The following is a 45,123-nucleotide window of genomic DNA, read 5'->3' on the forward strand; positions in this document are numbered from 1 at the left end:
CCGAGGGCGGTTCTGCTGAACTAATTGCCGCGTTGGAAACTGCCGGAACTGCCTGGGGTATTGCGTTCCAAATGCGCGATGATGAAATTGGCATGTTCGGGGAAGAGTCGGTTACAGGTAAGCCAGTAAGTTCAGATTTAGCTGAAGGTAAACGTACAATCTTACTCTCCCTGGTTTTAGAACGAGTTTCAGCGCAGCAACGGAAAGTTCTATTGAACGCCCTCGGAAATAAGGAAATTACGGAAACTGAAGTTGCGCTGGTACGCGAAATCATTCGTGATTGCGGCGCCTACGCGGTACATGAAGAACTGATCGCCGACTACGTAAACCAGGGGTTCGCAGCTTTTGAAAACCTCGCGTTACATGAAAAACACCAGCAGATTATCCGCGAATTTGCGGGTCTGCTGGTGAATCGAAAGTTCTAAGATAAGCGGAACTCAGAAAGTAATCGTCAAAATCGCGTTACGAACTTCCTTAACGCGGTTAGCCGCTAAAAGTTCCAGGGGACGAGCCTCTAAGTAATCGTTGTAACGATCTAGCCACTCAGAAGCTTCCAAAAATTCAAAGCCCGCATCCAGAAGCATAATTAAAGTGCCACGCAACGCTGGATTAACCATCCAACCGTTAGGACCCTTTACGAAACAATCCTTCGGAATGAAAGGCTTCCGGTCGATGCGGATTTTAATCAAATCGTCTTCTTGCCACATCTGCTTAATACGGTTAGGGCCCACGCCCAAAAGCTGCGCGGCTTCTGCCTGGCTGTAGTATGCGTTCAAATCAGTCATACTTAGATAATATGAGGATTCCTTAGAAAACCATGAATTTTGCGCGGATTGTCATAAAACTATTACAGGTTTAAGAGGTTTTAGTTCCCACTTCCCTACTCTCATTAAGTAGAATTACTATCGTGGATAAAACTAGCGAAAACATGGCTGAAGCAGAGCAGAAACCCACCACGGAACAGGAACCATTAACTGATCCGTTAATCGGCATGCTCGTTGACGACCGTTACCGGGTTGAAAAACTCCTGGCACGCGGTGGTATGGCAACCGTGTTTTTAGCTTACGATAAGCGACTCGACCGGGAAGTTGCCTTCAAAGTTATGCACCCACACCTTGCGGAATCCGAAGAATTCGTGAACCGCTTCCGCCGGGAAGCTCGCGCCGCCGCAAAAATCCTGCACCCTTCCGTTGTCTCTGTATTCGACCAAGGCGTAGTAGGCGGTTCCGGCTACCTAGTCATGGAATACGTCCCCGGAGTAACTCTACGTACCCTACTCAATGAGCGCGGTGCCTTCACCGTCCGCGAGTCCCTCAAATACACTGAAGCTATTCTCCACGCCCTCTCCGTTGCACACGGTGTAGGAATCATTCACCGTGACATTAAGCCTGAAAACGTCCTGGTAGCCGGCAGTGAAACCGTTAAAGTAGCTGACTTTGGTTTAGCTCGCGCCGCCTCAGACGTTTCAGCTGCCTCCACCGGCTCAGTCATGGGCACCGTCGCATACTTGGCGCCAGAAATCGTCGCCGAAACTAAACCAGATAACCGGTGCGACCTCTACGCATTAGGGATTCTGCTATTTGAAATGCTCACCGGTCACACTCCATTTGAAGACCGCACCGCAATTCAAGTGGCCCTCGCCCACGTCTCTGAAGAAATCCCTGCGCCTTCTACATTAGAACGCTGGCTACCACCAGAGATCGATGAACTAGTCTGCTCCCTCTCAGCAAAAGAAGTTTCAGAACGCCTACCAAACGCAGACAGCGCCCTAGATATGGTGCAACGCCTCAGACGAGAACTACCCCCATCAATTTTGGACCGCGCAGCCGAAGTTAAACCAGCAAATTCTTCTGAGGCAACCACTGTTATTAAAATGCGTGGCGAAACCATTGCTCTACCAGCTGAAGTCACCCAGTCTGCAAATGAGACGGTAACAAGCTTCCCCGCTCGACCAACAGAAAGTCCAGAACTAAAAGAATTACCCGTGGCACTCCGCCCTCGGAAAACTAAAAAACGTAAGTGGAAAATCGTAATCTGGACTCTGCTGCTCATCACCCTACTCTCTGCCGGCGGATTAACCGGCACCTGGTGGTGGTATCAGCACGGCCCCGGCGCCTACCGCGAAGTATCTGACCTCTCCGGACTGTCATTTGCCGACGCCACGAAACACCTAGATATCCTCAAGGTAAAGTTCGAGGTTAAAGAAGAATACTCAGACACCGTTGCTGCAGGTACGATTATCGGGACTGATCCAGAAACCCCGGGAAGCCTCCATAAAGACTCAACTATCCTATTGCGAGTCTCAAAAGGCATTCATATGGTAGTAGTCCCCGACATCGTAGGTAAAACCAAAGAAGGCGCCAAAGTTGATTTAGAAGCCGGCGTACTGAAACTCGGTGAAGTCACCGAAGAATACTCAGAATCAGTCCCACAAGGGCAGATTATCTCCACTGCTCCAACAGCCGGAGAAACAGTCGTTCACGATAGTGAAGTCAGCCTGGTGATTTCTAAGGGACGTCAACCTATCGAAGTCCCCAACCTGGTTGGGATAATCCGTGAAGACGCCCTCTCACGCCTTGAAAACTTGGGACTTAAAGTTAATGTCACCGAAGAGTTCAGTGACACTGTCCCTACCCACAACGTGATTTCTCAAGAACCAGCGGTTGCCTCAACTCTCTATAAGGGAGACGTCGTCAGCCTCGTCATTTCCAAAGGCCCGGAACTACGCGAAGTACCAAATGTGATTGGTAAAAACCTAAACGAAGCTACTTCAATTTTGGAAGCTGCTGGGTTTAAAGTCGAAACCCGCAAGATTTTCATTACCTTTGGACTAGTTGCAGACCAAAGTTCCCCAGCAGGAACTAAGTTAAAGGTTGGTAGCACGATTACGCTTTCGCTAGTTTAAACTGCAACCCCGATAAAATTAGCAGAAGCGAAAACAGTAAAACATAGAGGCAACTTACTTTAAAACCCTTAACCTCAACGCAAGTAGAAGCTAAAAAAGACCTAAAATCTAAGAAATTGAATATAAACAGCTACATCAAAAGAACTAAACCGGACCACTTCTTATACTGCTAAAAGTACAAATTTCCTTCCCTGTAAGTTAAATAACTATAGTAGTAATGATATTGCTCGAACCAACATGGCATCCCGCAGGATCTTCGATAACCCATGTGATTGGCAATCTTGAAAATAGCCCGGAACAGGATGCAAGACAGTTGGATAGCCGAACAAAGCCCCCTACTAGCCTGCGTATAGTTTTCACTAGCACAGCATGCTGTGGAGTAGCTCACATCCTGTTCACCTCTTTCAGTTGCCACCCGATGAACATCTGAAGATTGAACACTATTAGTCACGTAACCATCTTCATTTACTTCTCAGATGAACTTACTGCGCATAATCAAAGTATTCGTAAGAAACTAAACTGGTAGAGCTTTCTTATGTGTGTTATCCCCATCGCGGTTTTCATTATCGGTTACGTAAGTACGCGTATCGTTATAGCCCGCATGTGGTGGGTGTACTTGTCCGCGGCCACGAATATCACGGTGGAATGCTCTATACACTTCTGTTTCATGCGCAGCAAACCACTGGCCCATTAACGAAGCTAACTCATCACGCACCTTTTCATATGATTCATCATGAACTAGATTATTTAGTTCAGCAGGATCATTTTTTAAGTCGTACAGTTCCTGTGGCCCGTCAAAACGATCAATGAACTTTAAGTCACCGTAGCGAATCATGCGTCCTCCCCCGTACTCATCGAAAACCATGACGGGTTCATCTGAATCGCGGATTTCCCCGCGGGCTAAATCTGCAATTGAACGAGCACCACGTAAAGGATCTTCTGGTGGAGTTATCTCTGCTAGTTCACAAACCGTTTCAAAGAAGCTACATGCTGAAACATGATCATCTACTTTACGGTACTCATGCTGCCCAGGAAGATGAATGATGAATGGAACTCGCACGGAATTTTCCCAGAAGTTTAATGGGAAAGTACCGTTCCCCTTGCCCCAAATGCCATGTTGCCCGCAACTAAAACCGTTATCCGACATGTACATAACCACAGTGTTATCAGCGTAAGCGTTCTCTTCAAGCGCTTTCAGTATATCGCCCACGGCGTTATCTACACCTGTTAAAGAAGCTGCGTAACCTCTAAGGCTAGGCACTGGGTCTGCGAATGCATCTGCGAAATCATCATAGTATTTAGTCCACGGGTGGGGTTCTTCTCTTGGGATTGAGGGAAAATCTGTATCCGCGTATAAGTCCATAAGTTCTTGCGGATGGTTATTTATCCAAGGTGAATGTGGAGCAGTAAAATTAACCATTAAGAAGAATGGTTTTTCTTCATTAACTGATGCTGCGCTCTGAATGAAATCACAAGCGTTTTCTGCAATTGCGTCGGTAAAATACTTTGGCTCAGTCGCTTCATTACCATTCTCATCCCAAATGGGAGCGTTATAGTACGGACCGCCTCCATATCTGTGCGCATACCAATATGAAAACCCTGGTGCTGGGGTTTGTGAAGTGCCAACATGCCATTTGCCGACCATACCGCAATAGTAGCCGTTATCATCGAGTACTTCCGGTAAGGTAATGATTCCGTCTAAGAAAGGCTCCTCCAATGCATCTGGATGGCGGCCCCCCACCAGCCAATCGTGGATACCATGTGCCGAAGGCATACGTCCGGTTAGCAGGGTCCCGCGAGCTGGCGAGCATACTGGTGAGGCACAGTAATAGTTACTGAAGGTGGATGATTCCTTTGAAAGCTGGTCTAGATTTGGAGTCTGCAATTCAGGCCAGTGTTCGCTCGTTGCCCACGGCCCTTGATCATCCGTTACAAAAATCACAAAGTTTGGTTGTTTGTTCATTTGTGTATCCTTATTTAAGGGTCCTATAAAAGAATAGAACTCATACTGTGCCGAAGAGAGGGATTATGGCCCGCGCAACTCGTAAGGATGTAGCTACACTCGCTAACGTATCTGTTTCCACTGTTTCACATATTATGAATAATCGTGGCGAAGAACTTGGTTTTTCCGCAGATACTGAAGAACGCGTCCGTAAAGCAGCTCAAAAGCTCGGCTACATTCCGCGGGCATCTGCCCGAAACTTCCGTTATCAAGATAGTAGAGTTATCGCTTTTTTCACTACTGAAGCGCCTTCTTCCCTACGTCTGCCTGTCTTTAATGAACTTATCACGAGCGCTATTGAAACAGCCCGTGAGGCAAATTATTTTATTCTTCCAATTCCGGTAAACGATGATCCGTTAGGAACAGTAGCTGGAACGATACGGGATATTGAGCTTGCTGGAGCAGTAGTTCGCGACGACGTTCGTCTTCGAGATGCTATTCCTCTCTTACTTAAAAACGATGTGCCCTCAGTTTGGGTGAACACTGGTTTACTTGATGCACCGGATCCTCAAACCACCAGTATCGTTGTTGAGGAAGAACCTGGGGTTTTAGAAATGCTCAGTTCTTTCAACGTTTCCACTGTGGTTAAGCCGGTTCTAATCAGTGGCCCTGGTAAAGACTCTGGTCGTATTGAGACTTTCTTACAGTACTTCCCTAATGCAGTGAGGGTAAATGCTGGTGGTTGGTCTTTCCATGATGGTTATGAAGTTGGTGCTGAGGTAGCCGGTTCTGAACCGGATCTAATTTTCGCTGCTAATGATTATCTGGCTTACGGTTTCATGTCCTATGCCGCTGATAACAATCTATTTTCCAACGATTTTCCTCGTATTTTCGGCTTTGGTGATGTGGGGGCACTCCCCACATCACCTAACCGATTATCTTCTATTGAATGGCCTTTAGCTGAAGCGTCACGGTTAGCTGTAGATGTTTTGATTCATCATCTGCGTGATACCGAACCCTTATCTAAAGGTGTTATCCGCGTGCTTAAGACCTCTGCTCATCCGCGTGAATCTACTCGTTAAGTAGGTTTTGACTATTTGGTTTCAGCCAGTTTGCCTTCTGCGACATCTTCGAGGCTTTCAGCAGTTGATGCCAGCCAAGGGTTAGCCCACACAAGAATGAACATCAGCAGGTACACCAAAGAAAATGGTGCAATAGCGTAATAACCATACTTTGCTACCAGGACTGGTACCAGGAAAGATACCGTTGCTGACATTACGCGTGCCATGGACTGAGTGAAGCCAGCGCCGAATCCTCGTAGCTCAGTTGGGTATGCTTCAACGGACCAGACGAGTGCCAGCATACCTGGACCGAAGTAAGTGGTGAAGCTCCAGATTACGAATGCTGCGAAAAGGATGACGTTAGAGAGAGCTCCCATCAGACCCAGAACTGCAGCTACAACTGTGAGGATTGCAGCGGTAATTAACCCAAGGTTACGACGGTTTACTCGGTCAATGAAGTAAGCGCCGATAAAGAGTGCTAGGAAGGCAACCACGTTTGCTAGTAGTGAGATCAGAAGGTTTGCGGAAGCGGGTACGCCAGCTTCCGCAAAGATTACTGGACCGAGGAATGATACGACAGGACCGGCAGTTGAGTTAAGCATGAAGAATGCGGTGCAGACCAGTACTCGGCGGCGTGCATCTCCGTGGAATAGTTTCCGGTATTCGCGGTTGGTTTTACGAGGGCGGACTTCTTTCATCTCGTCTTCAAGACCGAGTGCACGAATAATTTTCCATGCTTTTTCGGTTTCACCATTTTGAATCAACCAGCGCGGAGATTCAGGTAGTTTCTTACGTAGAAGTAGAACGATTGCCGCCGGGATTGCAGCGAATACAAACATGCCTCGCCAAATCCAATCGTAGTGTGCTTCCGGAACTACAGCGTAGAGTGCCATGGCTAGTAGGATAGCGAACATTGCGCCTAGTACCAGCATGATGTTCAGCAGAGAACCGGTAATCCTACCACGACGCGCTTTCGGAGCGATTTCAGCTAAGTATGCTGATGATGTTGAGAGGTCCATACCGATCGCAACGCCGATGAGGAAGCGTAGTACCCAGAGCATCCAGACTTGTGTAATCGCACCTGCAAGAATTGCAGTTACGATGAATACCCAAAGGTTGAATGCGAAGACTTTTTTGCGTCCGATTCGGTCAGACAAGTCACCGAAGAAGATTAAGCCAACAGCTGTTCCGATAAATGAGATTGCAACCAAGAGGCCTTTATCTGCTGGGGTTAAAGAGAATGAAGATGATAGGAAGACCATGGCGACACCAATAACTGCCAGGTCATACCCATCAATGAATTCGCCGAATGCGATTAGGGTTGACGTGTGTTTTTTAATGAATTTTGCGTCTTTTGGCGATATTTCGCCGGTTTCAAGATCTGTTGCATGCATTTTAACTCTCCTCTGAGTTAGGTACACCATTGTATGCTTGCACACTGATATTATCACGTGATAATAGTCTTCTACAATCACTTTTGAGCGCAAAATTAAACTAATCTAGAACGTGAAGCACTCCAAAATCAGGAAATAAAAGCTTACAACGAAAAGCTACAACAACTCAGCAACCTTAAACGCCATCTCCAAAGACTGCTGGTGGTTAAGACGCGGATCAACCAAGGACTCATAGCGTTCTTCCAAATCCAGCTCATTCAAATCAAACGCGCCACCCAGCACCTCAGTCACATCATCTCCAGTAAGCTCAATGTGTAAACCACCTGCAACTGTACCAACCTGCCGGTGGGCTACGAAAAAGCCCTCTACCTCACGCATAACCGTATCAAAATGGCGGGTTTTAATCCCCGAGGATGTATGGATAGTGTTTCCGTGCATTGGGTCAGTCAACCAAGTAACCGCAATCCCCTCAGCCTTAACCCGCTCTAAAACCGGAGGCAACACGTCTGCAATCTTATCTGCCCCCATGCGAGTAATCACCGTAAACTTACCCGGTTCATTAGCAGGATTAAGCTTGGAAGCTAACTGTAAGACATCCTCAGCAGTACCCGTAGGACCAAGTTTCACACCTATTGGGTTACGCACTTTAGAAAGCAGCTCCACATGAGCGCCCTCGGGAATTCGCGTACGCTCCCCAATCCACAAAAAGTGCCCCGAAGTATTATAAAGCTGCCCCGAAAGCGGATCCTTACGCACCATCGCCGACTCATACTCTAAAAGCAAAGCCTCATGCGACGCGTAAAAATCCACGTCCTTTAAACCATCAATCTCCGCCCCAGACGCCACCATGAAACGCAACGCCCGTTGAATATCCGCCGCTAAACTCTCATACCGTGCATACGCTGGATTAGAAGTAAACCCCTCATTCCAGGTATGAACCAAATTCAAATCCGCAAAACCGCCCTTAGTAAAAGCCCGCATCAAGTTCAACGTCGCTGAACAATGCTGGTACATCTCCAGCAGACGCGCCGGATCCGCCTCACGCTCCGAAGCACTAAAGCCAATCCCATTCACCGCGTCCCCACGGTAAGCAGGCAAAGAAACACCCTCACGCGTCTCCAAAGCATTCGTACGCGGCTTCGCATACTGCCCGGCAATACGCCCAATCTTCACAACTGGCAGTGCCGCACCATAACTTAAGACCACGCCCATTTGCAGCATCGTCTGAATCTTCAAACGAATCTGCGCCTCAGTAGTAGAAGCAAAAGTCTCTGCGCAGTCACCACCCATCAAAACGAAACTATCCCCACTCCCCGCGCGGGCAATTTCTTTCGTTAAACGTTCAATCTCCGTGGCAAAAACTAAACCAGGACGCTGCCGCAACACCTCAATAATCTGACGTAGCTGGTCTAAATCAGCGTAATCAGGTTGCTGTAAAGCTGGTAGATTACGCCAAGTTTCAAGCGCGTTAGTTTCAGAAATACTCATTTTTACCACTTCAACTGAAAGGGGCTACCGCCCTCCGGGATTCCCCGGTTACAGGGCGATAACCCCCAACAGTTTATTTAGTTAAATCACTTAACTTCTGGAGCTGGGGAAACAGCTTCATCGATTTCAGCCATCATTTCACGGAACCAAGGGGTGGTGATGTCGAATGGCTTGTGGCCAGCAATACGCTTGAATGGGATTGCCTTCAGCTTATCGCCGTCTTCTTCATCGTGGCCAATAACGCCTGGTTCACCGCGGAATGCACATTCAACAGCGTAATCAGTCATAGACTTAATCAGGCGTAGATCCTCAACGTTAGCTGCAGCAGCACGAGAGAAGTAACCGGACTTCTGAACCATAACCTTTTCAGCGCCGATCTTTTCAGCGAACTGCTTAGCAAACCAGTTACCTGGGTTGATAGTGTCCAGCTTTACGTGACCGAATGGGTCGCGCTGTACTTCCTGACCGTTAGCTTCCATTTCAGCGATGATTTCAGCTACGCCAGCACCTTCAGAGAGGAAGATGTTAACGTTGCCGACGCCATCCATAACAGCCTTCAGACGAGCTGCTTCGCGTTCAATCTCGACAGCATCTTCTGGAATGTAAACAGCGTGGATATCCCAGCGTTCCTTAGACAGGCCCAGTTCTGGAGCCCATTCCTGAGTCTTCCACCAGTCGCGGTACGCCTTAGCTGCAGCTGCAGTTAGGTAACCACAGTTACGACCCATTACTTCGTGGATGATGAGCATACGTGGGTTGGAGCGGTGTTCGCCAATGATGTTGCGAGCAAACTTAGCTGCTTCTTCAGCTGCGGTCCAAGCACCCAGGGACTGACGTACTGGAACAACGTCGTTGTCAATGGTCTTTGGCAGACCAACAACAGTCAGCTGGTAGTCGTTTTCTTCCAGGTAGTGAGCCAGGTCAGCTGCAGTGGTGTTAGTGTCGTCGCCACCAATGGTGTGCAGAACATCAACGCGGTCAGCGCGCAGACGTTCAGCAGCAACTTCCAGTGGGTCTTCGCCTTCCTTAACCAGACCACGCTTTACCAGGTCCTTAGCGTTGGTGAGCTTTACGCGGGAGTTACCGATTGGGGAACCACCGAACTTGTGCAGCAAGCCAGCCTTCTTGCGGGCTTCTTCACCAATCACAATGTAGTTTCCGGTCAACAGACCGTGGTAGCCGTGCTGGTAAGCAATGATTTCAATAGATGGGTCCAGCTCGTTGTAACGTTCAATCAGACCGCCAACTGCGGAGGACAAACATGGTGCGAAACCACCAGCAGTCAAAATAGCTACGCGCTTGATAGACATCAAAATACCTTTCGGTTCTCTGCTTATAAGCAAATTGCTTGGAAGCAACTCAACACTAAGTGCAATACTATTCTACCTTGTTTTCAGGTTCGCTAGTTTCGCCCTTAGACCTATTCTCTGCCTTGGCTCCCGCAGGAACCGGACCGGCAAACTTACCTTCCGCAGCCAACTGTGCTTTCCGGTCTGCAGCATACATATCAACGTATTCCTGGCCAGACAGCTGCATGATGGCATACATGATTTCATCTGCTACCGCGCGCAGTGCGAAGCGGTCGCGAGACATTCCCTTATAGCGCGAGAAATCCAACGGATCTCCCACAACAATACCTACCCGGTGGCGGCTCGGAATCTTCTGACCGATTGGCTGCGCAATATTTGAGCCAATCATTGCGATTGGGATAACCGGAGCCCCGGATTCTAAAGCTAAACGAGCAACGCCAACTTTACCTTTGTAAAGGCGTCCGTCAGGGCTACGCGTACCCTCTGGGTAGATGCCGAATAATCCGCCCTCGCGCAAACGAGCCAAACCCGCCTGCAACGCGCCTTCCGCAGCCTGTCCAGAAGAACGATCCACAGGAATCACGCCCACGCCCTTCATGAACTTCGCAACCAGGCGTTCTTTCGCAGAATCACTCTTAAAGTAGTCAGATTTGCCGATAAAAACGATTTCACGATCTACCAGCAATGGTAGGAATACGGAGTCGAACACTGCCAGGTGATTAGAAGCCAGGATAGCTGGACCTTCTGCAGGAATCTTTTCCTTGCCATCAATCCAAGGACGGTAAATGGTCTTTAAGACTGGACCTAAACCAGTTTTCAGGGCTTTGTATAGCACAGTAGTCCTTCTTCCCGGGTCGTGTTTACGAATTACTTTCCAGTAATAGTCTATGCTCTTTAGAGGGGATTCTCTGTTTTTCTCCCGCACATTTTTTGTTTGAGCAGATTCCCACCGCGTTGGAATTTTCACCAGTTCTGAGGAGTTTATAACTGTGAGCGCAGATTTACTTACTGATCCGCAGTTTTTAGAAAACCTTACGCTTGTTTCTGTGGACATTGAGACTACTGGGTTAGGCGATTCTGATGCAATTACGGAACTTGCAGCCGTTAAATACCAGAAAGGGCAGGTTGTGGAAACTTTCTCTTCCTTGGTTAATCCTGGCCGCCAGATTCCAGTGTTTATTACTCGTTTGACGGGTATTGATAATCAGTTGGTAGCTGATGCACCAACGTTAAGGGAAGTACTACCAGTTTTTTTAGAGTTCTGTGATTTTCCGCGTTCTGTCCTGTTGGCGCATAATGCTCGGTTCGATACGCGTTTCCTGATGAATGCGTGCGCACAGCTGGGACTTGAGTGGCAGTTCCCTGCTTCCATTGACACAGTATTTTTCTCGAGGGCGTTGCTGCCCCGTCCTCAGGTGCAAAATCACCGGTTAGGCACTTTAGCGCATCATTTTGGGATTAAAAATCCGAATGCTCACCGAGCTTTAGCTGACGCGTACACCTGTTTGGAACTCTATAAGTGTCTCTTGGATGTGCTCCACGCGGCTGATGGGGTGGAACTTCCCGAGGCGGTGTTTAGGACTCTAACTGAAGCAGATATTAACGACTAGGCTTTACATTCAAACGCGGGAACTCAAGTTCGCGCGCAGACAAAACGCGGGAGCTCCGATTCCCACGCAGGAAAGAGACGAAAAAGGTGCTCTCGAGAATCTCGAGAGCACCTTATAACTATTTAAAACTAAAACTACTTGCGGAGCAGAGCCGCTACTGCATCAGTTAAAGAAACTGCATCAAATGGGGTCAGCAGCGTTGCGGTAGCACCAGCATACTGTGCCAACCATTCATCTTGCTGACGAGCAACCAGAATCAGAGCTGGAGCAGTACATTCATTTTCGACTACCAGGCGACGTAGAACTGCCATACCACCAGCTTTCTGAGTTTCCCCATCCAGCACTAAAGCGTCGATTTCGTTCTCAGTAAACTTAGTGACTGCACCTGCTTCAGTAGCTGCTTCAATCCAGTTAACCTGTGGCAGATCCTTACCTGGGCGAACGCCAACTGCATCCATTACAGCCTGGCGGGTATCAATGTTGTCGCTGTATAGCAGCACGTTTACAATGCTACGTTCCTGAGTCTGCGTCATTCTTATCCCCTAATGTTGCAGGTTTGGTTTTAGTGTTAAAACCAGAATCAAAAAGTTCGTCTCTAAAATCGTACCTGATTTTAGAGACGAACTGCAGTTTACTTACTTGGCATTGATCCCGTAATGTCTACGACGAATACGGCTGCACCAGTCTTAGTTTCAGCGTTCGCTGGATTAAAGACCACTACACGAGAGCCAACGGTTTGAGAGGTAACACCAGGAACTTCCCCAACTGGACCACGAGTGCCAACTGCAGTACCGTTCTTCCAAGATGACTGCGCAATCGCTTTACCTTCCACATCGTAGATAGTCACGTGGTAGAAAACGATTTCATCAGCAGTAATTTCCTTACCAGTTCCCTTCGCTAAAACTGTGAAAGTCTGGTCAGTTGGAAGCTTTGCATCAGCAGCTACCTCAATCTTTGGCTCAGCACCTAAATCACCTGAGATGGTAACGCCACTTGGAAGGGTTTCGCCTGTTGCGGCTGCTTCAGTCAATGCTGATACGTTCGTTGGGTCGTAGGCAGCTACAATATCAACTACGAATACCAGGGTGGATCCCGGTTTGATTACATCGCCTTGGCCTTGGTCTCCGTAACCCCATTCTGATGGGATAACAAGCTGCACACGGTCACCCACATGCTGACCGGCTAAACCATAGGTCCAGCCCGGAATAACCTGCTGTAGTGAGAAAGAAATCGGGGTTGGACCAGCTTCGCCACCACGTGCGAAAGAGGAATCAAAAACTGTGCCGTCCCAGAGGGTACCCACATAGTGCGCTAGCACCGTATCCGTTGGGGTAACTTCTGGCCCATCACCCTTTTTCAAAGTTTTTGCAACAACAGTGGTTGGCTCTTGAGCATCTACCTTCTTAATAGTGGCAGTTTTCCCCCATTCGCCTTCAACAGCTGGCAGTTCGCCCTTGTAGTCACGGTCAACTTTTACCGTTTCTTTTGCGTCCGCAGGTTTTTCTTCCTTAATTTCGCCGCAGGCTGCCAGGCCAGTTACAGCCAGCAGAGCTGCAGCTACAGTTGCAATAATCTTTTTCTTCACAGTTTTTCCTCAGCAGGTTTTAGTTTTTAGTGGGTCGTCTCAGCTTAGGTTTAGCTGAAGGATTCGCCACATGCGCAGGTGGAGCCTGCGTTAGGGTTATCGATGGTGAAACCCTGCTTTTCAATGGTGTCAGCAAAATCAATGGTTGCACCGTTGAGGTATGGTACGGACATACGATCAACAACTACTTCGACTCCACCGAAGTCACGCACTGCGTCACCTTCCAGCAGGCGCTCATCGAAGTAAAGAGAGTAAATTAAACCAGAGCAACCGCCTGGGGATACGGAAACTCGCAGACGCAAGTCGTCACGGTTTTCTTGTTCAAGTAAGCTACGTACTTTAGCTGCTGCTACGTCAGTTAGAATGACTTCGTGGGTTGGAGTGGTTTCAGACATTATTTCTCCTAATAGAGATTTCAGAAATTATAGAGTCGTACTTAACTTTACAGCGCAAATCGGGGTTTGGCACTCTGCAAACTACTATCGTGTGCGAAGCCACGTCTGGGTGAGAATCCGCTGGTAATCCCCTAGGGTTTTCGGGTTCCTCTCCCCCGCGTAGGCAGCGGTAATATTCCATTCCGCTAGCTCATGCTTCGACAGTGAGTTTTCATCTGCGAAAACTATCAGTGGAATCCCCATTTTAGTTGAGATTTCTTTCAAATCTCCCAGTAGTGAATCCCCCGCTGTTTGCGGATGTAGCTGTGGCATTAGGGCAACCAGTAGGCTTTCTCCGTTAAGTTCACTGGCGAGGTTCAGCTTTTGGAAATACACATCCAAGCAACGCCCTCGGAAACCCCGTAGCAGAGAAACTGCCGCACCGATACCGTACCCTGCTCCGGAACCGTCTGCGCGAGCGGGGTTTGAATCTGGCGTCGCCCGATTAGTTGCGAGCAGATTTTCAGAGACTAAGAAATCCGTGGCTGCCTGGTAGAAAGCTGTCACGCGCTGCATATCAGCAGGGTTCATACCCCACACCGGCATGGCGTCAGGGTCCATGGAAAGCACCGAATCGGCGCCCAACAATGGACGTTGTGAAAGATAGAGTACTTGCAGTTGGCGACCAGCTAGCCGAGCCCGCGCAGAAAGAATCAGTTGGGATGCTAGTTCTTTCATTTCCGAGGGCGGACAGTCCAGCGCCGCCCGTAAATCCGCTAGACTCCACCCCGCTAAACTGCCGAGGAAACCAATGCCCCCACCCCACTGCCAAGTGGGAAGTTCGGGGGAAAATAAATCCCGAGGCATAGTTTCATGGTCAGCAATCAACGTCGTTACCTGTGGAGCACACGCCCAAGCATCCAGAGTATTTAACTGATTAAGGTTAATAACATGCATGCCAGTGGAGGTAAGAAAATCACTCACTTCCAAAGCAGAAGCCCCGTAAGACGAAAACTCAACCTCTGTACTCAAACTTTTAGCAGACAAAGCGATGTCGTTGGCGCCACCAGCAGAAAGCGGAGCGCCAACGACAACAACTTTCCTAAACGGAACAGACATGCACGCCTCAGTCAGCAAAACGCAAAAGCATCAAAGCTTCTGCCAACACAGCAGACTGCAAATCCCCCAAATGCTGGCTTTCATTCTCAGAATGAGCATTAGTAGCAGGATCTTCCACGCCGGTAACGATTACCTGCGCATTTGGGAACTCACGCTGGAAATCAGAAATAAATGGAATAGAACCACCCACACCAATGTTCACAGACTGCACACCCCAGGCGTCAGATAGAGACTGGTGAGCAATACGAGCTGCCTTAGATTCCAAATCAGCCTGGTAAGAAGGACCAATTTCGCCTTCCTTAACAGTCACCTTCGCACCGAAAGGAATATTTGCATTAATGTGAGCCACCAGTGAATCCATCGCTGCACGACCATCAGTACCCGGAACCGTGCGCAAAGAAACCTTAAAACGACATTCTGGAGCAATCGTATTAGAAGAGTTAGCTACTGAAGTAGCGTCAAAACCGATAATAGCCAAAGCTGGCTGAGTCCACATGCGGGAAGCTAAATCACCGGTACCAGTCAGTTCCACACAATCCAGCAAGGAAGAGTCACGACGGAAGTCAGCTTCATCCCAATCAACGTCAGCTACCTTAGAGCCACCCAATCCAGCAACTGCCACATCACCGTTAGCGTCATGGAAAGTCGCAATCAGGCGAGAAGCCAAAGTAACTGCGTCCAGAATAGGACCACCGAACATACCAGAATGCAGCGCATGTTCCAATACCTGCACATGCACTTCCACATCAACTACGCCACGCAAACTTGAAGTCAATGCAGGAGCACCCACCTGCCAGTTATCAGAGTCTGCCACCACAATGTAATCAGCTTCCAACAGCTCGTGGTATTGAGACAGGAAATTATTGAAAGAAGGAGAACCGATTTCCTCTTCACCTTCAATGAAAACAGTGACGTTCAAAGGCAAATCTTCACCTAGCAGGTTAAGAGCACCCCAGTGCACCACAATGCCAGCACCGTCATCAGAAGAGCCACGACCATAGAGGCGACCATCACGAACGGAAGGTTCAAAAGGTTGAGTGATCCAACGGGATTCATCCCCCGCTGGCTGCACGTCATGGTGAGCGTAGAGCAACACCGTTGGAGCACCCTCAATTTTCTTAGTCTGCGCAACGACAGCTGGGCGACCAGCTTCACCATTTTCTGCAGGAGCATTCAAAATCTGAGTGGTTAACCCAAGAGCCTTGAAACGTGCTTCCACATGGCGGGCAGATTCCCAAACCTTTTCCTGGTCGAAAGTACCAGAGGAAACGGATGGAATACGGATAATGTCGCAAAGTTCCTCAACAACTGCTGGGAACTGGGTTTCTAGTTTTTCGCGTAGTGTTTCAATCATATTTCTACGCTAGCATTATTTTTAAGTTTTTACGGTAAAGTATTAGTGTTTATTGGTTTTTATTCGACTATTCAAGAGAGCAAGCTATGTCTGACTCCACTACTGGTAAGGGACGTCCTACTCCGAAGCGTAAGGATGCGGAAGCAAAGCGCCGTCGCGACATGATTCCTGCAGACCGTAAACTCGCTAAGAAGCAAGCTCGCGCACGCCAAGAAGAACAGTGGCGTAAGCAGCAAGAAGGTATGGACGCCGGCATTGAACACTACATGCCAGCACGTGACCGCGGTAAGTCCTCGCGATTCATCCGCGACTACGTTGACGCACGTCGCTTCTCAATCTCTGAAGCAGTCATGCCAGCCATGTTCGTCATGATCATCACCATGATGGTAATGGCAGCACTAGTAACCACCGTTGCTCCGCAAACAGCTGCTACCATCGTAAACTCCATCACTTGGGTTACCTACGGTTTGCTGTTTGCTTCCATCGTTGAAGCTACTATAGTTTTCTACCGCGCTAAAGCCCGTTTCAAGACTAACCACCCACGCGAAGAATGGATTCCTCGCCGCTGGTTCTACGTCTTTGCTCGTCTGATTATGCCACGTCGTTTCCGCCAGCCTAAGCCCCAGGTAAACCGTGGAGAATACCCCGAATAAAGTAACTTATTCCGATTGGGCTTTACCTAACGAATCCTCGTCGTCTGGTTTCAGGTGGCGGGGATTTTTGTTTGTCCCCCCACCGCCCCCGAAAACCAAAACAGTGAGCTACCTCTCTCTAACTTGCGTGTTGGAACAAACTATGCCACGATTTTCAATCGAAGGAGAACTAAAATGAAGCAAGAAGATCAACAGGCGGCGGCCTACTAACACGCACCCTGGTGAACGCCCCTCCGCACCCACTAGCGGACACGCATACCAGATGACTTGCCTCCCCTTCATTTTCGAACCGCCAAACGGTGTTGTACACGGTTCTATTTACGTCCATCACACGTAACCACGCTTAAACATTCAGCGTCACAGAATCCTAAATTTCAACTCATTCACCATAGGATTAACACGCGCAAAACGATAGGACTACTATGTCTAGCAATGAAAAACCATTATTTCCCGTGCCCTTACACGGCACGAAAGCAAACACCCTAATCTGGACAGACCCCTACACTATTGACATAGAAACAGCTGCCCAGATTCGCATGATGAGTCGTGTCCCCTGGGTAGAACAAATCCGCATCATGCCAGACGTACACTGGGGTAATGGAGCAACCGTGGGCTCCGTAATCGCCATGAAAGACGCGGTAGCACCCGCAGCAGTCGGAGTCGATATCGGATGCGGAATGGCCGCTGTAAACACCGGTTTGCGTTTAGAATCCCTCCCAGATGACTTACACTCTCTACGCCTAGCATTCGAAGAAGTAGTACCAGTCGGACGAGCAGGTCATAAGAAAGCAGCGCCAATCTTAAAACAGGATCAGCAGCTAAGTAATCTAGCTACCGAAACCTTCCGTGATTTCTCACGACTGCATGCGGATTTACCCTTCGGACAACTGAAAACCATGCGCGCGCAGTGCGGTTCATTAGGGGGTGGAAACCACTTTATTGAACTCTGTTCAGATGACCACGGAGAAATCTGGTTAATGCTTCATTCTGGCTCTCGAAACATCGGCAAAGTCTTGGCTGAATACCACATGCACAAAGCTGCCAAACTGGAACACAACCTCACTTTAGAAGATCGTTCCATGTCTGTATTCATTTCTGGAACTGGTGAAATGGATGCCTACCTACATGACCTCTACTGGGCACAGGACTACGCGAGACTAAACCGCGCTATCATGCTTGCAACCTTAAAAAATGCTCTGCTGAAAGTACTGCCGCAAGCAAACTTTGGGCAGGAGATTCAGTGCCACCACAACTATGTCGCGCAAGAAACCCACGGTGGTGTAGATGTGATTGTCACTCGTAAAGGTGCTATTCGCGCTGGCTCAGGCGACTTGGGTTTGATTCCCGGGTCGATGGGCACGGGGTCGTTCATTGTGCGTGGGTTGGGTAATGAAGCTTCTCTTTGTTCAGCTTCGCACGGTGCAGGGCGACGGATGTCTCGTAGTGAGGCGCGCCGTATTTATTCCGCGAGCGACTTAGCGGCGCAGACTGCGGGCGTTGAGTGTCGTAAGGATGCGGGAATTGTCGATGAGATTCCAGCGGCTTATAAGGATTTGGATGAGGTGATCGCAGCTCAGACTCAGGAGCATTCTCCGCTGGTGGAGGTGGTGGCGCGGCTAACTACCTTACTGTGCGTGAAGGGTTAGTTCCCGAGGGCGTTTTCCTCTGTGTAACCGTATTTTGCTGGTTGCAGTGCTGATGAGTAAGTGTGGGGCTTTGGAAAAATCCAAAGCCCCACACTGGTTAAGTTTATTTGTTTATCGGTAGTTCTTTACTGCGCGGTTAATGCGTCCTGGGAAGGCTGGTCCTTCGTAGATGAAGGCTGTAAGTGCTTCCAGCAGGTCTGCGCCGGCGTCTAGGTATGAGATTGCATCATCTGGGGTGCTGATGCCGCCTACGCCAATGATGGTCTTATCGTAGTCGAGCTCTTTGCGCAGGTTCGCGACGATATCCAGGCCGCGGTTGAGTAGGCGCGGCCCAGAGATACCTCCGGATTCGTAGGAGTGTTTAATTGTGGTATTTGCGGCGACTACGCCGGTTAGTCCGGTTTCGTTAACCAAGTCTGCTACTGCCAGGATGTCTTCATCTGCTAGGTCTGGGGCGATTTTGATGAATACTGACACGTCTCGCTGTGCTGCATTGTTTGCTGATTCCTGGGTGGTTTCAACGATTGGGCGAAGGCTTTCAACGGTTTGCAGGTCGCGTAGTCCGGGGGTATTTGGTGACGAAACGTTGATTACAAGGAAATCTGATAGTGGTGCCAGAGTGGAGGCGCAGATTTCGTAGTCGTTGAGGGCTTCGTCGTTTGAAGTGATTTTGTTTTTGCCGATGTTAGAGCCGACTACGATTTTTCGGCCTGCTTCGGTGGAACGTAGTTTAGTGAGTTTCAGCAAAGCTGCATCGACGCCGTGGTTGTTGAACCCCATCTGGTTTCGGATTTCGCGGGTTTCTGGTAGGCGCCAGAGGCGTGGCTGCGGGTTACCTGGTTGTCCTTTAGGGGTGATGGTACCGATTTCGATAAACCCAAATCCCAGGGCAGAGAACGCGTGGATGGCTTCTGCGTTCTTATCCATACCTGCTGCTAGTCCCAGGCGTCCTTGGACTCGTTTTGGTAGGAAGGAAGCGTTTGGTTCTAGTGAGGTGTCAGTGGGGTTAAAGGTTGCTCGGATAGCTGCGCGGCTGACTGGATTTGAGCCCGCTACAGTGAGGGCGTTCATTACCAGGTTGTGGGCGGTTTCTGGGTCTGAGTGGGTAATCAGGTTGTCGAATAGCCAGCGGTACACGAGTTTTCCTTACTGTCAAGGGTCCCCATTTGAGGTTGTTTATCTAGTTTAGTCCCACCATGCCCACCACCCTACTTTGCAGGGGTTCCAGTGTGCGCGGGTTAGGTGCAGGTCATCTGGGGGTGCGAGGTGTGTTCTTATTTCTAGTTTATTAGTTATTACTTCCCAAAGGTTAGGATGTCCGTCGCTATTTTCATTTAGTGTGGGGTTTTGTTCGTAATAGATGAATCCTTCGATGGTGATGCGTTCGTCGAATCTGCCGGGTCCTATCGCGTAGCCGAAGAGTTCTATTTCTGTGGGGTGGTTTACGGCTAGTTCTAATAGTTCTACGCATTGTGGTGAGTTATTTTGCCTGTCACTGAGGTTTCCAACGGGTAGGCGGTCTAGTAGTTGCGCGGCGGGTTTGGCTCCGACGCCCTCGAATGCTTCGTAGTCTGCGAATGGTTTTGCGTAGGGTTCTTCTGCTTCTAGCCATCCCCAGAGTCGGTCGCTTAGGTATGGGAGAATCAGACGGTTGATTCCGCGCTGGGTGGTCCACCCGCGGGTTGCGTACATTCCGGCGTGCGCGGGTGTGGATGTTTCATATTCTGCGCTTATGGTTTCGTGGTTTTCGGTGTTTGGCATGGGGGGTTCCTTCCGGTTTTGGTGCGGATAGGTTTAGCTTAAGTGTGGTTTCTGGAGGGCGAAACTGTCTTAAGTTTTTCTGTGGATAAGTGCTGCTATGAGTTTCCCTTGGGGATAACTTTGGGGGAAGATAAGAGGGTGCTGATTCATTTAGAAGATTTAACTGACTCTCGTCTAACCGACTACCTGCATATGACCGATGTGGCTTTGCGTTCTAAAACGGAAACTGAGCTGGGACTGTTCATGGCTGAGTCTAAGAATGTGATTACTCGTGCGTTGAACTCTGGCTACCAGCCTAGATCGTTTTTGATGAGCCCTAAGTGGGTGGAGTCTATGCGTGAAGTGCTTGAACGCTTTGGCCCGGATGCCGGTGAGGTACCTGTTTTCATCGCTAGTGAGGAAATGTTGGAAACGCTCACGGGGTTTCATTTACATCGTGGAGCTATGGCAGCTATGCATCGGTTGCCTCTGCCAACGGCTGCTGATTTGTTGAAAACGGCGCGACGCATTGCGGTTTTAGAAGATATCGTTGACCACACTAATGTCGGGGCAATTTTCCGTTCTGCAGCGGCTATTGGTGTAGATGCCGTGTTAGTAACGCCTTCTTGTGCAGATCCTCTTTTTCGCCGTTCTGTCCGTGTTTCAATGGGGACGGTATTCCAGGTGCCGTGGACTCGCTTAGAAACTTGGCCAGAGCCGCAGCTGTTTAGAGAGCACGGTTTTGAGGTAGCTGCGCTGGCGCTGGGTGAGAACACGATTACTTTGGACGATTATACTGCTGAGTTAGCTACCGATCCTGCGCGTAGGGTGGCTTGGGTCTTAGGTTCTGAGGGATATGGTTTGAAAGAGCGGACCCTGCGCACTGTTGATAAGACTGTGATGATTCCTATGCAGCATGGGGTGGACTCTTTAAATGTGGCAGCTGCGGCAGCGGTAACTTTCTGGGCAACTAAGTAGCTGTTTGCGTTTTTCTTCTTCGTTGTCCTAACGCCCGAACTCAAGTTCAGACGCAACCAAAACGCGGGAGTTTAAGTTCCCACGCAGACAAAACGCGGGAACTCACGTTCAGGCGCAGAAGTTATCCACAGGTTGCCACGCAGGGGTTTATTTTCTCGAGGGCGTTACCTAGGCTGTACGCATGAAGAGAGAAACCTTATATTCCACTACCCCATTCCCAACTACCGAAGTACCAGAAATAGTTGAAAAGCTCGTCCACCGAGGTAAGACTTTCGTTTACCCCACGAATTTCCCTGCTTGGGAAGTATTCAATGCATCTGTCCTAGCTTTAGCTACACGGACTTACTTAGCTAGCAAGTTAGAGTTTTCTTTCAGTGGCTTATCTGCTGCCACTATCTACCAGATTCCAACAGCCAACCTACCTCTACGTTTAGATTTGGTTTACTTAGACGATAAGCCACACAGCAACACGAAAGTCGGATCGATGGGCGGAAAGGGCGGCATCGATGTTTACCGTACTAATCGCACTTATCCTGCTGAATCCAGAACTTTCGTAAACGGTCTACCGGTACTTGCTGTTCCTTTCCTGCTAGCAGAATACTTGTCCACAGATTCACTCTCACAAGCACTCATTCTGGGCGATGCATTATGCCGTTTACATCTTCGGCTTACAGATCATTTTCTTTCAGATAAACAAATCGAAGCATTCCAAATGTTACGACTAGAAGTAACCGAAATAGCCAAAAAGTATTTCGATTTTGAAGCTGAGAAACAGATTCTTAAGCATCTGTCCCTAATCAATCCTCTTGCCGAATCGCCCTTAGAATCACAAGTTAGAGCTTACTTATATAGTGCAGGTCTGAATCAGGTGATTTTACAGTTGCCGATCTCCGTTCACGAGAAAACTTATCGCGGCGATATTTTCCTCCCGATTTTAAATACTATTGTTGAATGTGATGGGAGTGGCAAATACGCCCTCGACCCTGCTAAAGAGGCTGAGTCTGCTCGACAAACAGAGATAGAAAAAGCAGGTTTTAAGGTAATCCGGATTAGTTGGGAACAAGCTCAAAGCCCAACGTTCATGAGTGAGCTTATGAATTCACTGGTGAGTGTACATTCCTAACGCCCGAACTCAAGTTCAGGCGCAAGGAAAACGCGCCAGTTTAAGTTCCCACGCAGACAAAACGCGGGAACTCACGTTCCCGCGTTAAAAACTTACAGGCTTTAGTTTGCAAGTAAAGAATTAATTACTTCTACAGTTTCTTCCCAGCCAGAAACAGCCTGCGTCTCATACCCTGCAGCTTTCACTGGATAATCATTACCAGCTGGGTCAAGACGATCACCGATAAACAGTAAATCTTCCGCACTCCAGCCGTTCGCCTCTAGTACACGCTTAATCCCATAAGCCTTATCAATTCCTTTTGCCGTAACATCCACTGAAGTGGAACCCCCAGAGCGAACTTCTAACTCAGGTAACAGCGGAATCAAAGCATCGCGTAGTGACGTTTTCTTTTCCCCCGTGGGGTCCCACGCCTTTTTTGCTTCTACCGGCGCAGCCTGTCCCAGGGCAGAGAAAGTAATCTGTGAACCACGATCTTCCAAAATCGGACCCCACGTTGCGGATTCCCACAAGCCCAGTTCCCGCGCGGTAGATTCGATAATTTCTAAAGCATTAGACCGCACGCCCTCGGGTAAATCATTGATATAAACTGGCTGCCAGGTTTCCTCTGCAAAACGATAGTATCGGGTACCGCAGGTTGGCATCAGATGCAGGTTCGTCAAGACTTCCGCATCCGCCCCCAAGTTTTCTAAAAGCTGGCTTTCAAACTGCCCCCACTGTCCCCCCGAAATCACGCAGACGGCAGTGCGCGCCAGCAAAGCACGCAACGCTTGCGCTACTTCAGCAGGCAATGGGCTTTTCGAGGGCGCTAAAGTGTCATCTAAGTCGAAAGCAATAATCTTTTTATCCATAAACGCAACCATAACTAAAAGTGGCGTGAACTTAAAGTCCACGCCACTTTTAGTTAGTCAGTTAATGCGCCAACTGGCTCATCGTCCTCGGGCACTTCCGGAACTGGCAAGGTGCGTAATGCCACGGTGGAAGCTACTAAACCACCCCAAACTACCAGGAGGGTAACGATTAATAGGATTAATGATGCTGGTTCCATGTTTTACTCCTCTCCAGCGAATCGGACGATTGGTTCGTGCTTAGCATTAGGGCTCCACTTCATCCAAGTAAGCACTGCTGAAGATACGGCTGCGAATCCGATACTACCCCAACCGAAGATCAGCAGTTTCGGATCTGTAACACCATAGCCGCCGTACCCGACAGTCAGATAGTCCACCAGCGCGAGGAACAGAATAACGCTAAGTACCAGTGGAGCTAAAACACCAATCGCGTATTCCCAAATCCAGTGAATCTTAATGGAAGAAGTCGCATTGAGATGATAGCGCAATGCACGCAAGCGTGGTTTCACAACAAATGCCAAGACAACCATTGCGATAGCTGCGGTAACGACGCCGATGTTGTTAATGAATGAATCAACCACATCCAGAGTAGTAAGGCCCGTGGTGGTTGCAAAGAAGGCAACGGAAACTACCGACATGATTACGCCCATACCAACGGCTACGGTCTTAGCAGACCAACCAAACTTGTCTTGGAATGAGCCGGAAATAAGCTGCAGCAAAGACAGTAGCGAGGTCACACCAGCAATGGTGAGTGAGGTAAAGAAAAGAATGCCAAACAGGGCCCCACCGGGCATCATAGCGATCACAGTTGGGAAGGTAACAAAGGAAAGGATTGGGCCAGAGATGCCGTCAAGTTCTGCGACTGTTACGTGTTCTTGATGCGCCATGAAACCAAGGGTTGCAAAAACACCGATTCCAGCGAGGATTTCGAAAGATGAGTTAGCAAAACCCGCTACTAAGCCAGTGCCGGTGAGGTTAAAACGGCGTGGCAGGTAAGAGGCATAAGTCAGCATAATGCCAAAAGCAATGGACATGGAGAAGAAAATCTGGCTAACTGCTGCCAACCAGACTTTTCCGTTTAGAAGAGCTGCCCAGTCTGGGCGAAAGAACTCGTTTATACCTTCCATTGCTCCTGGTAGGAATAGTGCGCGTACAACGATTGCAACGAAAAGCACTACCAGTAGTGGGAGGAAGAGTTTATTTGCTGCTTCCACACCTTTGGAAACCCCTTGGGAAAGCACAAGGATTACTAGGATCCAGATTAGAGCTAGCGGGACGAGCACAGGTAGTACAGGAGTGAAAGCTACCAGGCTTTTACCATCTAACTGCAGGTATTCTTCAAGGAAGAATTTTTGAGCGTTTTGTTTCCACGCTAAGTTAACTGAATAGTAGGCGTAGGCTGCAGACCAGGCGATAACTACCGCGTAGTAGACAGTAATAATGGCAGATACCATTACCTGCCACCAGCCTAAAAATTCTGCTTTAGCGTGTAAGCGTTTAAAGGTTAGTGGAGCTGAACCGCGGTACTTGTGGCCAAGCGCGTAGTCTAGCAGCAGGATAGGGATGCCTACTCCCAGCAGGGCGAATAGGTAAGGGAGTAGGAATGCGCCACCACCATTACTGTAGGCGACGCCGGGGAAACGCCAGATGTTTCCCAAACCAATGGCAGATCCAACGGCTGCCATTAAGAATCCAAATTGACCAGTCCACTGGTCTCGTGTTGCCCCGGTTTCCGAGGCGGTTTTCTGTGCCATGTTTACTCCTGTGTTATCTGAGGTTCAGTTTGAATATCAGATAGTTTATAAAGCTACTCCCATTTGTGCTTTACCTTTTCTTGGTGTTCGCCTAATGAGACGATTACCTCTTGCTATCTGTGCCATCCCCCGCCCCACCCGATCCAAGCACAGTAGCTCAAAAACCATGACTCTCCCCCACTCAGCAGGTAAAATAGATTGACAATGCTCTTGCTTCGAAAGGACCAAACTATGGCAACCCCACACATCAATGCTGAAATGGGAGACTTCGCACCAGCCGTCCTCATGCCCGGCGACCCAAAGCGCGCAGAACGCATCGCCCACATGCTCATGGACGACGCTAAACTCGTAACCGACGTACGCGGCATGCTCGGCTTCACCGGCACCGTAAACGGACGCCCACTATCAGTAATGGGCTCCGGCATGGGCCAGCCTTCCGCCACCATCTACGCAACCGAACTCTACCGCTGGTTCGGCGTTGAACGAATCATCCGCGTCGGCACCTGTGGCGGTATCTCACCAAAAGTAAAGGTCGGTGACGTAGTCGTCGCACTCGGCGCACACACTGACTCTGCTATGAATACCCTGCGTATCCCAGGCGTACACTTCTCTGCCGTAGCATCCTTTAAACTTGCTTCGGCCGCCGTAGCTGCAGCAAAAGAAGCTGACAACGTACACGTCGGTACCATTATTTCTCGCGACCACTTCTACCTGCCAGTTGAAGGTCAGGTACAGAAACTCGCAGACTACGGGGTTCTCGGCGTCGAAATGGAAGCAGCTGCCATGTACGGTGTAGCAGCAGAATTCGGGAAAGAAGCACTCACCGTTCTTACCGTTTCTGACCACCTGCTGGATGGCTCTGCAGACATGACCGCCGAAGAACGTGAAACCAAGTTCCGCGGCGCACTAGACCTAGCAGTCGCCGCAGCTTTTGTCTAAAACCCTGGAACACTAATCCATAAAAGCCGTGCAAACCTAAGGTTTGCACGGCTTTACATTATCCTTTAACAGCCGCGTTCAACAGTTTGCGTCGCTGTTTCCAATCCGGACAATGCTGGTCCATCAACTGATAAAAATCCCGCCCATGCCCACGCGCAAAGAAATGTGCATACTCATGCACCAGCACATACTCTAAAAGCTCATCCGCAAGGTGCACCAAGTGCAGATTGATACTGAGAGTACGCCGGTCAGGACGACAACTCCCCCATCTAGTTTTCATACGTTTAATACTGATACGCGCAGGTTCCGCTTCAAACCTATCATTCAGCATGGGAAGCATGGCATTAATCCGCGCTTTCAGGATTTGCCCGAGGGCGCGTTGCATCGCTTCTTCCGACAGAGTCTCAACATCACGTAGATAAAGAGTATCCGCGGTTAGTTTGAAATTACGCCCTCGGAAAAGAATAGGTTGGTTTGCGTAGGTAGATAAATCCGCCACCGTAACTAAGCTACCCGCCACCCACCAGGCTGGCTGCGCCCGCAAAAATACGGGGGTGCGCAGGAAAACTGGCGGTGACGGGTAAAGCGTAAAATCAACCAAGGTCAGCGAAAGTGTCGTTCTACGCGGTTAATAATCATCTCTAACGCAACATTATTGTGACCGCCTTCAGGGACAATCAAGTCAGCTTTCCGCTTCGATGGTTCAACGTAGAGCTCATGCATGGGCTTAACCGTTGCTAAATACTGTGTTTCTACAGATTCAATAGAACGGCCACGTTCAATCACATCTCGCTTCACGCGACGCAGAATCCGCACATCCGCATCCGTATCAACAAAAAGTTTAATGTCAAATAAATCGCATAGTTGCGGGAAACAAAAAATCAGAATACCCTCAACAATAATCACTGGACGAGGCACTACCGTAAGTGTTTCGTCACTTCGATTATGGTCTGCGAAATCATAGACTGGACATTCAATGGCTTCGCCGTTGATTAGCTGACGCAGGTGCTCAATCATCAAGTCCGTATCAAAGGCTTCCGGAGCATCGTAATTTAACTGCGTACGCTCCGCGTAAGTAAGGTGGTCGTTACGCTTGTAATAATTGTCGTGATAAAGAACCGTAACATCTTCACTGAAGCGCCGAGAAAGCTCACGAGTGAGAGTGGTTTTACCAGAGCCAGTACCACCTGCAATGCCGATTACCAGTGGACGCTTCATCAGTACCCCATTGCTTCTTTAATGTTGGTGAGGAACTGTAGGCGTTCTTCAATGGACGCAGTCTTAGGAGTTTGAATCTTAATGCCCTTATAGGTTTCGTGTCCACGTGCCATATCCATGCACTCGCGGACAAGTTCAGGGGTCATCCATGAAGTTGGTTCATCAGTGACGAGCGGCAGGTGGGCGTCTGCCCAAACTGGACCATACTGAGTAGCTTCTGCGCCTGCGCCAGAGAACATGACGCCAGCGAGCAGGTCTGCGTCGAGGATTTCTTGCAGATGCTTAGCCGGGACTTTTGCGTCGTGGGTTTCCACTACGGAACGCCCCCAGTTGAGGGTGAGGCGCGCCAGGGTGTCGCGCGCTGCCCAAATTTCATCAGTGACGGTGAGGAAACGTTTTTCGCCTGGAACAGCTGGATTATAGGCGTCGCAGTGTTCGATGATTAGGTCCAGCCCAGCTGCATCGAAACTGTTAGAAAGAGTGTCGAGGGAACGTTTGAAAGCTTCTTTGTCAGCTTCCACCCCTGGTGCAGAGTGGATTTCTACACCGGTGACAATACGTTCACCTGCATACTGGTGCATCTGGTCGATGGTGGTGAGAATGTCGTTTACGAACTGGAGCCCTTCGAGGCGGGAATCATTTTCTGGGGATGCTAAACCGAAGCTCTTATTTACCCCCATGCGTCCCATAGTGCCTGGGATTGCGGTGATAACGGAGTGTGGGAAGCGACCTTTCAGTTGCTGTGTTAGCCATTCAAAATCGGTGGCGAAGATTCCTGGGTATGGGATTTCGATGCCGTTAATCCATCCGGTCTCTGCCAAAGCGGTGTAGAAATCAACTTGCTCAGCTTTTTCTGCTGGTAGGGCCGCATAGGCGCCGACGAGGAATGGAGTGGACATGTGAGCCTCCGAATTTTGTGGTTGATTATCTCTATTCCAGTTTAAACTGATTTCCCCAAGATTATTAATCTCTATGCTTTAATTATTCTTTAGGTAGTGTTTTCTTTTGTTTCGGAGGTTCGGATGGCTGAGTCAGAATCCACCACTTGGATGTTCATGGATGAAATTAAAGATCCGACTTCCGTGTCGGTGGCGTCGCAGATTCTGCCGGGTGAGGTTCCTTTAGCTGCTTATGAGACGTTCCGTCATCAGGCACTGGTGACTAGTGAACGCATTATTGTGCGCGATTCCAGAGATGTTTCCGGAGAATCCGTAGAAGTCCTTTCTTTGCCATTTAAGACTGTTTTGATGTGGAGTATGCGTTCTGCTGGGTCGCGTTCTTTTACTGCACAGTTAGATTTAGTTACTTTGGCAGGCGATATTACGATTCGTTTGGGTCGTCAGATTGACGTGGAGCGCTTGAATTCTTTGGTTGCGCAAGGGGTTTTACGAGGGCGTTAAGTCTACGTTTCTCTATATGAAAAACCGGTTTTTTCATGTGGGTATATGTTTGTGGGGGCTACCATTCGGTAGCCCCCACAAACATATTTTAAGTGGTTTTTCTCTTACTTAACCAGTTGTAACTTAGCCTTCTACGACTTCGCGTGCTTCGACGAAAGCGTTAATAGCCTTGTCTAGATCTTCGCGAGTTAGCTTAGCACTAATCTGTGTGCGGATACGGGCTTTGCCCTTTGGCACAACTGGGTAAGAGAAGGCGCGAACATAGACGCCTCGAGCTAAAACTTCATCAGCCATCCGCGCAGCTTTGACTGCGTCGCCAATCATTACTGGAGCGATTGGGTGGGTTGATTCTGGGATTTCAAAACCCAATTCACTCATGCGAGTACGGAAATACTCAGTATTTTCACGCAGACGTTGCAAATGTTCACCAGAACCCCTAAGCATTTCTAAGACTTTCAGAGTAGCTCCAGTAATAGATGGGGCTAGTGAATTAGAGAACAGGTATGGGCGGGAACGCTGACGCAGAGTTTCCACTATTTCTGCACGCGCACAGGTGTAGCCACCGGAAGCTCCACCTAAGGCCTTCCCTAAAGTACCTGTGAGGATGTCCACGCGGTCACTTACGTTGAAATGTTCAGGTGTACCCGCACCGGTTTCACCTACAAAACCTACTGCGTGAGAGTCATCAACCATCAGTAACGCATTGTATTTATCAGCTAGTTCGACAATCTCAGGCAGTGGAGCCAGGTAGCCGTCCATTGAGAATACCCCATCGGTGGCGATCAGTTTAAAGCGTGCGCCTGCTTCATCAGCTGCCTGTAGCTGGGCTTCTAAATCAACCATGTCACGGTTGCGGTAACGGAAACGCTTTGCTTTACACAGGCGAATACCATCGATAATCGAAGCGTGGTTTAGTTCATCAGAGATGATTGCGTCATCTGACCCTAAGAGGGTTTCGAATAATCCTCCGTTTGCGTCGTAGCAGGAGGAATAAAGGATAGTGTCCCACCCATCTTTACCCGGGTGCAGAAACTCAGTAAGGGCTTTTTCCAGGTTACGGTGCTGGGTTTGCGTGCCGCAGATGAAACGCACGGATGCCATGCCGAAGCCCCAGTTATCGAGGGCATTTTTAGCGGCTTCGATGAGTTCTGGGGAATCTGCTAATCCCAGGTAGTTATTGGCGCAGAGGTTGAGTACTTCTCGTCCGTCCTCGACCCCAATATTAGCGGCCTGTGCAGTGGTGAGTGCGGCTTCGCCTTTGTAGAGTCCCTGTTCTTTTAGGTCGGCGATTTCAGCGCTCAGATGGTTTTGGAATGTTTCGTAGTGTTTCATTGTCAGTCTTCCCAGTTCATTACAACCTTGCCGGATTTTCCGTCACCGGCGACGGCAAAGGCTTCTTCAAATTCGGTGTAGTGGAAGCGGTGGGTGATGACTCCGGACAGGTCCAAGCCAGAAGCTACCAGCGCTGATGCGGCGTACCAGGTTTCGAAGATGCGACGACCAGTTACACCCTGCAGGGTCAGCATGTTAAAGATTACCTTTGCCAGGTCGATGGATACGTCTGCGACTGGAGTGCCCAGCAGTGCGATGCGTCCGCCGTGAACCATGTGGTCGATCATGGAGCGTAGCGCGTGTGGGGAGCCGGACATTTCCAGACCTACGTCGAAGCCTTCTTTAAGACCGAGTGGACCGTAGACGTCTTTGAGGGCGCGGTTGCCAACGTTTACGGTTTGGCTGATGCCGAGGCTTTGGGCTAGTTCCAGGCGTTCGTCAGAAAGGTCGGTGAGGACGACGTTGCGGGCTCCTTGGAATTGGGCTACCAGCGCAGCCATAATACCGATTGGGCCGGCTCCGGTTACCAGTACGTCTTCTGCTAAGCAGGGGAACTGGAGGGCGGTGTGTACGGCGTTGCCGAATGGGTCAAAGATAGAGGCTACGTCGTGGCTCATGTCCTGTGGGTGTACCCAGACGTTTGCGGCTGGGAGCACGAAGTATTGGCTCATAGCGCCGTCAACGTGGTAGCCGATGCCCTGTGTGTTAGCGCAGACTTCTCGGCGTCCGGCTAGGCAGGCGCGGCAACGACCACAAACGTAGTGGCCTTCGCCGGATACCAGCTGACCGATTTCTAAACCGGTGACGAGTTCACCCATCGCTTCAATGGTGCCAGCAAATTCGTGTCCGATGATGCGTGGGGTTTGTACGGTGTTCTGTGCCCATCCGTCCCATTTTTGGATGTGTACGTCGGTGCCACAGATGCCGGTGCGGGTTACTTTTACGAGTACTTCGTTGGGACCCAACACTGGGTCTGGTACGTCTACGAGTTCGAGACCAACACCGGGACGGGTTTTAACCAGGGCTTTCATTTTGTATCCTTGTGTCGAAAGTGACTACTTATGTTCTAACTCTACAAGGTTGAGTTAGTTTAGTGGGTGGGCTCACCAAAATCAGATACAGTCTGATTACACTTGATAATTATATGCCTCTTCGAATCAAATTGGAGCATCTGGATGCGGGTTTTAATTACTGGTTTCGATCCTTTCGACAATGAAGAAATTAACCCTTCCTGGGAAGCCATAAAGTGCCTGCCCACAGAAATTAACGGCATTGAAGTTCACAAACTGCAACTACCAACTTCTTTTGAACGTGGTGTCGCCACCCTAGTTGAAGCACTTTTCGCTTTACGCCCCGACGCTACCATCCAAGTTGGCCAACACGGCGGGGTTGCTTCACTACAAATTGAACGTGTCGCGATTAATCTAGCGAATGCACGTATTAGCGACAATGATGGGAATTCTCCGAAAGAAAAAACTATTCTCACAAAAGCTCCCACCGCTTACTTTGCAACTCTTCCCACTGCGCAAATTGTGCGCGAGTTACAGGCATCTGGCATCCCCGCGCAGCTTTCTTATTCTGCGGGCACTTTCGTTTGTAACACGGTAATGTTTACGGCTTTACATTTTGCTGCCACTGAAATGCCAACTTTAAAGTCTGGTTTCATTCATGTTCCTTACCTACCTGCCCAGGTAGTAAATCGCCCAGCAGTAGCTTCCATGAGTCTGGAAATGATTACTGCTGGGCTAGAGAAAGCAATTAGCGTTTTAGCTGACTAATTACAGTGCTTGCGGGTTTCCGATAGGACCTACGAAACTAAAGTGGTCACGCACAGACCGTTCACAAGAATAGGTGTGTACTTCCACGTGCTTTGCCAGTGTTAACGCATAGTGGCGGGCGCAGAGTTTAGCGGCTTCTGCATCTCCTTCTGCCATGTTGAAAACCACTACGTAAGTGGGGGTTTCTAAACAGACGGTTTCACCCCAGTCACAATGGTTGCGTTCCCCATCGCCGTTAAATAAATCTTCATCTGGTGGGGCTACTTGCAGTTGCAGGTCACTCATCTTCAGCTTCTTTCGCTAGTACGGCATCTTCTTCAGCCATGAGTTGGAAGAAAGCAGTTTCAGCTTCGACTATGCCTTTTGCAAGTTCCGCGTCAGTTATTTCCACGCTCTCGTTATACCATTTATTCCATTTTTTGCGGTGCCGGGCAGTGGCAATGTTATCAACCACTACCCTATCTTCGTCTGTTACTGTGAGAGAAATACTGGTTCCGTCATGATCCCAATCCAGGTCGATACATGCTCCTGCAGCGGGACAAAGAATACCAATTTCTAAACCTTTCACGGTTAAAATATACCAAGCTGCCGCACCGGTTTTACTTATGAATGGTTGCAGGAATGAAAGGTCCAATACGTCCAGGCAATCGTGCGCAGCAATTTGAGTACCGTCCAAGGCGAAGGATATAGCCGAGGACATTACCCAGCCTTGGGAAACAGAGGCCATGCCAACTCCGTTTTCACAAGTGGGTTCAGCACGTGCGACAGAGTAAAGAATTTTTGGTTCCGGCTGTTCAATAGATCCGCGGTGAATAATGAATGGGCGGGTTTGCCATGGGAGTTGGCAGTATTCTTCTGGTTTTTCGAGGGCGTAGACGGTGAACTCAGCGTGCGTACTTGGACTATTTTCGTTTAACCAGTTTGTGAAGCTCTGGGCGTCTGTAAAGTTTGCGCTGTTTGTGGAGAGCCTCCCGTAGGTAGTGATCCCTAAGTCTACCCGTGCAAGCATGCCTTCAACAGAGTCAGTTCCCCACTGTTGGGAGTTTTCATAGGTTTGCAGAGCGCGATCGCGCCGGCTTTCAGCATCTACGCTGAAAATCCACGCCACCCAGTTTTCAATTTCAGTGATTTCTGCACCAATCAGGTATGAATGGGGGTCTTGCCAAATCTGGGATTTACCTTCTATTTCAAGTTTTCCAAACCATTTTTCACTAGCGTCTCTGTGAAGAATATGCAGTTTTGCAGAAACGTCTTTTTCACGAAAAGCAAAGTTAAGATTAAAGCTAGCGAAGTAACTTTCATGATTGTCTATGGGTTGAAAACTATCAAACTCTAGAGGAGATCCCCATTCTGATTGATATTCCCAAGAGGCTGGGTCTGAAAGAAAATCTTGAATCATCATTTACTACATTTTTTCAGATGTTACTGTTAAATCCACATTAGTATTCTATATTTGAGATGAGTATTCGTTCTTTGAGACTGCCACTCTACAAAAACTCGATGTTATTTTTTCAAATGTAGGTTGCAAAATCTCTGTAGCCATTCTTTTACAGGCACTTTCGTAAACTTTTTCTTGTTCCGCGGGAGTAAGATCATCACTCTGCTTTTGTACAAATGTTTGGCCCGTAAACCCCTTACGACAAGTAAGTTTCCCTACTTTCAATCAATATATCCGTATCCTGACTGTGAAAAATATGTAACCAATCCAGTCTCCTCAGTTGTTTTCGGGAAGTACACCTGCGGATTTCGATTTTTCTAACTGAGTTTTCCTAGCAGAAGCTGGAACGTCTGCAATTGGAACTACGTATTCAGCAGGAATTGCATTCAAATTAAGTTTCATAACAATCTGCTGCACAAGAAGCGTAAGATAGTTATTGTCAATGATTTACCTGTATCGTAATGATAGTGAAAATAGTTGTTTTCTTTAGAACGTTTTGAAGGTTCCCTATTAGGCTTAGCTATTGGTGATGCTTTGGGAATGCCAGTAGAGTTTAAGCCTAAAGATAGTTTTCCGCCAGTGACTGGTTTCCTTCCAGGTGGCAAATTTCAGCTTCCAGCAGGCCACTGGACTGACGATACTGCTTTAGCACTATGCATTTCGTATAGTTTAATTAAGTTACGAACACTAAACTTAACTGACATTTTAAGACGTTTCCAATCCTGGTATGAGACGGGTGAAAACTCTTCAACAGGAAAAGCTGTGGGAGTTGGCCAGCAAACACTGCAGGCATTATCTTATTTTAGTGTTACTGGAAATCCACCTCAACTGTCTGTAAAACCAGCTTTAGGAAATGGTTCATTAATGCGTTTAGCACCAGTTGTGTTAGCTTATGCTTCGAAACCAGATTTATTAGAGGAAGCCTGCGCGCAAAGCTCGCTATGTACCCATCCTGATGAAGCATGCTTAGAAGGTTGTGTTCTGTTCGGAAAACTAATTCACTTAGCTTTACTTGGCTACTCCAAAGCAGATATTTTCACCTGGCTTTTCAAGCATATTAACGATTTACAGTTTAGCGACCTGACACAATGTCTACGAAAACTTGAAAAACCTTTACCACGTAGCGTTATAAACGCAAGAGGGTATTTTCCTCAGTCTCTGCAAGCTGCTCTGTGGGCCTTCCAAACCACAGATTCATTCGCAGAGGGCGCTCTGTTAGCAGTTAATCTGGGAGAGGATGCAGATACCGTTGGAGCAATCTACGGGCAATTAGCTGGAGCATACTATTCTATACGCGAAATTCCCTCTGAATGGATAGAAAACTTAGCTAAATCAGCTGAAATTCGTACAGTAGCCAACCAGCTTTACGAAGTAGCTACAGAAAAAATAAGTGAATAATTTACCCTCTTAAAATAGACTTCAAGTACTCAAACTAGGTTAAATTGATAATCGTGAAACAACTTCCTGAGCTTTTTTCACAGCAACACTACTGCCCTTTTTAACTGCGATTTGCTTAACCCCTTGCCATTCATCTAGAGGAATAAAACCACGTAAAGTAGCTTCTTGCAACACCTCAGAATGAAGTAAAACAATATCTAAAACACGGTTAACCCAACGTGGCAGCGCATTTTGCGAAGCAGCATAGCCAAGTGGTCGAGTAAGCATTGGCCACAGCACATTCAACAATTCAGGTTGAGACTCTAACAAATAAACAGCACGAGCAGGACTCCACTGCGGAAACATTACAAGCTCACTAACCGTAGCTGCTACCGTCACGTCATCAAGTTTTCCTTCCCGCACCAAAGTGCGGACAATGTTACGCTGAGAATAAGGATCAGGATCAGTAGCTAAATCAGCTAAAATAATCTTTACTAAAAACCTTGCAAAAGCACTGCTTTCGCCTTCTAAAGCACCAGAATTTCCACCACGCCAATTCCGATACTCAGAAAACACCAGCTGAGATCCATCCCAATGAATAAAACCCTCAGATTTACTCCCGTCAGCTGAAACCCTAACTACCTTCGCCTGGTGTTCGTGCGTAATCGCGTAATACCAGCCAAACCCAGTATTAATAAACTTCTCATGCGGATAATTACCAGTCTCAAAAATCACTGGTAAAGCACAAGTAGAAACAGCGGTAGCTTCATCAAAACCACAGATTCTTGCACCGTCCTCGGGAACAGAAACTAACCCCGCCAGCGGTTGCCAAATCTTCTCAAACTCCTCCGGCAATATCCGAGTCGGCTCCGCAACCAACTGATAAGAAAACTGAGCTTCCGGCAACTTAGCTACAACAAACTGCGCAAATTCAACTGCCTTAGACTTCCCCGCCCGACTCGCCAACGCGCGAACACCAGGTACTTCCAACACCACTTCATCAGCCACTCCAGTCTTCACTGCAACTAGCACTTCATCAACCAGTTCAGCCATAATTTCAGCAACTTCCGCAGTACCAGCAACCATACGTGGCTTTTGCATGGACGCACCCAGCAAATCATCTAAAACCGGCCACACTACTGAAAGCATTCCCAATTGCGCAACCTCATACAAGGCTTTCGCTAACGCAGCTAAACTGCTCAGCTCAGAATCCCAATCAAGAAAAGCTACATCCGCAACACCCGGAATTAAAAGACCACGCTTCCAAGCATTCACTATCCCCTCAGCACAATAATCCGCCATTTTAGGATGAACCGGGCGTTGCAATGCCAGCAAATTTATAGCAGCTTCAGCGGGCAACGGCTTCGCCCGATAAGAAGCATCATCTGCGCATAACCCTGCAGAAGAAACCTCTTGCCCAAACCAACGCATCCCAATAAACGCTGGCGCACCCCAATGAGGAAAAAGTCGTGTGGATTCTGTATCCATATAGTTCAGTCGAAAAGGCAACTGCAGGCCCTTTAGCGACTGAGGCATTTCCAAAACCACTTTCAACCATCCAGATGAGCTATCAATACTGCCCTCTGGCAAAGGATCTGCCAAGTAATCCCGAATCACTTGAGCTGCATCGCGATCCAATACGGTTCCATCCATCAACCTCACCGGCACTCCAGCAGGCAAGCCAAACAAATTGATTTCATCACCTAATGCAGACACATCTAAACGCAATAAACTCAGCACCAGATCGGATTCCAAAACCTCAGCTTGAGACCGGGCGTAAAGTACAAGCCGGTCAGCTAAATCAGCAAAAGCCACAGAAGAATCAAGTCGCGACGGGGTAGAAAGCAAACAAGGAATCTTCCCTAACGCAGCAAACACCATCTGTGAATGCGATAAATAGTCATCTGAAAAAAGCTTTACTTCATTATTCTCAAGCCACGAAAATATTAGTGGAGACCAAACTTTATGTTTAACCCCATTAAGTGCCAGCCGAACTTGTGCAACATCTTCACGCGCTAACTCAACCGCGAGTGCTAAAAGTCTATCCCCCTCAATATCAAAAAGATACTGTTCGTCCGTGCGTAGAAAATTAATGACGTGAGCTAAAGCTGTTACGCTAACTTCCCCAAGAATAAACTCTGGTACTTCCCACAAGGGTGGTGTTGGATTCCACAGCCCTTTAATGTCAGAAGTTTTTTCTGAAACCGGAGTTGTGGCAAGATTCCAGTTTTCTAATAGCTTTTTAGCTATCCGTGCAGAGGGTTTTTCTTTAGAAGCAGCCAGTTCGTTTAATCTATCAGCTAGTATCAGTGCTTCTGCTGTCTGCACGTCCTGACGTTGTTCCACTGCCTTAAGCACTTGTAAACGAGTTTTAGCAGCTTTTGCATAAAGTGAAGTTAATGCTATTTCCGCAGCTTCTGCTGGGCTTAAAACAGCAATCAAAGACGGAGCAAATGCTTCCACAACTGGTGTTTCACCCGAAGTCAAAACGTTCTTAAAAACTTCTTGATTTGCTAATAACTCTGTTGTGTCTAGCTGCAAGTCTTCAACTAGTAACTGAGTGTAAGCCTTCCTGTCACCGGGCCTTACCGCTAAATCCAAACCTCTAACGCAAACTTTTATTAACTCATCGCGTGTGATTATATCTGCGTTGGTAAGTGCAGCCAGCACTTCTTTCAACGGTCCAGTCGCGGCAACACCATTTTCAACACTAGCGAAAACATGGTCTTTAAAAGTAGGTAAAAGATCATCTAAAAAAGGAAGTTTTGAACCCTCCCTATACATATCTCGCTTCTGTCCAGTAAGAGCATAACGCGCTAACACTACCCAGTCTTTTAGATAGTCTAGGTTCTCCAAAGGAGCATTTTCAGTGAATAAAGCCAATGCAACTCCCAATGCTCCTTTTACAGAGAGGGTATGTTCGTGCATCCGGGGAACACTTCGATAATAAGATTCTAAAAACTGTGCTGCGAAAACCCTTCCCCGTTGGATAATGCAGGAAAAAGTCACTTCATCATCAGTTGTAATAAGTTCTTCAGCACGTCGAGCACTAACACCGCAACGCAGTGCGAAAAGCGCTAACATCTGGTCATTTACCGTATGTGCACTAATCCACCCGTAAGAATTCTCTGCTACCCTACCGTATTCTCCCCAGTCGCCAGTCTCTAAACCTTGCACTACCCGACGTTGTTGTTCCACAGTTCCTAAAGGAAGATTAAGAATCTCATCATACTGAGCAGTATGCCAACCTAATTCCTTAAAAACTGCGATAGACTCATTCAACAGAGGGTTAGGTTTCATTTATTTTCAGTCCGTTTCAAAATCGCCGCTAAAATGTGCTTGCATGGGCCGCGTCTACCGCCATGAGAAACATGCCAGAAGCAGTTACACACCGCCCCAACTTCCAGGGCTTCAAGATCATTTCCTAAACGGATAAAGTACTCGGTGCTACCTGATTTAACAATCCAATCCGGTCCGGCGGCACGTACTCGCCCGCCCTCGTAAAGCTTCCGCGCAGCTCCTAAACGCGGGTTAGACTGCAAAACATTTTCATGTTCTGCTGGCAGCTCCCGATGGAAATAAGCGCGCGCATGCGGATCCCAACCGACCCTACCAGAGCCAGCTAATAAAGCTAAAGCTGATTCCACGCGCACAGCAGATAAACCCGTTTTTTCAGCTAAAAGATTTAAGTCAATGACGGCTTCAAACGCTAAAACCGCTGAAACTAAATCAGCATCTGCAACCACGTTATCAGCTGCTAAGCTAACCAACATTGAACCTTCACCTGAGAATCCACGCCACGCTTCCTCAGTGAGCAAAAGAGTAAAGCGCCCTCCAGGTAAATCTAAACTCAGTAAAGCACCTAGACCATCAGTTGCAGATTGAAAAATACTCATACCCTGTGCGTAAGGCAGAAGGCGCTTCAAAGCACTCAAACGATGCACGCCGGGAATAAGCACCGAATCAGGAAGCGGGCGTTTAGATACGTTAATGCTATTACCACTAAGAGTTAACCAAACATTACCGTTAACTGCACTGGCAGGAGGAAGCGTCGCAAGGAACGCTTTCGCAGCACTCGCGCTCACCTGGAAAGCCAGCTTAAATTCCGGCAGAATCTGCGAAATATTCCCAAGGGCGTTCAACCAGCGACTAGGCATTTCCACTGGACGTTCACTGGCTTTCTGAGTTTTCGTAACTGCGGTTAACCCCTCAGCACTCACGTTCAAACGCAAAGTTTCATGAGCTGAAATTTCACTTAACAAACGACGAGTTTCACTATTAATATCAACGTTTGTTGTTCCAAATCCTATTTGCCCACCGTCCAACGCCGAATCAAATAGTTCAAAACAAGCATAGACACTGTTACAAGCTGAGAAGCACTCCGCACGGAGCCGGTCGCCATGAGCAGAAAGAATAGGATCACGTTGGCTTTGCGGAGTGTACTTATAATATCTAGTTGACGTAATTTCAGAAAGCGCTACCAGACTACGCGCAACTACTTGCGGTTCATTGGTGAAGCCCGTAAAAAATGTGAGGTTCTCTGCTGCGCCGCCTATTCCTTTACCCGGCGCTAATGCAAGATGCAAACTATTTCCAGTAAGCGAAGTGGTTTCAGAGAAAGCACGCATTAAATAACCTTATCCTTATTCTTCGTCCTCTTCAGGACCCAGATCAACTACCTGCAAGTCTACGTGGACGCCCAGCAAGTTACCATCCGCATCATGCGTAGTTTTCACCTTGAAGTAGTTGTCACCCCAACCAGAATGAGTGAAAGCGATATTCTCACCGGCTTCGGCCAACGGGAAAACAATGTTTGCTTTCGCAGCTTCATAAAAGTCTGGCGAATCCATCAGATCAAACCAAGAACCTTCAACCCCTTCGCAAAAGAAAGTTTCGTACCAGTTCACGCCTTTAGGCATACAGGTACGAGCCGCCTGATGATCGCAAAAACCGACAGTAGCCGTGTCTACCCCCACGAAAAGTGGATTACCCTCAATATCGACTGCCTGGCGAACTTCAGCAACACTACCCTCCCTGAAAATCATCGACAGGTAGGCTTCCCGCTCATGAGATTGATCTTGCTCCGCTGACACATCCGCAACAGTGACATAGACAGAATGTTTGCCAGCCGGCACCGTCATTGCAGGGCACTCAGCTAAAAACATGAATGGATCGCACACTTCCAACAGTCCCGAAGGAACATTCACCTCCCCCAACGAGGCTACTCGCAACGTCAGGTGATCTCTACAAAAGATTTCAGGGAAAGTCTCGTCGAATGGACTTGGGACTTTACCAGATACTAGAGCATAAAACTCTTGAGATACATCCTGAGGCATGAGAGTACACTCCTTCTTTTTCTGGCAAATAGCACAGTTCTTCATAGTCTTAAATAAACCGTTTGAAGACACTGAATCTGCGCTCATTATATAAAATGTGCAGGCATATAAAAAGGGAAAAATCTAGTAACCGAAATATTCTCCCTCAAATATAAATTTTTCTGGATTGGCTTGGATATAGTGAAGCTCATCATCTGCACCGTCATATTCAAAGATAAAATCGTCTGCCTCGTCCAATAACGCTAAATACGTTTCTTCGTTCTCTTTACGAATCGCTTCTAAACTATCAAATCGCTCTTGTCTATCAAAAGGAATAGCTCCACCACAGTAGTCGATAACCTTCTGAAAATTACCTGCGTAGTCAAACATCCCAAAATGTTTGAAACCGTTTAAGGTATCTTGCCACACAACTCCCGCAGAGTTATAGAAGAACTGATCGTGTCCCCCATTATTCACTTCGGCAAAATACCAAGTCATTGCCAACAGGTATCTTTGTTCTAAAGTGAATCGTTGTGCGGTGTTAAGGTACTCTTCATGACCGTCATATATGTTGATTTCACACCACATGGGATCAATAATCGCCCATGAAGAATCAGCATTTTCAACGTCCTCGACACTAAATTTTACCTGCTTGATTTTCTTGCTAAACCCCAGAGGTTCATTGTCCCCTTGCGTATCTGTAGACGCAAAGTAGCTTTCCGCAATACTTGGATATTTTTCTTTATGAGACTCGATAAAGTCTTCAAACTGTGCGCTGCTGTAGCGAAGGAGCTTTATACAATCGGCAATGAGTTCACTAGAATCACTCAATTCAACTGCTGTGTTAAGTAAAGATAAAACCTTATGAGCATTCGATTCACAATCCTGCGAAAGACTATCCGTAATTTGGGAGTAAGAAAAAGCAAGACGGTAATGCCATCTAGCATCGCGATCTTCTTCAGCTACCGCTTCAAAAATAGTTATCGCAACTTCATAATCAGCAGTATTGTTATAAGCCCTGCCCAACTCACCAAGCAATCTGCCATCTAAACTCTCTAGATCAGATGACGACAGGAGCGTAATAATTTCCCTACGATCAACCCAAGCATCCAAATTCTCAATGACCGCGAACTTCTCATCATTGGTAAAGGTTTGAAACTCATCCACCGTTAGTTTCATTGCATTTCCTCCAGATTAAGCAAACTCCCAGTTATCTCACTGTGGCAACCTCTCAAAAGTGAGCTAACAAGAAGTATATCCCTTGGGCAGGATCATATAAACACTAGCAAGGCAGGGAAATGCACTACAGGCAAAACCCACGTGGCGTTTCGCCAAGCGGGTCATCTTACGTAAACCTCCTTTTAAAACCACCCTCATGCTCATATCATATTAATGGTAGGGCGATAATACGGAACTAAGATGATTGTGAGGTACAGATGGCTGCGTAACTAACGAGTTCTTGGCTAACTAGTTAACTAGCTTTCTGCAGTAAACGCGGGAGTTGCGGTTCCCACGCAGAAAAAACGCGGGAACCGCGACTCGCACGCAAAAGGTGCGCGGGAGATTAACTTCCCGCGCACCTTCAGTTATAAAACCGTCAGCCTAAGCCTCAAAAAGCTTAGCTCCCACAAAAGAGCCCTGCTCTACACCAGGTGGTACTACGAAAACAGCTGAGGACTTAGTCTTCAAATACTCAACGAACATATCGTCACGCGCCATATTCTTATGCACGGTTGCGAAGCTCTCAGGAGAGTTAACATAAGCAATGAAGAATAAGCCAGCCGCCAACCGCCCTAGCTCATCATTGCCATCCACATAATTGTAGCCGCGACGCAGCATGTGAATGCCATTGTTATTAGAAGGATGGGTGCGGAAAACGTGGGAACGCTGATCAATCACTGGATTGCCAGCCTCGTCAGTCTTCTTAAAGTCAGGGGTGGTGAACTCATGCCCGCCAGACAGCGGTGCACCACTACCCTTTTCGCGGCCAAGTACACGGTTCTGTTCTTCCAAGCGTAAACCATCCCAAACTTCAATAGTCATGGAGATTTTACGGGTTACCAGGTAAGAACCACCCTTACACCAGTCTGGACCGTCCTTAATCCACACGTGCTGCGCCAATTTCTCTGGCTCCTCCGCGTGCAGGTTGTTAGTACCGTCTTTTTGGCCAAAGAGGTTACGTGGAGTTTTCTGTTCCTGGGAAGTGGAGGAAGTCCGTCCAAAACCAATCTGTGACCAGCGAATACTGGTCTTGCCAAAACCAATGCGCGTGAGGTTACGGATTGCGTGAATAGCAACCTGAGGATCATTTGCACATGCCTGGATACAGATGTCACCGCCGGAAATAAGTGGGTCAATAAAGTCATTAACCATCTTTGGCAGTGGTTTAGCTAAAGCTTCCGGAAGTTGGTCTTTAATGCCAAAACGGTCTACGCCCTCGGTAGTTTCAAAGAGGGTTTTACCGAAACCAAAAGTGATAGTGAGGCCGAAAGGACCGTGGTCAGCTGCTTCACCGGTATCACCCGGAGGTGATAGCGGGTCCCCGTCAAACGCGCCTTCCGCATTTACTGGTAAGCCCAGCATCATGCGGCTGGAAGCGTAACTCCAGTCCTGCAATAGTTCAATGAGTTCTTCGCGGGTCACGCCTTCATTTACGTCGAGGGCGGCGAAGTGCAGGTTTTCTTGCGCAGGAGTGATGATGCCACTTTGAATATCTCCGTAGAAATCGTATTCTAAATCTTCGAATTCTCGAGCAGACTGAGTGGTGATTACTCCCGAGTTGATACCCAACGCGTGCGCGCTGGCACCGATACCCGCCCCAACTACTGCAGCACCAGTTAAAGCCAGGTAGCCGCGGCGAGATAAACCCGGTTTAGTTTCCTGTGGTTCATTAGCTGATTCAGTCATTTCGGCCTCTAACCTATTACTCGATGCCCAGGATGGTGGAGGTCAGCTTGGACATTGGTTCACGGACAGCATCCAGCTTAACAATGAGTTCCTTCTGCTGCTTTGAATCAACCTTATCGTAGAGGGTAAAGCCCTTTTCGTAGCTGCCGTACTTGTTCAACTCTGCCTGCAGGTCTGCGATTGCGTCGTTTACTTCCTTAACCAGTTTCTTACCTTCTTCACCCTTTCGCTCTGCGATTGGTGCTACCAGGTCGAAAGCAATCTTAGAGCCATCCAAGTTTGCCTGGAAGTCCCATAGGTCGTAGTGGCTCCACCAGTTTTCTTCGCCGGTTACCTTGTTTACTGCGATTTCTTCCAACAGTGCGGTTGCGCCGTTAGAGACAGTGGAAATAGTTACACCGTTTTCTGCAATGTAGTTTTCACCGTGGATAGTTTCATACAGTTTGTTCACGTCTGCGCGTAGTGCTTCGCCGATACGCTTACGATCCGCGTCGGTGGATGGTTTCCAGCCTTCGTGGGCGCTGGTGCCATCTACCTGCACGGCGTCAGCTGCTGGTACCCACAGGTCTTTTTCGATGCGGTGGAAGCCCAGCCATTCAGTGAAAGTTGGGTCATCAGCTTTCAGCGCGTCTGCTTCAGCTAAGTAATCGATTTCGCGGTAGTCGATACGTGGGTCCAGGGTGCCCAGTGCTTCTGCGATTGGTTCAATACGTTCGTAGTGAACGCGCATCTGTGCGTATAGTTCGCGTGCCTTGTCATCGTCTTTAGCGATGTAGGCGTCAACGAATTCGTCTACCTTTGGTGCTAGTTCAGCTACTTCGTTCTTTGCGAAGCCTACGTAGCTTTCAACTGCGGCTTCAAACAGTTCTTTATCTTCACCTGATAGTTCTACTGCTTCACCTGTTACTTTGAAAGCGGCTTTACCGATGTTGTCGCCACGCATTCCTGGCTTACATGCGGTGAAGTAGTCACCTGGCTGCAGAGTGACAGTTAGGTCTGCGCTGGAGCCCGGGGCAATGTTTTCGCGTTCACCAACGATACGCAGTCCGTCAGCTGCCAGCAGGTAAAACTCAGTTACCTTAGTGCCGTCATTTTTAACGTTGAATGACACGGTACCTGAGGTTGCTTCGGTTGCGGATACTTCACAAGCGTCGTTGGTGGAGCTAACGTTCACTACGCTTCCGGTAGCTTCACCAGTTTTAGCTGCGGAGGTTTCTGCAGTGTTGCCGCAACCGGCGATGAGGATGGCGGTAGCTGCTGCTAGTGCGCCGGTGGTTACAGCCATTTTTTTCATGGTTTTTCCTTTGTTAGTTGGGTCTTTTCAGGAAAACTTGTGTTCGCATTTAGTGCAGGTGCTAGCCTTAGCGCGTGCACGACGCAGGAAGGCAGGGAATACGAAGAGTAGGTAAAGTGCCCAGGCGGTTACTTCTAACCAAGTCATCATTGGGGTGAAGCCGATGGTGCCTTTGAGGAAAGTTGCCAGGGCGCTGTCGGGAGAAATCGTGTCTTGTAGGTCAAATGCCCAACCGAATGGGTAGGCAGCACCCCAGTATGGGATTTGTGTGAAGAAACCTACCAGAACTTCGCCGGTACGGAAATCAGTTGGAGTAATGGGTGCGCCTGAAAATGGGCCGGGAAGAATGCGGGCTTCTTGCAGGTCGTGGATACCGTAGGCAAGGATTCCGGCGGCAACGATAACAAGGAATCCGACAGTCCAGGTGAAGAAGGTGCGGAGGTTGAGCCGGACCAGTCCTCGGTACGCTAAGTAGCCAAGGAATACAGAAATGATTATTCCCACGAGGGCGCCAATTAATGCTGCTGGCTGTAATGCCCATCCCCACAGTAGCAGCGTGGTTTCTATACCTTCACGTCCGACTGAAACGAAAGCAATTAGTGCCATGGAGAGGGCGAAGCGTTCACCCTTTAGTGCTTTGTGAGCTGATTCTTCAATCTCGTTTTTGAGGTTTGCGCCTAGTTTCAGAAGCCAGAATACCATCCAAGTGATCATGGCAACCGCTAGTAGGGACATTCCCCCACCGATGATTTCTTGGGATTCGAATGAGAGTTTTTGGCTACCGAAAGTGAAGAGGGCTCCTAATAGGAGGGATAGTGCGACTGCGATGGCTACGCCCCAGCCGAGTGGGCGGATTGCTTCAGTTCGGTTTTCTTTTTTCGCGAATGCTACTAGGATGCCGATGATGAGGGCTGCTTCCAAGCCTTCACGAAGACCGATTAAAAATGAAGCAAAAAACATTTATTTAAACCTATTTCATTTTAAAGTTCTATGCTCAACCAGATTAGGCTAAGCTAACCTAAATAAGTCTATTTTTATGGTTTCTTACTTGTCAATCTACCGGCAACTTTATCCCATGAAATAAACGTTTATGACAAATAGTCAGTTAAAGACAGAGGTATTTCGCAAAACCTTCTTTCCTTAAACGCGCGAATACGAGTTCCCGCGCAGGGAAAACGCAGGAACTGCAACTCGCACGCAGAGAAAACGCCGGAGTTGCGACTCGCACGCAGGGAAAACGCGGG

General features: G+C 48.3%; 43 protein-coding genes (1 of these 43 only partly in view). 12 read left to right on the plus strand and 31 right to left on the minus strand.

Annotation, left to right across the window (positions count from 1 at the left end):
• Positions 1-425 carry the 3' end of a polyprenyl synthetase family protein gene (locus HMPREF0044_RS01050; protein ID WP_006546238.1) on the plus strand. It extends 661 nt beyond the left edge of the window, so the window shows 425 of its 1,086 coding nt (coding positions 662-1,086); the start codon falls outside the window, past its left edge; it ends in the stop codon at positions 423-425.
• A 12-nt stretch (positions 426-437) separates the two neighbouring features.
• Here HMPREF0044_RS01050 and HMPREF0044_RS01055 read toward each other — a convergent pair whose 3' ends face one another.
• Entirely contained in the window at positions 438-785 is a 348-nt protein-coding gene (locus HMPREF0044_RS01055) for an Rv2175c family DNA-binding protein (RefSeq protein ID WP_006546239.1), read from the minus strand.
• A gap of 122 nt (positions 786-907) precedes the next feature.
• Here HMPREF0044_RS01055 and pknB point away from each other — a divergent pair, with 122 nt between their 5' ends.
• Positions 908-2,905: a Stk1 family PASTA domain-containing Ser/Thr kinase gene (pknB, locus tag HMPREF0044_RS01060; RefSeq protein ID WP_050754322.1), complete on the plus strand. Its 1,998-nt coding sequence runs from the start codon at positions 908-910 to the stop codon at positions 2,903-2,905.
• Between the two features lie 514 nt (positions 2,906-3,419).
• On the opposite strand, the gene HMPREF0044_RS01065 is transcribed toward pknB, so the two are convergent.
• On the minus strand, positions 3,420-4,868 hold the full coding sequence (locus HMPREF0044_RS01065; protein ID WP_006546241.1) for a sulfatase family protein: 1,449 nt from the start codon (positions 4,866-4,868) through the stop codon (positions 3,420-3,422).
• A 65-nt stretch (positions 4,869-4,933) separates the two neighbouring features.
• Between HMPREF0044_RS01065 and HMPREF0044_RS01070 the strand changes: the two genes are divergently transcribed.
• Positions 4,934-5,929, plus strand: coding sequence for a LacI family DNA-binding transcriptional regulator (locus HMPREF0044_RS01070; protein ID WP_040312561.1), 996 nt, complete (start codon positions 4,934-4,936; stop codon positions 5,927-5,929).
• An 11-nt stretch (positions 5,930-5,940) separates the two neighbouring features.
• On the opposite strand, the gene HMPREF0044_RS01075 is transcribed toward HMPREF0044_RS01070, so the two are convergent.
• The 4 genes from HMPREF0044_RS01075 to HMPREF0044_RS01090 all read right to left on the minus strand — a co-directional run bounded on the left by HMPREF0044_RS01075 (position 5,941) and on the right by HMPREF0044_RS01090 (position 10,935).
• The gene (locus tag HMPREF0044_RS01075) at positions 5,941-7,302 is read right to left on the minus strand and encodes an MFS transporter (RefSeq protein ID WP_040312563.1); all 1,362 of its coding nucleotides are present in this window, start codon (positions 7,300-7,302) and stop codon (positions 5,941-5,943) included.
• Positions 7,303-7,458: 156 nt separating this feature from the next.
• Positions 7,459-8,790, minus strand: a complete 1,332-nt coding sequence (locus HMPREF0044_RS01080; RefSeq protein ID WP_006546244.1) for a 3-deoxy-7-phosphoheptulonate synthase class II — start codon at positions 8,788-8,790, stop codon at positions 7,459-7,461.
• Positions 8,791-8,876: 86 nt separating this feature from the next.
• Positions 8,877-10,100 carry a pyrophosphate--fructose-6-phosphate 1-phosphotransferase gene (locus HMPREF0044_RS01085; RefSeq protein ID WP_006546245.1) on the minus strand — a complete coding sequence of 408 codons (1,224 nt, stop codon included), beginning with the start codon at positions 10,098-10,100 and terminating at the stop codon, positions 8,877-8,879.
• A gap of 67 nt (positions 10,101-10,167) precedes the next feature.
• Entirely contained in the window at positions 10,168-10,935 is a 768-nt protein-coding gene (locus HMPREF0044_RS01090) for a lysophospholipid acyltransferase family protein (RefSeq protein WP_050754323.1), read from the minus strand.
• A 154-nt stretch (positions 10,936-11,089) separates the two neighbouring features.
• On the opposite strand from HMPREF0044_RS01090, the gene HMPREF0044_RS07760 reads away from it, so the two are divergent.
• Positions 11,090-11,710, plus strand: a complete 621-nt coding sequence (locus HMPREF0044_RS07760; RefSeq protein WP_006546247.1) for a 3'-5' exonuclease — start codon at positions 11,090-11,092, stop codon at positions 11,708-11,710.
• Positions 11,711-11,844: 134 nt separating this feature from the next.
• Here HMPREF0044_RS07760 and HMPREF0044_RS01100 read toward each other — a convergent pair whose 3' ends face one another.
• The 5 genes from HMPREF0044_RS01100 to HMPREF0044_RS01120 form a co-directional block, all read right to left on the minus strand.
• Positions 11,845-12,243, minus strand: a complete 399-nt coding sequence (locus HMPREF0044_RS01100; RefSeq protein ID WP_006546248.1) for a response regulator transcription factor — start codon at positions 12,241-12,243, stop codon at positions 11,845-11,847.
• A gap of 98 nt (positions 12,244-12,341) precedes the next feature.
• Entirely contained in the window at positions 12,342-13,295 is a 954-nt protein-coding gene (locus HMPREF0044_RS01105) for an FKBP-type peptidyl-prolyl cis-trans isomerase (RefSeq protein WP_006546249.1), read from the minus strand.
• A gap of 50 nt (positions 13,296-13,345) precedes the next feature.
• Positions 13,346-13,690 carry an iron-sulfur cluster insertion protein ErpA gene (gene erpA, locus HMPREF0044_RS01110; protein ID WP_006546250.1) on the minus strand — a complete coding sequence of 115 codons (345 nt, stop codon included), beginning with the start codon at positions 13,688-13,690 and terminating at the stop codon, positions 13,346-13,348.
• Between the two features lie 84 nt (positions 13,691-13,774).
• The gene (locus tag HMPREF0044_RS01115) at positions 13,775-14,788 is read right to left on the minus strand and encodes a glycerate kinase (RefSeq protein ID WP_006546251.1); all 1,014 of its coding nucleotides are present in this window, start codon (positions 14,786-14,788) and stop codon (positions 13,775-13,777) included.
• Between the two features lie 7 nt (positions 14,789-14,795).
• The gene (locus tag HMPREF0044_RS01120) at positions 14,796-16,142 is read right to left on the minus strand and encodes a dipeptidase (RefSeq protein WP_006546252.1); all 1,347 of its coding nucleotides are present in this window, start codon (positions 16,140-16,142) and stop codon (positions 14,796-14,798) included.
• An 86-nt stretch (positions 16,143-16,228) separates the two neighbouring features.
• Here HMPREF0044_RS01120 and HMPREF0044_RS01125 point away from each other — a divergent pair, with 86 nt between their 5' ends.
• Both HMPREF0044_RS01125 and HMPREF0044_RS01130 read left to right on the plus strand, forming a co-directional pair.
• Positions 16,229-16,795: a DUF3043 domain-containing protein gene (locus tag HMPREF0044_RS01125; RefSeq protein ID WP_006546253.1), complete on the plus strand. Its 567-nt coding sequence runs from the start codon at positions 16,229-16,231 to the stop codon at positions 16,793-16,795.
• A 422-nt stretch (positions 16,796-17,217) separates the two neighbouring features.
• Positions 17,218-18,441, plus strand: coding sequence for an RtcB family protein (locus HMPREF0044_RS01130; RefSeq protein ID WP_006546254.1), 1,224 nt, complete (start codon positions 17,218-17,220; stop codon positions 18,439-18,441).
• A 111-nt stretch (positions 18,442-18,552) separates the two neighbouring features.
• On the opposite strand, the gene HMPREF0044_RS01135 is transcribed toward HMPREF0044_RS01130, so the two are convergent.
• Positions 18,553-19,578, minus strand: a complete 1,026-nt coding sequence (locus HMPREF0044_RS01135; RefSeq protein WP_006546255.1) for a quinone-dependent dihydroorotate dehydrogenase — start codon at positions 19,576-19,578, stop codon at positions 18,553-18,555.
• Between the two features lie 48 nt (positions 19,579-19,626).
• Positions 19,627-20,202 carry a hypothetical protein gene (locus tag HMPREF0044_RS07765; RefSeq protein WP_006546256.1) on the minus strand — a complete coding sequence of 192 codons (576 nt, stop codon included), beginning with the start codon at positions 20,200-20,202 and terminating at the stop codon, positions 19,627-19,629.
• Between the two features lie 138 nt (positions 20,203-20,340).
• Here HMPREF0044_RS07765 and HMPREF0044_RS01145 point away from each other — a divergent pair, with 138 nt between their 5' ends.
• Complete coding sequence (locus HMPREF0044_RS01145; protein ID WP_040312565.1) at positions 20,341-21,159, plus strand: TrmH family RNA methyltransferase; 819 nt, start codon at positions 20,341-20,343, stop codon at positions 21,157-21,159.
• A gap of 181 nt (positions 21,160-21,340) precedes the next feature.
• Positions 21,341-22,282, plus strand: coding sequence for a hypothetical protein (locus tag HMPREF0044_RS01150; protein ID WP_006546258.1), 942 nt, complete (start codon positions 21,341-21,343; stop codon positions 22,280-22,282).
• A gap of 101 nt (positions 22,283-22,383) precedes the next feature.
• Here the strand turns inward: HMPREF0044_RS01150 and HMPREF0044_RS01155 are convergent, their stop codons facing one another.
• Genes HMPREF0044_RS01155 through HMPREF0044_RS01160 form a run of 3 tightly spaced genes read right to left on the minus strand, consistent with a single transcriptional unit; the run spans position 22,384 to position 24,881 of the window.
• Entirely contained in the window at positions 22,384-23,130 is a 747-nt protein-coding gene (locus tag HMPREF0044_RS01155; RefSeq protein WP_040312644.1) for an HAD-IIB family hydrolase, read from the minus strand.
• Between the two features lie 53 nt (positions 23,131-23,183).
• A complete protein-coding gene (locus tag HMPREF0044_RS08130) occupies positions 23,184-23,327 on the minus strand; it encodes a MetS family NSS transporter small subunit (protein ID WP_006546260.1) in 144 nt (47 codons plus the stop codon).
• Positions 23,328-23,330: 3 nt separating this feature from the next.
• Entirely contained in the window at positions 23,331-24,881 is a 1,551-nt protein-coding gene (locus HMPREF0044_RS01160; RefSeq protein WP_006546261.1) for a sodium-dependent transporter, read from the minus strand.
• 231 nt (positions 24,882-25,112) lie between these two features.
• Between HMPREF0044_RS01160 and deoD the strand changes: the two genes are divergently transcribed.
• Entirely contained in the window at positions 25,113-25,820 is a 708-nt protein-coding gene (gene deoD, locus HMPREF0044_RS01165; protein ID WP_040312645.1) for a purine-nucleoside phosphorylase, read from the plus strand.
• Positions 25,821-25,878: 58 nt separating this feature from the next.
• Here deoD and HMPREF0044_RS07770 read toward each other — a convergent pair whose 3' ends face one another.
• The 3 genes from HMPREF0044_RS07770 to HMPREF0044_RS01180 are packed head-to-tail and all read right to left on the minus strand — an operon-like array spanning position 25,879 to position 27,937.
• Complete coding sequence (locus tag HMPREF0044_RS07770) at positions 25,879-26,421, minus strand: M48 metallopeptidase family protein (RefSeq protein WP_006546263.1); 543 nt, start codon at positions 26,419-26,421, stop codon at positions 25,879-25,881.
• Positions 26,422-26,423: 2 nt separating this feature from the next.
• Positions 26,424-27,038, minus strand: coding sequence for a uridine kinase (udk, locus tag HMPREF0044_RS01175; RefSeq protein WP_006546264.1), 615 nt, complete (start codon positions 27,036-27,038; stop codon positions 26,424-26,426).
• The gene (locus tag HMPREF0044_RS01180) at positions 27,038-27,937 is read right to left on the minus strand and encodes a DUF4862 family protein (RefSeq protein WP_006546265.1); all 900 of its coding nucleotides are present in this window, start codon (positions 27,935-27,937) and stop codon (positions 27,038-27,040) included. Before HMPREF0044_RS01180 ends, udk begins: the two co-directional genes overlap by 1 nt.
• Before the next feature lie 123 nt (positions 27,938-28,060).
• Here HMPREF0044_RS01180 and HMPREF0044_RS01185 point away from each other — a divergent pair, with 123 nt between their 5' ends.
• Positions 28,061-28,438: a PH domain-containing protein gene (locus HMPREF0044_RS01185; RefSeq protein WP_006546266.1), complete on the plus strand. Its 378-nt coding sequence runs from the start codon at positions 28,061-28,063 to the stop codon at positions 28,436-28,438.
• A gap of 123 nt (positions 28,439-28,561) precedes the next feature.
• Here the strand turns inward: HMPREF0044_RS01185 and HMPREF0044_RS01190 are convergent, their stop codons facing one another.
• Both HMPREF0044_RS01190 and tdh read right to left on the minus strand, forming a co-directional pair.
• Positions 28,562-29,770, minus strand: a complete 1,209-nt coding sequence (locus HMPREF0044_RS01190) for a glycine C-acetyltransferase (RefSeq protein ID WP_006546267.1) — start codon at positions 29,768-29,770, stop codon at positions 28,562-28,564.
• Positions 29,771-29,772: 2 nt separating this feature from the next.
• Positions 29,773-30,801, minus strand: coding sequence for an L-threonine 3-dehydrogenase (gene tdh / locus HMPREF0044_RS01195; RefSeq protein WP_006546268.1), 1,029 nt, complete (start codon positions 30,799-30,801; stop codon positions 29,773-29,775).
• Between the two features lie 144 nt (positions 30,802-30,945).
• Between tdh and pcp the strand changes: the two genes are divergently transcribed.
• Positions 30,946-31,548 (plus strand): pyroglutamyl-peptidase I, encoded by a 603-nt coding sequence (pcp, locus tag HMPREF0044_RS01200; protein WP_006546269.1) that lies wholly within the window; start codon positions 30,946-30,948, stop codon positions 31,546-31,548.
• On the opposite strand, the gene HMPREF0044_RS01205 is transcribed toward pcp, so the two are convergent.
• The 3 genes from HMPREF0044_RS01205 to HMPREF0044_RS08335 all read right to left on the minus strand — a co-directional run bounded on the left by HMPREF0044_RS01205 (position 31,549) and on the right by HMPREF0044_RS08335 (position 33,388).
• The gene (locus HMPREF0044_RS01205) at positions 31,549-31,833 is read right to left on the minus strand and encodes a hypothetical protein (RefSeq protein WP_006546270.1); all 285 of its coding nucleotides are present in this window, start codon (positions 31,831-31,833) and stop codon (positions 31,549-31,551) included.
• On the minus strand, positions 31,826-32,950 hold the full coding sequence (locus tag HMPREF0044_RS01210) for a hypothetical protein (protein WP_006546271.1): 1,125 nt from the start codon (positions 32,948-32,950) through the stop codon (positions 31,826-31,828). Before HMPREF0044_RS01210 ends, HMPREF0044_RS01205 begins: the two co-directional genes overlap by 8 nt.
• A gap of 312 nt (positions 32,951-33,262) precedes the next feature.
• On the minus strand, positions 33,263-33,388 hold the full coding sequence (locus HMPREF0044_RS08335; protein ID WP_006546272.1) for a hypothetical protein: 126 nt from the start codon (positions 33,386-33,388) through the stop codon (positions 33,263-33,265).
• Positions 33,389-33,463: 75 nt separating this feature from the next.
• Between HMPREF0044_RS08335 and HMPREF0044_RS01215 the strand changes: the two genes are divergently transcribed.
• The gene (locus tag HMPREF0044_RS01215; protein WP_040312569.1) at positions 33,464-34,384 is read left to right on the plus strand and encodes an ADP-ribosylglycohydrolase family protein; all 921 of its coding nucleotides are present in this window, start codon (positions 33,464-33,466) and stop codon (positions 34,382-34,384) included.
• A 39-nt stretch (positions 34,385-34,423) separates the two neighbouring features.
• On the opposite strand, the gene HMPREF0044_RS01220 is transcribed toward HMPREF0044_RS01215, so the two are convergent.
• The 7 genes from HMPREF0044_RS01220 to efeU all read right to left on the minus strand — a co-directional run bounded on the left by HMPREF0044_RS01220 (position 34,424) and on the right by efeU (position 44,839).
• A complete protein-coding gene (locus HMPREF0044_RS01220) occupies positions 34,424-37,663 on the minus strand; it encodes a hypothetical protein (RefSeq protein ID WP_006546274.1) in 3,240 nt (1,079 codons plus the stop codon).
• Positions 37,660-38,991 (minus strand): hypothetical protein, encoded by a 1,332-nt coding sequence (locus tag HMPREF0044_RS01225; protein ID WP_006546275.1) that lies wholly within the window; start codon positions 38,989-38,991, stop codon positions 37,660-37,662. The genes HMPREF0044_RS01220 and HMPREF0044_RS01225 overlap by 4 nt, the downstream gene beginning before the upstream one ends.
• Positions 38,992-39,006: 15 nt before the next feature.
• Positions 39,007-39,699, minus strand: coding sequence for a DUF4241 domain-containing protein (locus HMPREF0044_RS07775; protein ID WP_158027152.1), 693 nt, complete (start codon positions 39,697-39,699; stop codon positions 39,007-39,009).
• Between the two features lie 123 nt (positions 39,700-39,822).
• Positions 39,823-40,857: a DMP19 family protein gene (locus tag HMPREF0044_RS01230; protein WP_006546277.1), complete on the minus strand. Its 1,035-nt coding sequence runs from the start codon at positions 40,855-40,857 to the stop codon at positions 39,823-39,825.
• A gap of 423 nt (positions 40,858-41,280) precedes the next feature.
• A complete protein-coding gene (locus HMPREF0044_RS01235) occupies positions 41,281-42,585 on the minus strand; it encodes a Dyp-type peroxidase (RefSeq protein WP_006546278.1) in 1,305 nt (434 codons plus the stop codon).
• Between the two features lie 16 nt (positions 42,586-42,601).
• A complete protein-coding gene (efeO, locus tag HMPREF0044_RS01240; protein ID WP_006546279.1) occupies positions 42,602-43,879 on the minus strand; it encodes an iron uptake system protein EfeO in 1,278 nt (425 codons plus the stop codon).
• 27 nt (positions 43,880-43,906) lie between these two features.
• Positions 43,907-44,839 carry an iron uptake transporter permease EfeU gene (efeU, locus tag HMPREF0044_RS01245; RefSeq protein WP_006546280.1) on the minus strand — a complete coding sequence of 311 codons (933 nt, stop codon included), beginning with the start codon at positions 44,837-44,839 and terminating at the stop codon, positions 43,907-43,909.
• Between the last annotated feature and the right edge of the window lie 284 nt (positions 44,840-45,123).

The organism is Gleimia coleocanis DSM 15436 (genome assembly GCF_000159015.1).
Lineage (GTDB): Bacteria > Actinomycetota > Actinomycetes > Actinomycetales > Actinomycetaceae > Gleimia > Gleimia coleocanis.

Excerpts from the sequence above, each read along its gene's own strand:
- HMPREF0044_RS01075 (WP_040312563.1), bottom strand. The coding sequence starts at position 7,302 with ATGCATGCAACAGATCTTGAAACCGGCGAAATATCGCCAAAAGACGCA.
- HMPREF0044_RS08335 (WP_006546272.1), bottom strand. The coding sequence starts at position 33,388 with ATGAAACTTAATTTGAATGCAATTCCTGCTGAATACGTAGTTCCAATT.
- HMPREF0044_RS01225 (WP_006546275.1), bottom strand. The coding sequence starts at position 38,991 with ATGCGTGCTTTCTCTGAAACCACTTCGCTTACTGGAAATAGTTTGCAT.
- HMPREF0044_RS01180 (WP_006546265.1), bottom strand. The coding sequence starts at position 27,937 with ATGTCCACTCCATTCCTCGTCGGCGCCTATGCGGCCCTACCAGCAGAA.
- HMPREF0044_RS01190 (WP_006546267.1), bottom strand. The coding sequence starts at position 29,770 with ATGAAACACTACGAAACATTCCAAAACCATCTGAGCGCTGAAATCGCC.
- HMPREF0044_RS08130 (WP_006546260.1), bottom strand. The coding sequence starts at position 23,327 with ATGGAACCAGCATCATTAATCCTATTAATCGTTACCCTCCTGGTAGTT.
- HMPREF0044_RS01235 (WP_006546278.1), bottom strand. The coding sequence starts at position 42,585 with ATGACTGAATCAGCTAATGAACCACAGGAAACTAAACCGGGTTTATCT.
- HMPREF0044_RS01070 (WP_040312561.1), top strand. The coding sequence starts at position 4,934 with ATGGCCCGCGCAACTCGTAAGGATGTAGCTACACTCGCTAACGTATCT.
- efeO (WP_006546279.1), bottom strand. The coding sequence starts at position 43,879 with ATGAAAAAAATGGCTGTAACCACCGGCGCACTAGCAGCAGCTACCGCC.
- HMPREF0044_RS01130 (WP_006546254.1), top strand. The coding sequence starts at position 17,218 with ATGTCTAGCAATGAAAAACCATTATTTCCCGTGCCCTTACACGGCACG.
- HMPREF0044_RS01085 (WP_006546245.1), bottom strand. The coding sequence starts at position 10,100 with ATGTCTATCAAGCGCGTAGCTATTTTGACTGCTGGTGGTTTCGCACCA.
- HMPREF0044_RS01150 (WP_006546258.1), top strand. The coding sequence starts at position 21,341 with ATGAAGAGAGAAACCTTATATTCCACTACCCCATTCCCAACTACCGAA.
- HMPREF0044_RS01205 (WP_006546270.1), bottom strand. The coding sequence starts at position 31,833 with ATGAGTGACCTGCAACTGCAAGTAGCCCCACCAGATGAAGATTTATTT.
- HMPREF0044_RS01210 (WP_006546271.1), bottom strand. The coding sequence starts at position 32,950 with ATGATGATTCAAGATTTTCTTTCAGACCCAGCCTCTTGGGAATATCAA.
- HMPREF0044_RS07775 (WP_158027152.1), bottom strand. The coding sequence starts at position 39,699 with ATGCCTCAGGATGTATCTCAAGAGTTTTATGCTCTAGTATCTGGTAAA.
- deoD (WP_040312645.1), top strand. The coding sequence starts at position 25,113 with ATGGCAACCCCACACATCAATGCTGAAATGGGAGACTTCGCACCAGCC.
- HMPREF0044_RS01065 (WP_006546241.1), bottom strand. The coding sequence starts at position 4,868 with ATGAACAAACAACCAAACTTTGTGATTTTTGTAACGGATGATCAAGGG.
- HMPREF0044_RS01185 (WP_006546266.1), top strand. The coding sequence starts at position 28,061 with ATGGCTGAGTCAGAATCCACCACTTGGATGTTCATGGATGAAATTAAA.
- HMPREF0044_RS07765 (WP_006546256.1), bottom strand. The coding sequence starts at position 20,202 with ATGCCAAACACCGAAAACCACGAAACCATAAGCGCAGAATATGAAACA.
- udk (WP_006546264.1), bottom strand. The coding sequence starts at position 27,038 with ATGAAGCGTCCACTGGTAATCGGCATTGCAGGTGGTACTGGCTCTGGT.
- HMPREF0044_RS01230 (WP_006546277.1), bottom strand. The coding sequence starts at position 40,857 with ATGAAACTAACGGTGGATGAGTTTCAAACCTTTACCAATGATGAGAAG.
- HMPREF0044_RS01125 (WP_006546253.1), top strand. The coding sequence starts at position 16,229 with ATGTCTGACTCCACTACTGGTAAGGGACGTCCTACTCCGAAGCGTAAG.
- HMPREF0044_RS01220 (WP_006546274.1), bottom strand. The coding sequence starts at position 37,663 with ATGAAACCTAACCCTCTGTTGAATGAGTCTATCGCAGTTTTTAAGGAA.
- efeU (WP_006546280.1), bottom strand. The coding sequence starts at position 44,839 with ATGTTTTTTGCTTCATTTTTAATCGGTCTTCGTGAAGGCTTGGAAGCA.
- HMPREF0044_RS01055 (WP_006546239.1), bottom strand. The coding sequence starts at position 785 with ATGACTGATTTGAACGCATACTACAGCCAGGCAGAAGCCGCGCAGCTT.
- HMPREF0044_RS01120 (WP_006546252.1), bottom strand. The coding sequence starts at position 16,142 with ATGATTGAAACACTACGCGAAAAACTAGAAACCCAGTTCCCAGCAGTT.
- pcp (WP_006546269.1), top strand. The coding sequence starts at position 30,946 with ATGCGGGTTTTAATTACTGGTTTCGATCCTTTCGACAATGAAGAAATT.
- erpA (WP_006546250.1), bottom strand. The coding sequence starts at position 13,690 with ATGTCTGAAACCACTCCAACCCACGAAGTCATTCTAACTGACGTAGCA.
- HMPREF0044_RS01115 (WP_006546251.1), bottom strand. The coding sequence starts at position 14,788 with ATGTCTGTTCCGTTTAGGAAAGTTGTTGTCGTTGGCGCTCCGCTTTCT.
- HMPREF0044_RS01160 (WP_006546261.1), bottom strand. The coding sequence starts at position 24,881 with ATGGCACAGAAAACCGCCTCGGAAACCGGGGCAACACGAGACCAGTGG.
- tdh (WP_006546268.1), bottom strand. The coding sequence starts at position 30,801 with ATGAAAGCCCTGGTTAAAACCCGTCCCGGTGTTGGTCTCGAACTCGTA.
- HMPREF0044_RS01100 (WP_006546248.1), bottom strand. The coding sequence starts at position 12,243 with ATGACGCAGACTCAGGAACGTAGCATTGTAAACGTGCTGCTATACAGC.
- HMPREF0044_RS01080 (WP_006546244.1), bottom strand. The coding sequence starts at position 8,790 with ATGAGTATTTCTGAAACTAACGCGCTTGAAACTTGGCGTAATCTACCA.
- HMPREF0044_RS01155 (WP_040312644.1), bottom strand. The coding sequence starts at position 23,130 with ATGGATAAAAAGATTATTGCTTTCGACTTAGATGACACTTTAGCGCCC.